Origin of the sequence: Streptomyces sp. NPDC004539 (assembly GCF_040610055.1) — a bacterium.
Taxonomy (GTDB): Bacteria; Actinomycetota; Actinomycetes; order Streptomycetales; family Streptomycetaceae; genus Streptomyces.
The window spans coordinates 279,604-325,627 of record NZ_JBEXLS010000011.1 but is presented as its reverse complement, the minus strand read 5'-3'; the positions used below and the strand labels follow the sequence as shown (position 1 = coordinate 325,627).

Sequence of the window (46,024 nt, the reverse complement as noted above, 5' to 3'; positions counted from 1 at the left end):
CGAGGACCAGGACGGTACGGCGCCTCCGGTGAACATCTCCTGGGTGAGGAACGGCAGTCCGTGTGGAACGGGGGCCGGCGCCGTCGTCGTACCGAGCCCGGTCGTGCGTACCGTGTGCTCAGCTGCCGGGTCGGGCCGCCGAGGCCGTGCCTCGGGGGAGGCGGTCGGCGTGCGGGGGGCGGCGGCTGCCGATCGGGGTGACCGGGGTGCGCTCGCCGCGCGTCGTGTGGGGGCCCGGCGCCAGGTAGGCCGGGGATCTCGGCGGGCGGGGCATGCCCAGCGGGGGCTTCTCCAGGTCGACGGCCTTGCGGGGGGCCGCCAGCGAGACGGGCACCGTGACCGGCGTCGCCGGCCGGGCGCCTGCCCTGCGGCGCTCGCGCAACCGGTCCCGCAGATCCAGCAGCCAGACCTCGGCACGGGCGATCAGGGGTTCGCACCAGGGCAGCGCGAGGAGGATCAGCAGCCCGGCGGCCCAGCCCAGCAGGACATCGCTCAGCCAGTGTGTGCCGAGGTAGACGGTGGCGAGGCCGACGCCCAGCGAGGTGACCGCGGAGATCGCGGACAGCCAGCGGCGGGCTCGCGGGGTGGAGGCGAGGTAGGCCAGGATGCCCCAGGTCACGACGGCGTTCGCGGTGTGGCCGCTGGGAAATATATCGCCGCCCAGACCCATCTCGTTCGCGCCGATGCTGGTGGCGTAGTGGGGTCCGAGCCGCCCCATGCCGATCTTGGCCGCGCCGACCGTGATGTTCAGCAGCAGCAGCGAGGCGCCGAGAGTGAGGAGCGGGCGCAGGGTGTGCTGGCGCCACGAACGCCAGCCGAGCCAGGCCGCGACCATCACCGCGGTGGGACCACGCTGGCCGAGGACGACGTAGCAGTCCACGAACCAGTGGATCGACGGCCACTGCTGGTAGGGCCGGAAGAACATGACCTGCCAGTCCAGCCGGACCAGCCAGGATGTGATGACGACGAGCCATACGATCGTCAGGTAGAAGGCGAGGGTTCCGGCGAACAGCCCGATCCGGTGCCGGCTCATCCTCGGCACGTTGATGTGAGCAGGCCGCTCCGGCTCACGGTCCAGCCTGGCGAACACCCGGTCCAGGCGGGTGAGGCTTCGTTCGGTACGCACCCAATCGACGTTACAGCGAGTGAGTGTGGATGCTCTGCGAATCCACGGCTTTGTGATGACGATGTGATGTGGGATTCCTCTCAGGATGTGTGAATTTCCTGGGAATCCGCTATCGATCCTGAGCCCTCCTTTAATTCTCTTGATCGTTTCTGATGGTGGTTTATCGTTGTTTATTAATTAGTTCACCGGGTGCTGGGGTGGAATTCGCTCGACGCTCACCGGTCTCCCGGATGCGACGAATGGCTTGAAATGGCCTATTAGGTGGACATGTCACCGCAGCCTCGTAACCATGGCCAGTGATCACGTTCTGGGGGAAACGGGAGGAGATGATCAAGGCATTGTTACGGGGAGATGTTCTGCCACCCACGGAGTGGCGGAACGGGTTCGACCTGTCGGTCCGGTCGTCCGGGCAGGAGCTGTGCTCCGTGGTGTTCGCCAGGCGGGGCGAGCTGAGGGTGACCCAGGCAGGGCGTGAAGCGGTGCTCGGACCGCGGGATTTCACACTGTGCGACGATTCGCGGCCCTTCAGTGTGCGCGTCGGTGGCCAGAGACCCGCCACTGCCGTGCGGGTCCGTGTGCCCCGCGCGGTGCTGCCACCACCGGCAGTGAGGAACGGCCGGCTGCTGGTCGTACGACTGTCCGGCAGGGAGGGGCTGGGGGCGCTGTTCGCCCAGTTCCTCGACAGCGCGACGGACGACTGCGCCTCGTACCGGCCCGCGGACGTGGCCCGGCTGGGGGCGGTGGGTCTCGACCTGCTGATCGCCGTGCTCGCTCACCATCTCGACTCCTGCTCGCAGGCGTCGGACGGGTCCCGCCGGCACGCACTGCTCCTGCGCATCGAGATGTTCATCCACGAGCATCTGCACGATCCGAGCCTGTCGACGCACGTCATAGCCGCAGCTCATCACATCTCCATCAGTTACCTTCATCGCCTCTTCCAGGCCAACGGCACGACGGTCGCGGCGCTGATCCGCCGCAGGCGACTGGAGGGGGCACGCCGTGACCTGACCGATCCCGGACTGCGGGAGACGCCGGTCCACCAGATCGCGGCTCGGTGGGGATTCAAAGGACACGCGGCCTTCACGCGGACCTTTCGCGCCACCTACGGGATCGCACCCAGGGAGTATCGGCACCAGGTGTTCGACTCCGCGACGTAGACCGCTGTCCATGACATGAAAAACTGCCGGTCTGTCCGCGGGGGTCGCCGCGGACAGACCGGCAGCCGGTTCAGCCCTGTGCCTCGGACCGTTGGTCAGCCGGCCCAGACCGCGGTGTCGCAGTAGCTGTCACCGCTGGTCTGGTGCAGACAGATCTTGAACGTGTACGCGGTGCCCTCCACCAGGTCGTACACGCCGCCGTCGCTGGCACGCACGGTCTTGGAGGCGCCGGTACCGCCGGCCTGGACGGTGTAGCGCGTCGTGCCGTTGGGGTTGTAGACGAACAGCTTGGCGGCGTACCCGTCCGCCTCCAGGTCGTCGACGCGGACGATGTCGCCGTTCGCGGTGAACTGGACCCGGCCGCCGGGGTTGCCGTCGTCGGTGTGCATCTCGTGGTCCACGGCCAGGGCCGGGCTTCCCGCGACCAGCATGAGACCTACGGCCGCGATCGGCGTACCGACGATGGTGAGGATCTTCCGTGCACGCATTTCTGTTCCCCTTACGGACGATTGGTCCGGACGCCGAACCCGCCTGGCGTCCCTTGCTCCGTAAGCCTTCCGTGATCACCGGGACACGTCGTTGGCGGCGAGTGCACGGCTCTGTGCGAGGAGTCGACACCCGGTACGGGCGGGCCCGGGTGCCCCTCTCGGGGCCGCCGTGCACGGGAGTGGCATACGCCACACGTGTTCTCCCCGGCGTGTGAGAGGTCCGCCACTTGGACGAGGGACGAACTCGCGTACGCTGCGATGCACTCGCCGTTCGTCTGCGCGGGCCGGGGACGCCGCTCCTCTCCGGCCGAGTCGCGGGGAGTCCCCACCCCGTGAACCCGCCGAACGGGCGAATCAGCTGGGAGGTACGCACATGTCCGGGACGATCACGGCCACGGCTGTGCGCCGACGCTCCGGGGATCAGGCCGGGGCCCAGCGGTGGATCGTCCTCGTCGTGCTGTGCGTGAGCCTGCTGCTGGTCGCCGTCGACGCGACCGTCCTGCATGTCGCGGTGCCCGCCGTCACGGAGGATCTGAAGCCCGGGGCGATCGAGCTGCTGTGGATCGTCGACACGTATCCGCTGGTCTGCGCGTCCCTGCTGATTCTCTTCGGGACGCTCGGGGACCGGGTCGGGCGGCGGCGGGTGCTGCTGCTCGGGTACGCGCTGTTCGGGGTGGCGTCCGCGCTGGCCGCGTTCGCGCAGAGCGCGCAGGTGCTGATCCTCGCGCGGGCGCTGCTCGGGGTCGGCGGGGCGATGATCATGCCGGCCACGCTGTCGATTCTGCGGCAGGTCTTTCCCGACCGGCGGGAGCGGGCGCTGGCGATAGGGATCTGGAGCGCGGTCGCGGCGGTCGGGGCCGCGGTGGGGCCGCTGGTCGGGGGGTTCCTGCTCGAACACTTCTGGTGGGGGTCGGTCTTCCTCGTCAACATTCCGCTGATGCTGGTCAGTCTGCCGGTCGGGCGGTGGCTGCTGCCCGAGTCCAAGGGGGAGAGCGACGGGCCGTGGGACGTCGTGGGCGCGCTCATGGCGGCCGACGGGCTGTTCTGTGTCGTCCTCGGGGTGAAGCGGCTCGGCGGCGGGGAGTTCGGGGGGCTGACCTTCGTCCCCGTCGTGCTCGGGGCCGTGCTGCTCACGCTGTTCGTGCGGCGGCAGCGGCGGCGGCCGTTTCCGCTGGTGGATCTGCGGATGTTCGCGCGGCCCGCGTTCGGGACGTCCGTGCTGTGCATCGTGCTGGCCATGCTGGCGCTGGTGGGGCTTGAGCTGATCGCCGCGCAGTATTTGCAGCTCGTGCTGGGGCTGTCGCCGTTGCAGACCGGGTTGCGGTTGTTGCCGTTGACGATCGCGGCGATGGCCGCGGGGCTGGCCGGGGCGCGGCTGCTGCGGCGGGTCGGGCCTCGGCGGATGGTGTGCGGGGGGTTCGTGCTGACCGCTGTCGCGGTGCTGACGCTGACCGGGATGGGGGGATCGGACAACGCCGGGCTGTTGCTCGGGGGGTTCGTGCTGTTGGGGTTCGGGCTGGAGACGACGTTGTTCGCGGCGTACGAGTCGATGCTGAGTGAGGCGCCGGCCGAGCAGGCGGGTGGGGCGGCGGCGGTGGGGGAGACGTCGTACCAGTTGGGGGCGGGGATCGGGATCGCGTTGCTCGGGAGTGTGATGAACGCCGCGTACAAGCCGGGGGTGGTGGGGGTCGAGGGGGTGCCGGGGGAGGCGTCTGTCGCGGCGGGGCATTCGCTCGGGGAGGCGTATGACGTTGCCGGGGAGATCGGGGGGCCTGCGGGGGGATTGTTGCGGAGGGTGGCTCGGGATTCGTTCGTGCACGGGTTGCATGTGACGTTGCTGGTGAGTGCGGGGTTGTTGTTGCTGGGGGCGGTGATGGCGCTGCGGTTGCCTCGGGGTATGCAGGTGGATGTGCCGGCGCCGAGGGGGGTCTGCCCACCCGCGCGCCGCCCATGACCGTTTGTCGGAGGGGGGCGTTTCTTGTGGGGGTGGGGCGCCGTCGGCGGCGGGGCGGTGGGTTTGGGGTGCGGAGGGTGTGGGGGGTGGTTCGGGGGTGTGGCCGGGTGCGGGTTCGTTGTGGCTTGTCGCGCAGTTCCCCGCGCCCCTGGAAGAGCTTGGGCTGGGCGTCGTTCTTGGGTTTCCCGGGTGTGTCCCGTATCGCGCGGCGGTAGCCGCACATGGATACAGCCCCGCGCCCCTCAGAAGACTGGGCTGGGCGCCGTTCTTTGCTTTCTCTGCGTGGCCTCGTTCTGTGTGGGGTTGTTGGGGTGTCAAGGTGGGCGTAGGTTCGGTGTGTTGGGTGGTTAGCGGTGCTAGTTTTAGGAGGAGTCGTGGGGACGTTCGACGCTGGTGATCTGCTGGGGATCGACGAGTTGTTGTCGGGGGAGGACCTGGCTGTGCGGGAGACCGTGCGGCGGTGGGTGGGGGAGCGGGTGTTGCCGGGGGTGGCGGGGTGGTACGAGGCGGGGGAGTTGCCTCAGGTGAGGGAGTTGGCGCGGGAGTTGGGGGCGATCGGGGCGCTGGGGATGTCGTTGGAGGGGTACGGGTGTGCGGGGGCCAGTGCTGTGCAGTATGGGTTGGCCTGTTTGGAGTTGGAGGCGGGGGACTCCGGGATTCGGTCGCTCGTGTCGGTGCAGGGGTCCCTCGCGATGTACGCCATCCATCGGTTCGGGAGTGAGGAGCAGAAGCGGGAGTGGCTGCCTCGGATGGCTTCCGGGGAGGTCATCGGGTGCTTCGGGCTGACCGAGCCCGATCACGGGTCCGACCCCGGGTCGATGCGGACGTACGCGAAGCGGGACGGTGCGGACTGGGTGCTCAACGGGCGCAAGATGTGGATCACGAACGGGTCCGTGGCCGGGGTCGCGGTGGTGTGGGCGCAGACCGAGGCGGGGGTGCGCGGGTTCGTCGTACCGACCGATACGGACGGGTTCTCGGCGCCGGAGATCAAGCACAAGTGGTCGCTGCGGGCGTCGGTGACCAGTGAGCTGGTGATGGACGACGTACGGCTGCCGGCGGACGCCGTGCTGCCGGAGGTGGTGGGGCTCAAGGGGCCGCTCAGCTGTCTGTCGCACGCGCGGTACGGGATCGTGTGGGGCGCGATGGGCGCGGCGCGGGCCTGTTTCGAGACGGCCGTGGAGTACGCGAAGACGCGCGAGCAGTTCGGGCGGCCGATCGGCGGCTTCCAGCTCACCCAGGCGAAACTCGCCGACATGGCGGTCGAGCTGCACAAGGGGGTCCTGCTCGCCCATCACCTGGGCCGGCGCATGGACGCGGGCCGGCTGCGCCCGGAACAGGTCAGCTTCGGGAAGCTGAACAACGTACGCGAGGCCATCGAGATCTGCCGCACCTCGCGCACGATCCTCGGTGCCAACGGGATCTCGCTGGAGTACCCCGTGATGCGGCACGCGACGAACCTGGAGTCGGTGCTGACGTACGAAGGCACGGTGGAAATGCACCAGTTGGTGCTGGGCAAGGCGCTCACCGGACTCGACGCCTTCCGCTGACCTCGCGGACCTGAACCACCTCGGACCTGAACCCCGAGGGGGCAGGGCCGGTGAGCGGCCCTGCCTCAGCTCTGGTTGAAGAAGCCGTCCGTGCGGTGGCCGCCGGGGTCGCCGTTGACGATCTCGGTGTGGGCCGGGGTCAGCAGGAACACGCGCGTGGAGACGCGCTCGATCGAACCACGCAGCCCGAAGATCAGCCCGGCGGCGAAGTCGACGACGCGCTTGGCGTCGGCGGCCTCCATCGCCGTCAGGTTCATGATCACCGGCACGCCCTCGCGGAACAGCTCGCCGATCGCGCGGGCGTCCCGGAAGCTGTCCGGGGTGACCGTGCCGATCCGGCGGCCCTTCTCCTCGGCCGTGTCCGTGGCCACCTTGACCCGGGGGTCGGTGACCCAGGCTTCGCCGGAGTCGGTCCCCTCGGAGTAGTCGTCGTCGTAGTAACGCTCGTCATCGTTGTCGTCGACGAGGCCAAGCCAGGCACTCGCCTTGCGCACCGATCCCATGGACGCCTCCTCTCACAGCGGTCTGCTTGCTATCCGCAGGACCCATGGTCGTCCATGATGCGGATGTCGCGCCAAGTGGATAGACGCCGCGCGGGGGGTTTGTGACGGTACTGGTGCACAGCCGATTCGTCGAGAGTCCAAGCGCCCCAAGGGTCGTAGCGTGTACGGATGCTGACTGAGAGTGAAATACGATTCTTTGTGGCGGACGGGTGACAAGCGGTGCGTACGGGTGAACGGATAGGACCGTTCGGGCTCGGTCCGGACTGATTGTCTGTCTGCGTACGGGTGCTGACTGGGTGTCAGGAGGGGGTGCGGGGTGAGGGGAGGCGCACGTGTGAAGGCGTGGCGGAAGGCATCGGGAGCGCCCCGGCGGAGGCCGTGGGGCGGGTGGCGGTCAGCTCAACAGGAACAGGACCACACGCGACCGAAGTCGATGTGGGAGCGGGTGACCAGCCACTGCTGCGGATGCATGGGCCAAGTGGAACAGGTCTCCGGATACGAGTCAACCGACCTGAGACGAACCGCTCACAGTGTGGACGACCTTGACAGCGAGGGGAAACGCGGTCGTACTCTCGGGGTGCGGCCCTGCTGAGGGGCTCGGCCGCGTCGGCGCCGCGCGGCGCCCCGTGTGAAGGCAACCGCCACCGCCCCCTGCCCGGGGGATTTCCGCCACGGAGCCTTCCATGTCTTCCCTCGTCATCGTCGGCGCCGGCCCCCGAGGGGTCGGGCTGATCGAGCGCATCGCCGCCAACGCACCCGAGCTGTACGACGGTTCGGGCCTCGACATCCACCTCGTCGACCCGCATCCACCGGGCGGCGGGCGCATCTGGCGTGCCGCGCAGTCGCCACTGCTGTGGATGAACTCCCACGCCGAGGACGTCACGATGTTCACCGACGAGACGGTGAGCATGGCGGGTCCGGTGCGGCCGGGGCCGACCCTGCACGAGTGGGCGGGCATCCCCGGCACCACCTTCGCCGACCGGCAGCTCCAGGGGACCTACCTGGGCTGGTTCTACGAGCAGGCCGTCGCCGCGCTGCCCCCGGGGATACGCGTGCGGCATCACGCGCGACGGGCGATACGGCTCACCGAGGGGGCGGACGGGCGCCAGGAGGTGTGGCTGGAGCGGGGCTCCGGGGACACGGAAGGGGGCGGAGTCGAGGGCGTGGGGCGCGGGCACGACGTCCTCCGCGCCGACCTCGTCGTCCTCGCGCTCGGGCACCTCGATGCCGAACTCGACGACGAACAGCGCGCGCTGGCGGCGTACGCCGCGGAGCACGGGCTCGTGCACCTGCCGCCGGACTTCACGGCCGACAGCGACCTGAGCGCCCTCGAACCCGGCGCGCCCGTCCTCGTGCGGGGGTTCGGCCTGGCCTTCGTCGACCTGATGGTGCTGCTCACCGAGGGGCGGGGCGGGCGGTACGACGGTGAGGTGTACGTGCCGTCGGGGCGGGAGCCGGCGCTGTACGTGGGGTCGCGGCGGGGTGTGCCGTACCGCTCGAAGATCGGGTACGACCTCGTCGGCGAGCGCCCTCCGCTGCCCCGGTTCCTCGGACCCGGCGAGATCGACGAACTCCTCGCGCGGCCGGGCGGGTTCGACTACCGGCGGGACGTGTGGCCGTTGGTGGAGAAGGAGTTGGGGTTCGCGCACTACCACCGGCTGTTCGCGGCGCATCCCGGGCGGACGGCGATGGACTGGGCCGAGTTCGAGGAGAAGTACGCGGCGGGGAGCGGGGCGGACCTGGCGTCGCTGGTCGCCGAGGCGGTGCCCGACGTCCGGGACAGGCTCGATCTGGCCCTGCTGGACCGGCCGTTGGAGGGGGAGCGGTACGGGTCCCCGGAGGAGTTCCAGGACGGGCTGCGGGCGCATGTCGAGGGGGATCTGGCGCGTCGTCACGATTCCTCGTTCAGCCCCGACCTGGGCGTCTTCTTCGGACTGCTGTCCGTGTACGTCCAGTTGATCCGGCTGGGCGGTGGAGTCGCGTCCTCCTGGCACGGGTTCTTCAGCTATCTCGCGTCCGGGCCGCCCGGTCCCCGGCTGCGGCAGATGCTCGCGCTGTCCCGGGCCGGGGTGCTGCGGTTCGTCGGCGGGGAGATGGCGGTGGCGGCGGAGGACGGGGTGTTCCGGGCGTCGAGTCCCAACGTTCCCGGGGCGGTCGTGCAGGCGCGGGCGCTGGTCGAGGCGCGGTTGCCGGAGGCGTCCGTGGGGCGGGCGCTCGATCCGCTGCTGCGGGGGCTCGCGCGGGAGGGGGCGGGGGAGACGGACGCGGGGCTGCTGCGGGTCGATCCCCGGGACGGGCGGGTGCTCGACGCGCAGGGGCGGGCGCATCCTCGGCGGTTCGCGCTCGGACCGTATACGGACGGGAGGACGCCGGGGGCGTTCACCCGGCCGCGGACCGGGGGGCCGGCGTTCCGGCAGAACGATGCGACGGCTCGGGCGGTGCTGGGGTTCTTGGGTGAGGGGGGTGCCGATGCCGGTCTCGGTGCCGGTACCGGTGTCGATGCCGGGCTCCGTGCTGGTGCTGGTGCCGGTCTTGGCTCCGGATTCGGCACCGGCTCCGGCGAGGTGGCGGAGTGAGCGTCTCCTGGGGGCTGCCGCATCTCGCCGCCGCGGTGGACCTGCCGGAGGGGGAGGACTGTGCGGAGCTGGTGCGGCTCGCCGAGCGGGGCGGGCTGGACTTCGTGACGCTGGGGGGTGCGGGGGACGTCGTGGGGGTGCTGGCCGAGGCGGCGGCGGTGACCCGGCGGGTGGGGCTGGTGGCGATGTCCGTGGAGGGGGCGGCCGTCGTCGGGCTCGACCGGGTGAGCGGGGGGCGGGGCGGCGGGCTGGTGGAGGAGGAGAGTTGTGGGAGCGGTTCCTCCTTGTTTCCGGGGGCGGTGGAGTGGCGGGCGGAGGCCGGGGCGGTGGGTTCCGGGTGTCCGCTGCGGGTCGTGGACGCCACCGACTCCGCCGCGTGGGACGTCGCCGCGCGGTACGGGGACGTCGCGCTCGTACGCGTCGCGGGCGCCGGGGAGGCGCGGGCCGTACGGGAGCAACTGCGGGCGCGGGCCGGGGAGTCGGGGCGGGACCCGGACACCCTGCGGGTGCTGGCGGCGCTGGTGATCGATCTCGGCGAGGGGGAGTGGGCCGCCGCACCCGGGCACGGCGGGGGCGGGCCGCGGGCGAGTGCGCGGGGGCCGATGTACCGGGGCGGGCCGGTCGATCTCGCCGAGCTGATCGCCGGGTGGTACCGGGAGGGGGCCGTCGACGGGTTCCATCTGACGCCGGTGGAGCCGCGCCGGGATCTGGAGCGGCTGGTCAACGGGACGGTCGCGCTTCTGCAACACCGGGGGCTGTTCCGGACCTTCTATCCGGGGACGACTTTGCGGGAGCACCTGGGGCTGGGGCGGCCCGTGCAGGCGTCGGGGTGAGGCCGTAGGGGTGGTGCGGAGCGCGCGGAAGGGGTGGCTCCGGGGGGTGTTTTCGGCCGTACCCCGGGGACGCGCAGGTGTGGGGCGTGACCCGGGTAGATGCGCGCCGGGGCCGGTCGGGTCGGGGCCGGTGGCGGGTGGGTGCGGGGGTGCGGTTCAACTGGGAGTTAGGGGTTCCGGGGAACCTTTTCGGGGCCCTCGTCGTCGTAGAGAAGGGGAAGTTGGCCTGAAACAGCTCATACCTCACAGTTTCAACTCCGGTTCTCGGCCGAAAGGCGCTCTTGCGTCGGGCGGGTGGTAAGGGAGCCCTTGCGCCGACCGTCCGGTCGGCCGAATACTCCTTCCTCAGCGCTTGTCAGGGGCATGAATCCCTGATTTCACGAGCGGATCATGGCTCTGGCTGCGCCTCACGGGCCCCGACCCCACGCGGGCCCCCGGCTTCCCGGGAGGGAACGAAAAGTGAGGAACAAGCGCACCACCCCCACCACCCACAAGAGACGGACTCGCATGGTCGCCCTCGCGGCCGGGTTCGTCGCCGCCGCCGGCTTCGCCGTCCCCACCGCGAACGCCGCCGACGCGCACACGTTCAGCGCCTCCGAACTCAGCGGCGTCAACAGCTCGGTGCTGAAGTCGAACATCCCGGGCACCGCCTGGGCCGTCGACCCGGCCACGAACCGGGTCGTCGTCACCGTCGACAGCACGGTGTCCGCCGCGGAGATAGCGAAGATCAAGCAGGACGCGGGCGGCAAGGCCGGCGCCCTCACGATCAAGCACACGCCCGGCAAGTTCAACAAGCTCATCGCCGGCGGCGACGCCATCTACGGTGGCGGCTACCGCTGTTCACTCGGCTTCAACGTCGTCAGCGGCAGCACGTACTACTTCCTCACCGCCGGCCACTGCGGCGAGGTCGCGTCGACCTGGTACTCCAACTCCGGCCAGTCGACCGTGCTCGGCACGAACGTCGGCTACAGCTTCCCGACCAACGACTACGCGCTGGTCCGGTACACCAACAGCTCGGTGACCAAGTCCGGTACCGCGGGGAACACGGACATCACCAGCGCGGCCAACCCCACCGTCGGCACCACGGTCTACCGTGACGGCTCGACCACCGGCATCCACAGCGGCCGGGTGACGGCCCTGAACGCGACCGTCAACTACGGCGGCGGTGACATCGTCTACGGCATGATCCAGACCAACGTCTGTGCCGAGGGCGGCGACTCCGGTGGCCCGCTGTACTCGACGAGCGGCATCGCCTACGGGCTGACCTCGGGCGGCAGCGGCAACTGCACCTCCGGCGGGACGACGTTCTTCCAGCCGGTCGTGGAGGCGCTCAACGCGTACGGTGTGAGCGTGTTCTGATCGTTCGTCAGATCACCCGTCGGATCTGCCGGCCCCACCCGGCAGCTGTCGGCCCCACCCGACAGTTTCTGACTCCTCCCGCTCCTCCCGCTTCTCCTGTTCCTTCTGGCTCCTTCGGTCCGAGTGCACCGGGCCCGGCGCTTCGAGCCCCCGTACGCAACCGGCGTGCGGGGGCTCCCCCTTGTACGTGGGGCGGGTTACCGTCGAAGGGAGCCCCTGGACGCACGTCTGACGCACGGAGGGCGGTGACCGTCGTGGTCGAGGAACTGGTGGTGGCGGGAGCGGGGCTCCTGACCGCCGGGGTGGTGTACGCGGCTGCCGCCGCGCGGGTCGTCAAACAGTACGAGCGGGGTGTGGTGTTCCGGCTCGGGAAGCTGCGGGCGGATGTGCGGGGGCCGGGGCTGACGATGATCGTCCCCGGGGTGGACAAGCTCCGCAAGGTGAACATGCAGATCGTCACGATGCCGGTGCCCGGGCAGGAGGGGATCACCCGGGACAACGTGACCGTGCGGGTCGACGCGGTCGTCTACTTCAAGGTGACGGCACCCGCCGAGGCGATCGTCCGGGTCGAGGACTACCGGTTCGCGGTGTCGCAGATGGCGCAGACGTCGCTGCGGTCGATCATCGGCAAGAGCGAGCTCGACGATCTGCTGTCCGACCGGGAAAAGCTCAACCAGGGGCTGGAGTTGATGATCGACAGCCCTGCCGTCGAGTGGGGTGTCACCATCGACCGGGTCGAGATCAAGGACGTCTCGCTGCCCGAGACCATGAAGCGGTCCATGGCCCGCCAGGCCGAGGCCGACCGGGAACGCCGGGCCCGGGTCATCAACGCCGACGCGGAGCTCCAGGCGTCCAAGAAACTCGCCGAGGCCGCCCAGGAGATGGCCGACACCCCGGCCGCCCTCCAGCTCCGCCTCCTCCAGACGGTCGTCGCCGTCGCCGCCGAGAAGAACTCCACCCTCGTCCTGCCGTTCCCGGTGGAACTCCTGCGCTTCCTCGAACGAGCCGCACCGCCGGCGCCGCCGGAGCCGCCCCGGGAACGGCCGTCGTAAGGGGCCGGGGTGGTGTGGCGGTGGGGTGGGTTGAGCGGGCTGGGCTGAACGAACGGGGCTGGGTCGGGCGGGAGTTGCTTCATCGACGATCTGGCCGTGTACGCCGACGGGGTCGTCCACTGTGAAGAGCTCACCGAACTCGGCGGGCTGGAGCGGTGGTTGAAGGGCGGGCGCCTCGCCCTCGCCGAGCCCGGGGTGCCGGTGCGTACGCCGCCTGCCGGGCGGGCCTGGCGGTGGGGCGAGCCGCGCACGGTGGAGAGCTTCCTGCTCGAAGTCGCCGACCTGGTGGAGGAGTTGGCTGGGCGGACGACTGCCCGGCAGCGGTGCTCCGAGGCGATCCGGGAGGCGTATCTCCGGATTCTCGCGCACCTCCGGATCTACTGCCTCGGCGACATGGACCGGCCGTTGCGGATTCTCTTCGCCGGGGTGGGGGCATCGGTCGGTGGGTTCGTGGTGACTGCGGGGATATGGGAGGCGGGCGGCGAAGTGGACTCGGGGATCGGCTAGTTGGCCCAGGGGGGTGTGATGAGGGTGCCGTCCGAGAGGTGGGCCGTGAGGCCGATCGAGGTGGTGACCCAGGCGAGGGCGGTGTGGTCGGTGGGGTTGTGGACGGCGAGGGTGGAGCCGGGGCGGACGATCAGGGTGTCGCCGGCGGTGAGTCGGAGGGGTTCGTCGTCGAGGGTGAACACGAGGGTGCCGGTGAGGAGATGGAGGATCTCCTCGTGGGAGACGGTGTGGGCGGGGGCGTCGGTGTGGGGCGGGACCTCGGCCCGCCAGGCGGCGAGCTGTGTGCTGCCGGTCCGAGGGGAGGCGTGGGAGACGAAGCGGGCGCCGTGGAGTTCGTGGGTGAGGGCGTCGGCGTCGCGGATGACGGGCATGGGGCTCCTTCTCGGGTGAACTCGGCGTGAGGTTCGGGGTGAGGCTCGGGGCGGAGAGGGGTGGGCGCACAGGTCGTCAAGTAGCTTGACCTTCTGGAGATATGGTCAAGCTGCTTGACCTTGTCGTCAAGGGTGTTTCAATGCGGGCGTGCACAATTCCGACGCTCTCGCCCTGTCCGCCGCCCTGCTCTCCGCCGCCGCGGGGCTGACGCAGCGCATTCACGAGGGGGTGGTCGCGCGGGGGTTCGAGGGGCTGCGGCCCGCTCACGGGTTCGCGTTCGCGCGGCTCGCGCCCGACGGGGCGAGCGTGGGGCAGCTGGCGGCGCATCTGGGGGTGACCAAGCAGGCGGCCAGTCAGATGGTGGAGGAGCTGGTGCGGAAGGGGTACGTGGAGCGGCGGGAGTGCGCGGGGGACGCGCGGGTGCGGATGGTGGTGCTGAGCGAGCTCGGGTGGGAGTGCGCGCGGGCCGCGGAGGAGGCGGCGGCGGAGGTCGTGCGGGAGTGGGAAGTCGTTCTGGGGGAGGGGGAGTTGAGGGGGCTGCGGGAGGGGTTGGGGCGGGTTGCGCCGTACGGGCCCGTGCGACCGGTTTGGTGACGCACTATCAGAGATGCCTACGGTGTTGGAGTGACTCCCTGAGTTTTTACCGACGCGTAACTTCCCAGACTGGCTACTCGCCCGTAACTTGAAGAACGAACAGCATCCTCGTGATCCGGATCACAGGGCTTAGTGCCGTTGCACCTCCCCCCTTGAGCCGCAAGGAGATCACTCGATGCTGCACTGGAGACGTTTGTTCAGACCCCTGACGGCCCTGTTGCTGGCGGCTGCCGCCGTGAGCGTTCCCGCGTCCGCCGCGACAGCCGAGTCCTCGTCCAGCGTCAGCAGCGGCTGGAATGATTACTCGTGCAAGCCGTCGGCCGCGCACCCCCGCCCGATCGTCCTCGTCCACGGCACCCTCGCCAACTCCGTGGACAACTGGCTCGGTCTCGCCCCCTACCTCCAGACCCGCGGGTACTGCGTCTTCGCCCTGGACTACGGCCAGTTGGACGGCGTACCCCTGATCTACGGGCTCGGCCCGATCGACAAGTCGGCGGAGCAGCTCTCGGCGTACGTCGACAAGGTGCTCGCCGCGACCGGCGCCGCGAAGGTGGACCTCGTCGGACACTCCCAGGGCGGGATGATGCCCCGCTACTACCTCAAGTTCCTCGGTGGCGCGGCGAAGGTGAACCAGCTCGTCGCGATCTCCCCCAGCAACCGGGGGACGACCCTCAGCGGCCTCACCAACCTGCTCCCCTACTTCCCCGGCGCCCGCGAGTGGCTCAACCTCAACACCCCCGCGCTCGCCCAGCAGATCATCGGCTCCGACTTCCTGACGAAGCTCAACGCCGGCGGTGACACGGTCCCCGGCGTCAGGTACACCGTCATCGCCACGAAGTACGACGAGGTCGTCACCCCCTACCAGTCCCAGTTCCTGACCGGCGACAACGTCAAGAACATCCTCATCCAGGACCTCTGCCCCCTCGACCTCTCCGAGCACGCCCTCATCGGCCTCACCGACCGCATCGCGTTCCACGAGGTCGCCAACGCCCTCGACCCGTCCCGGGCCAGGCCGACGACCTGCGCGTCGGTCTTCAGCTGACCTGAACCGTCCCCTAGGGGGCCTGCCCGGAGGTGCTTCATACCCGGGGCGGGCCCCTGAGGGTTTCCCGGGGGCGGTACGGCGCTCGTACCCTCCCCGGTATGACACCCGGAGGTATGACGCACCCAGGTATGACACCCGGCGAGATCCGGCTGGCCGTCGCCGCCGACGTACCGGCCGTGCGGGCCGTGACCGACGCCGCGTACCACCCGTACATCGCACGTATCGGGGTCGTACCCCAGCCCATGGAGGCGGACCACGCGGCGGACGTGCGGGCCGGGCGGGTGTTCGTCACCGGGGAGCCCGTCGTCGGGGTCGTAGTACTCCAGGCGTACGAGGACCATCTGTTCCTCGACAGCGTCGCGGTGTGTCCCGACGCCCACGGGCAGGGCGTCGGCGGGCGGCTGCTGCGGTTCGTGGACGCACACGCGCGTGCGCTGGGGCTCGGGGAGGTCCGGCTCTACACCAACGCGATGATGTGGGAGAACCAGGAGATCTACCCGAGGTACGGGTACGAGGTCGTCGAGCGGCGCGTGGACGGGGTCTACGACCGGCTGCACTACCGCAAGCGGCTCGTGTGAGTCATGTCTCCGGCCACCACGTGCGGGCGATGTCCTTGCGGATCTCGGGGCGCGTGGCGGGGGTGGGGTCGGGGGTCTCGCGGGAGCGCGGGGACTGCTTCTTCAGGGGCTTCTGCAAGGTCGTACGGCGCATGGGGCCTCCTTCAGGGGCCGCCGGGGTCCGTGGTGCACGGGGCGGGCCCTTTGGGGGAGGGTGACTCATCGGAGGCCGATTGTCAGTGGTGGGTGTCACTCTGGGGGGCATGAGCGAACGACGGGGTGGCGCGGTGGCGGGCGGGGTCGACTGGGATCTCGCCGCGGGGTCCTTCGACGAGGAGGCGGACCACGGCCTGCGCGATCCGGTCGTGCGGGGGGCCTGGGGCGAGCGGATGGACGGGTGGCTGCCGTCCGCGCCGTCCGACGTCCTCGACCTCGGCTGCGGCACCGGCAGCCTGTCCCTCCTCGCCGCCGAGCGGGGACACCGGGTCACCGGGGTCGACGGCTCCCCGGCCATGCTCGCCCTCGCCCGCGCCAAGCTCTCCGGGTACGACGCCGGGTTCCTGCTCGGCGACGCCCAGGCGCCCCCGGTGGGGGAGGCGCGGTTCGACGTCGTCCTCGTACGGCACGTCCTGTGGGCGCTGCCCGATCCCGCGCGGGCGCTGCGGAACTGGCGGGGGCTGCTGCGGGCCGGCGGGCGGATGGTGCTGGTCGAGGGCGTGTGGGGGGCGGTCACGCCGGTGGGGATTCCGGCGGAGCGGGTGGTGGAGCTGGCGGAGGGGGCTGGGGGGAGTGCGCGGGTGGAGCGGCTGGACGGGGACGAGAGGTTGTGGGGTGGGGCTGTGGGGGATGTGCGGTATGTGGTGGTGGTCGGGGTGTGAGGGGGGCGGTGGGGTGGGGCGGTTGTGCGGTGGTGGGGTGGCTTCCGGCGGCTTGTGGTTTCGGAGGCGAGGGCGGTGCGGCAGGTCGGCCGGTGGCAGGGGAGGGCGTTCGTCCGTCGCCCTTTGTGCCCCCTTACGTCAGCAACCCCTCCAGCCCGCCCTCCGTCCCGGCCAGTTCCTCCAGCTCGTCCAGCGCGCGGGTCGCCGCCTCCGCCGCCTCGGGGTCCCGCTGCCGCAGGCCGCTCGCCTCGAACTCGTCCTCGTCGAGGCGGAGTACGGCCGAGCCGTCGGCGGAGCGCCACAGGTCCAGGTCGAGGTCCTCCACGGTGAGGTCGGTGCCGGTGCGGACGGCGGGGCGGGTGATGTCGCAGTACCAGCCCTTGAGGGTGCCGTCGGCGGCGCGGACCTCCTTGATCGCGTACCAGCGGTCACGCCAGTAGTGCTCGGTGAAGACGTCACCGGCTTCGAAGCGGACGAAGCCGAAGTCACGGACACCGGCACCGGCCCAGGGCGCGCGGACGGTGACGCGGGTGCCGTCGTCGGCGAGGAGATCGGCGGGGTAGCGGATCTTCGTCCGGCCTCCCTTCAGCAGCACGACGGTCAGGGAGGAGGGGGCGGTGGACCCGGTGCCGTCGGACGGGGCGCCGTCAGACGAGGTCGCGGACATGGCGTACCTCCGTCCCGCAGATCTCGTACCCGAAGGACTTGTTGATCGCGAGCATCGGCCCGTTGTCCGTGTCGTTGCCGGTGAAGGCGACCGTGCAGCCGGCCGCGCGGGCGCGGTGCAGGGAGGCGGTCTTGGCGAGTTTCGCGAGGCCCTTGCCGCGGTGGGCGCGGGCCGTGCCGGTCATGGCGGTGTGGTAGCGGCCGGCGCCGTCCGTGTGGGCGACGCTGAACGCGGCGGGGCGGCCGTCGACGACGGCGACGACGGTGAGGTCCCGGTCGAGGTGGGGGTGGTGCCAGTTCTCGGCCAGCCATGCCTCGTAGTCCGTGAACTCGGCGCCCACGTCGCTCGGTTCGTCGGACGTCACCTCGGCGTCGAGGAGGAACAGGGGGCGCGGATCGGCGGCGTAGTCGGCGGCCGTGCGCAGGTCGACGCCCTCGGGGAGGGGGAGTGGTGCGAGGGCGGCGGTCGTCAGGTCCAGGCGCAGGAAGTGGGCCGAGCGGCTGGGGCGGTAGCCGGCGTGTTCCGCGTACGCGCGGTTGCGGGGCTCGTCGAGGACCCAGGCGTAGAGGTGGGTCGCGCCGAGGTCCGTCAGGTGCCGCTCCGCCGTCTCCCGGAGCGCCGTGCCGACGCCGCGGTGCTCGTACGCCGGGTCCACGTACACGTTCAGGTAGCCCTTGCCGGGCTCCGGGGCGTCGTGCGCCAGGCCGACCTGGGCCGTCCCCACGATCACGCCGTCCAGCTCGGCGACCAGCTTGCGGGCGTGGGCGTCCGGGTGGGTGTGGGTGATGTCGTGGGCGACCGAGGCAGGGGTGAACAGGAAGTACGGGAGGGCGGCGTGGCGGACCCGGCAGAAGCCTTCGGGGTCGGCGGGCACGTCGAGGCGGAGATCTCGCACGGTGATGGTCATATGCGCGCAGGTTAGGCCGGGGTTCGCGGGGGGTGCCTCCCATTTTCCGGCGGGGCTCCCGACGGGCTCCCGACGGGGTTCCCGGTGGGTGGTTCCGCAGGGTTCTCCCGGTGGCGTTTCCCGGCCGGGGGAATCGCGGGTGCGGAAGAATCGGGGGGTGACCTTGACGATCGACATCATCGAGGGCGTCGCGCCCTACGAGCAGGTACGTACGCAGATCTCCGAGCAGGCGCGGACGGGGGTGCTGCCCGTCGGCTACCGGCTCCCCACGGTCCGCGCCCTCGCCGAGTCCCTCGGGCTCGCCGCCAACACCGTCGCCAAGGCGTATCGCGCGCTGGAGTCCGACGGGGTGATCGAGACGCGCGGGCGCAACGGCACGTACGTCGCCGCGGCCGGCGCCGCCGCCGAACGCGAACTCGCCGCGGCGGCCCAGGCGTACGTCGAGCGGGCCCGGCGGCTGGGGTTCGGCGAGGCGGAGGCGGTGGGGGCCGTGGGGGATGCGGCGCGGGCGGCGTTCGGGGAGCGGGGCTGAGGGGGTTCGGCACTGCCGGGGGGCGGGGAGGGGCTGAGCGCCGTTGCGGCGGGTGAGGAGGGCCGGTGGGGAAGGGGGGCCGGTGGGTGGAGGGGCCGGCTGAGGAGGGAGGGCTGGCTGGTGAGGAGGGCCAGTTGACGGAAGGGCCTGGTGGGAGGGGCGTTGCCGGCAAGCAGGTCCGGCGGGAGGGAGGCGCTGCCAGTAAGCAGGCCCGATGGGAGGGAGGTGCTGGCGGGCAAGCAGGCTCGGCAAGGGGGAGTCGGTCGGCAGGTAGGGGTGGGGTGAGCCGAGGTGGGGGCGGTGGCTCGTGGGCGGGGGGCCGTTTCCCGTGGAGGGGCCCCGCCTCCACAGGGAAAGGCTCGCCTCCGGTCCGTCTCCTGCCAGTACAGGCCCGCCTCCTCGTCCGTCTCCTGCCAGTCAGCCCCGCCTTCCGGTCCGCCTCCTGTCAGTGCAGCTCCGCCTCCTAGTCCCCCTCCTGCAAGTGCAGCCCGCCTCCCCATCCCCCTCCTACAAGTACAGCCCCGCCTCCCTGTCCCCCCTCGGTTCCGGGACTGTTGTCGGGGAGATGCCTCGGCGTAGGGCGTACAGCTCGGCCAGGGTGGCGCCCTCGCGGGGGATGTCTTCGTCCGTGCCGAGCCAGGAGATGGCTTCGGGGCGGGTCAGGGGGCCGACCTCGATGCGGGCGAGGCAGCGGCCGGGGCGGACGACCGCGGGGTGGAGGCGTTCGAGGTCCTCGTTCGTGGTGACGCCGACCAGGACGTTGCGGCCCTGGCCGAGGAGGCCGTCCGTGAGGTTGAGGAGGCGGGAGAGGGCCTGGCCGGCCGTGTGCTTCGCCTCGCCGCGGATCAGTTCGTCGCAGTCCTCCAGGAGGAGCAGCCGCCAGCGGGACTTGCCCGTGGCGTCGTCCTCGCCGATCGCGATGTCCATGAGGTAGCCGACGTCGGTGAAGAGGCGCTCGGGGTCCAGGACGCAGTCCACCTGGCACCAGTCCCGCCACGCGCGCGCCAGCGTCCGCAGCGCGGAGGTCTTGCCGGTGCCGGGCGGCCCGTGCAGCAGGAGGAGCCGGCCCGCGATGTCCTCCGGGGTGGTCCCCATGAGGCTGTCCATCGCCTCGGCCACCGGCGCCGTGTAGTTGGCGCGGACCTCCTCCCACGTACCTGCGGAGATCTGCCGGGTCGTGCGGTGCGGCCCCCGGCGCGGGGAGACGTACCAGAAGCCCATCGTCACGTTCTCCGGCTGGGGTTCGGGCTCGTCCGCCGCGCCGTCCGTCGCCTCTTGGACGATCTTCTCGGCGAGTTCGGCGGAGGTCGCCGTGACCGTGACGTCCGCGCCGCGGTTCCAGCGGGAGACCAGCAGCGTCCAGCCGTCGCCCTCGGCGAGCGTCGCGCTGCGGTCGTCGTCCCGGGCGATGCGCAGGACCTTCGCGTCCGGCGGGAGGAGCGTCGCGCCCGCCCTCACCCGGTCGATGTTCACCGCGTGCGAGAACGGCTGCTCACCCGTCGCGAACCGGCCGAGGAACAGCACGTCCACGACATCGGACGGCGAGTCGGAGTCGTCGACGGTGACCCGGATCGGTACGGCGTCGTGCGGAGGCTGGGCAGACATGCCGCCATGATCCGGCACCCGGCCGCCGTACGCACCCGGTTTCCGTGCGGTGCGTGGAGCGTCGGCCACGGGGCGTACATCCGGGGTACGGCATACCGGAGTACTACGGGTACGAGGCCCCGGCCACGACAGGCCCGAGGGCGCCACGGGTACGTCGTACCCGAGTACTACGGGTACGACCCCGTACAACCCGTACGACCCGTACGACGGCCCCCTCGCCGCCCTACGGGCTCCCCGGGCTCAGATCAGCGCGTCCGCCGCCCGTCTCCCCGCTCGGCGGGTCCGGCGGATCAGGGCGTACCCCTTGGTCAGGGTGCGGTCCTTGGCGAAGGCGCGGGTGAGGGCGTGGCCGTCGAGGAGGTCGGCGAAGGCGGCGGTCGTGGTGGAGCGCCGGACCGTCACCCGGCGCAGCGCGTACGGCCCCTGGGCGCGCCGGGCCAGGGAGTTGCCGACCGCGAGGGCCTGCGCGAAGCCGTTCTCGCGGACGGCGGCGCGGACCCGGCGGCTGGAGTAGCCGTACGGGTAGGCGAACGAGACGGGCAGGGCCCCGAGTTCGTCCGCGACCAGGTCCCGGCAGCGGGCCAGCTCAGCGTGCAGCGCCCGGTCGTCGAGCTGGTCGAGCTGGGGGTGGGAGTGGCTGTGGCCCCCGATCTCCACGTCCGCGTCCGCGAGCCGGCGTACCTGGGGCCAGTCGAGCATCGTGTCGAGGGCGCCGCCGGTGTCGTGGGCGCCCCTGATCCAGCCCGTCGAGACGAACAGCGTCGCGGGGAAGCCGAGCCGGGACAGGACGGGGAGGGCGTGGCGGTGCACGCCCTCGTAGCCGTCGTCGAAGGTGATGAGGACCGGCCGCGCAGGCAAGGGGCGGCCCGCTCGCCAGCGTGCCGCGAGCGCGGCCGTGGTGAGCGGGGTCAGCCCCTTCGCCGCGATCAGCTCCATCTGCTCGGCGAACGCCTCCGGCGACACCGACAACTCCCGTGTCGCGTCGTTCGGTTCGGCCGCGACCGCGTGGTACATCAGGATCGGCACGCGGACGTCGGTCATGCGGCACCCTCCCCGGGACGGGCCCGCTCCGGACCAACTGCCCGGGCACCAGGGCCCCGTGAGGCGTCCAGCGCCTCAACCGCCTCCCCGGCGACCGCCGTTGCCGCGTCGATCGGGACCACCGCGAACGTCGTGCCGTTGCGCCGCGCCCGCACCGTCCCCACGACGTACCCGCCCGCCGCCGTCAGGACCCCGGCGACGATCGCGCCCGCGCGCCGGCCCCCGCCCGGACGGGCCCGCAGCACGTCGCCCAGGCCCCGGGCGATCCCGGCGGGCAACACCCGTGTGGTGTAACGGCGTTCGGACTCCAGGCCCTTGCCGGTGCCGACGCTGCGGGCGACCAGGGCCTTGGAGAGGCCCTCGGCGTAGGTGCGGGTGCGGAAGTAGGCGAAGTGCTCGCGGGCCCGGGGGACCTTGTGGTGGATGACGGCTCTGTCGTCGACCAGGAGGATCGCGTCGGGTCTCTCGCGGCCGAGCCGGATGCACAGTTCGGTCTCCTCGCCGCCCATCGGCCGCTTGTCGCCGTCCCGCCCGATCCCGCTGGCGAACCCGCCGACGAGGTCGAACGCGCTGCGCCGGAAGGAGGCGTTGCCGCCGAGGATGTTGCGCACCCGGACCCGGCCCGGCGGCAGCCCCCGGTAGGAGCAGCCCACCACCCAGTCGAACTCCTCCGGGAACCAGACGGGCCGCCGCCCGGACGACCACACCGGCTCGCACCGCCCCCCGACGGCGAGCACCCGGGGATCGCTGTACGGGTCGGCGAACCGGCGCAGCCAGTCCCGCTCGGCCACGGCGTCGTCGTCGAGGAACGCGATGATCTCCCCGCTCGACGCGGCGATCCCGGTGTTGCGCCCGGCCGACAGCCCGCGCGGACCGGCGTTGGGGAGAACCCGTACCTCCGGGGTCTCCTTGTACTCCAGAGCCAGCCGGTCCAGGAGCACCGGGTTGTGGTCGACGACCAGCAGCACCTCCCGCGCCGGCCGGCTCTGCGCCCGCACCGAGGCGACCGCCGCGAGGACGTCGTCCCAGCGGTCCTCGGTGTAGACGCAGATCACCACCGAGATGTCGAGCGGTGTCACGAGAGCTCACCCCGGGCCGCGTCGAGCCCCCGCCCCCCGGCGAGTTCCCTGGCCCCGGCCAGCTCCCGCGCCCCGTCCAGCAGCGGCGACCGCCGTGCGCGGCGGCGCAGCGCGCGCCGGTTGGAGCGCTCCCTGAGGATGACCCGTAGGACCCGTAGACCGTCCCGGACGGCCCGCAGGTTGGAGACGCCGTGGATGCGCAGGTACTCGTGGCTCGGTATCTCCTGCACCTTCAGCCCCGCCTTGACGACCCTGATGTTGATCAGGGTCTCGATCTCGAAGCCCGTGCAGTCGAGGTCGATCTTGTCGAGGCAGTGCCGCCAGAACGCGTTGTAGCCGTAGCAGAGATCGGTGTAGCGGGCGCCGAACTTGCGGTTGACGACGGCGCACAGCACCCGGTTGCCGAGCCACCGGATGAAGGTCATGTCGTCCGTGCCGCCGCCGTTGGCGAAGCGTGAGCCCTTGGCGAAGTCGGCGCCGGAGACCAGCGCGGAGACGTAGGAGACGATCTCGTTGCCGTCGGCCGAGCCGTCCGCGTCGACCATCACGATGATGTCGCCGGTGCACGCCTCGAACCCGGTGATCAGGGCGTCGCCCTTGCCGCGCCCCTGCTGCGCGACGACCTTGACGCCGGGCCACAGTTCACGGGCGACCCGGACGGTCGCGTCGGTGGAGTTGCCGTCGACCAGGACCACCTCGTGAATCCAGTCGGGCAGGGTCTTGAAGACGTACGGAAGGTTCTCCGCCTCGTTCATGGCGGGGATCACCACGCTGACCGGCGGTGTGATCGCCAGATGCGAGGAGATCGGGCGGTACGCGGCGGCGGTCTGGTCCGCTGGGCGGTCCTCGGCCGTGCTCGCCGGTTGCAGAACGGAACTCATGACTTCGGTCCCTCTCGTCCGGCGGGCCGCCCGCCCCTGGGCGGCCCGGCTGTAAGTCCGGTTCGAAAGGGGGGTTTCTCGCCCGGAGCGGCCAGGGCTCGGCGCACGCGACGTGAGCGCGTCACGTCCGCCGACCCGGGTACGCCGGGTGATGGCAAAGCTGACCGGCCGCCGGAAATGACGGCGGCCGACCGCGCGGCACGGCCCGGTCACCTGTTCGGTCACCGAGCTCGGCACCCCCCTACCGCGCCCCGCACCGGGCTGCGTCGCGGTCCCTGAGCCCTCCCCTGGAGCCGCTTGCGGACGGTCCGATGCGAGTGAGATGTACGACGGTATTGATGAATGAGCCCGTATGGCAAGACCTGAAGCGAGGGCTCACTTTTTTGTTCGTTTGACCGTTACACATCGTCTCGTCCGTCTGCGGTTCCCGAATCGCCCCGGAGAAATCCCTGAATCCGGCCCCTGACATGGGAGTTCCCCGGAGGCTGTGGGGCGCCTCCGGGGAACAGGTAAATCACCAGTGATGTACGGGTATTACGGGATCTACGGGTATTACGGGACCAGCTTCAGCAGCCGGTTCGGCGAGCCGGTACCGGGGCTGGTGACCACGTTCGTGGTCGAGCCCGACACGAGTGCCGTGGCGACCTGCGCCGGGGTGGCCGACGTGTGGCTCGCGAGGTAGACGGCCGCCGCGCCCGCGACGTGCGGTGTCGCCATGGACGTACCCGAGATGGTGTTCGTGGCCGTGTCGCTGGTGTACCAGCCGGCCGTGATGGAGGACCCCGGGGCGAAGATGTCCAGCACCGAGCCGTAGTTGGAGTAGCTGGCGCGGGCGTCGGTGCTGGTGGTGGCGCCGACCGTGATCGCCTCGGTGACCCGGGCCGGGGAGTACGACGAGGCGTTCGCGTTGCTGTTCCCGGCCGCGATCGCGTAAGTGACGCCGCTGGCTATGGAGTTGCGCACCGCGGTGTCCAGCGAGGTGGACGCGCCGCCGCCGAGCGAGAGGTTGGCGACCGAGGGGCCGGAGTGGTTCGCCGTCACCCAGTCGACGCCCGCGATGACGCCGGCCGTGGTGCCGCCGCCGCTGTTGTCGAGCACCCGGACGGCCACGATCTTCGCCTTCTTGGCGACGCCGTACGTCGAGCCTGCGATCGTCGTCGCGACGTGCGTGCCGTGGCCGTTGCCGTCGGCGGCGGTGGTGTCGCCGTCGACCGCGTCGTAGCCGTACGAGGCACGGCCGCTGATCTGGGCGTGCGTGATGCGGACGCCGGTGTCGATGACGTACGCCGTGACGCCGCTGCCCGCGGAGTCGGGGTAGGTGTACGTGCCGGACAGCGGCAGCGCGGCCTGGTCGATGCGGTCCAGGCCCCAGGGGGCGCTGGACTGGGTGGTGTCGGCCAGCTTGACGGTCTGGTTCTGCTCCACGGCGGCGACCGACGGGTCGGCGGCGAGTCTGCGGGCCTCCTTCGCGGAGAGGGTCGCCGTGTAGCCGTTGAGCGCGGCGCCGAAGGTCTTGTCGACCTTGCCGCCGTACTCCTTGATGAGGTCCTTGCCCGTCGCCGAGGCCGACTTGAAGCCCGCCTGCGACTTGAGGGTGACGATGTAGCTGTCCTTGACGGCGGTGGGGGAGCCGGCCGCGATGACCTTGCCCTCGGCCGGGGCGGCCTGGGCGGGGAGCGCGGTGAGCCCGCCGACGAGGGCGGCGGCCACGACGGTGGCGGCGGCGGTCAACCGGACCTGGTTCTTACGCAGTTGTGCCATTACGAGGGATTCCTCCTCTAGGCGGCGCCGCTCCATGGGTGGGGGGAGGGCGTCTGTGGGGGATGCGTGCGAGGTCGCACGCACACGGCCGCTGAACGTCGCGTTCCGTTCGCGGCTGAGGTAAAGCCTCCGCCATCTACGTGCGTAGAACAAGGCGGTTGAGGGGTTGTCAACAAACTTGACATGTGCACGAAATCAAGTGTGCGGAAAACGGCGGAAACCGGTCCCGTTACGCCATCAAAAGTCTTGGCATGAACACTTCCCGTCAACACGCGTAGTTGCTACGACAGTTGTGGCAGACATGCTGCTAAAGGGAGGTTCCATGAGACGTTCCCGATTTGCCGTATTCGTCAGCGCGACCCTTCTCGCTCTCGGTGGCGCCCTCACCTCCGGCGCCGGTTCCGCCCAGGCCGCCACGGGCGGCTACGTCGCCCTCGGCGACTCCTACTCCTCCGGCGTCGGCTCGGGCAGCTACATCAGCTCCAGCGGCGACTGCAAGCGCAGCACGAAGGCGTACCCCTACCTCTGGAACGCCGCCAACTCGCCGTCCTCGTTCACCTTCGCCGCCTGCTCGGGCGCCGTCACCAGCGACGTCCTCGCCAACCAGCTCAGCGGGCTCAACTCCGCGACCGGACTGGTCTCCATCAGCATCGGCGGCAACGACGCGGGCTTCGTCGACGTCATGTCGACGTGCGTGCTCGGCAGCGACAGCACCTGCCTGAACCGCATCAACACCGCCAAGTCCTTCGTCGACTCCACGCTCCCCGGCCGGCTCGACAGCGTGTACAGCGCGATCAGCTCCAAAGCCCCCAACGCCCATGTGGTCGTGCTCGGTTACCCGCGCTTCTACAAGCTCGGCACGACCTGCCTCGGCCTCTCCGAGGCCAAGCGCTCCGCGATCAACGGCGCCGCCGACTACATCGACGCCGCGATCGCCAAGCGCGCCGCCGACCACGGCTTCGCCTTCGGTGACGTCCGCACCACGTTCACCGGGCACGAGATCTGCTCCAGCAACTCCTGGCTGCACAGCCTCGAACTGCTGAACCTGAGCGAGTCGTACCACCCGACGGCGGCCGGGCAGTCCGGCGGCTATCTGCCGGTGCTCAACGCCAACGACTGACGGACCGTCAGTACGATTCGGAAGGCGAGGGGGAGGCTCCGCCCGACGGGGTCTCCGTCTCGCAAGTGACCGAGAACGGCACCGAGTTCGACTTCGCGTTCGCGGGCCTGCGCACCTCCACCCACAGCTCGCTCTCGAACGTCCCGCTCCCCTCGCCCGTCGTCAGGAACACCCGCGCCTGCTGCGAACGGCCCCCTCCGTCGGCGAACTCCAGCGTCCGCCAGCCCGAGTCGACGGCCTGCCCGTCCTTCGACACCCACCGGTACGACACCGTCGCGGGCACCCGGCCGACGGTGAACGTCGCCGTGAACGCGGGCGCATCGGACTTCTTCGGCGGACAGCTCCCCGAGTAGTCCGTCCCCTCACCCGTCACGCTCACCGCCACCGACTGGGGCGGCGTCGAGGTCTGCGACGACTTCTCCGGCGTGGGCGTCGGCGAGGGGGACGGCGTCTCGCTCCGGCCGGCCGGCGGCGGACTCACCCCCTGCGACTGGCTGTTCGTCTGCTCACCGCCGCCCGCCGTGTCGTCGCTCCGGTTGTTCAGCAGCGCGTACGTCAGCCCGCCGATCGCCAGCGCGATCGCCAGCACCCCCGCGATCAGCACGGCCGTCGCCCGCCGGTTGCCGCCGGCCGGCTCCGGCTGGTTGCGCACCAACGGCTCGGTGGCGGGCTGCGGTTGATAGGAGGGCTGCTGGTACGTGGGCGGCGGCGGGGGCGGCGGGACGATCGTCGGGGTGTACGGCACCGTACGCGCCGTACCGCCCGCCGCGACGACTCTCAGGTCCCGCTCCGCGAGGTCGGCGGTGAGCCGGCCGGCGGGGTCCTTGCGCAGGAGGCCCTCGATGACCGGGGCGAGCGGGCCGGCCCGGCGCGGGGGCGGCAACTCCTCGTCCACGATGGCCCGCAGCGTGCTCAGCGGGGTGTCCTGGCGGAACGGGGAGTAGCCCTCGACGGTGGCGTACAGCAGGACGCCCAGCGACCACAGGTCCGACTCCGGGCCCGGGGTGCGGCCCAACGCCCGCTCCGGGGACAGGAATTCGGGCGAGCCGATGACCTCGCCCGTCATCGTGATGGCCGAACTGCCCTCCACGGACGCGATACCGAAGTCGGTGAGGACGACGCGGTCGTCGTTCGACAGCAGGACGTTCGCCGGTTTCACGTCCCGGTGCAGCACCCCCGCGTCGTGCGCCGCCTTCAGCGCCGACAGCACCTCGGCACCGATGTACGCGGCCCGCGCGGGCGGCAACGGGCCCTCGGCGTCCAGGAGTTCGGCGAGGGAGATGCCGCGCACCAGCTCCATCACGATCCACGGGCGGCCGTCCTGCGTGGCGACGTCGTACACCGTCACGACGTTGCGGTTCGCGACCCGTGCCGCCGCCCACGCCTCACGCTCCAGGCGCGCGTACATCCGTTCGACCTCGGGTGTGGACAGCCCGGCGGGCGCCCGCACCTCCTTGACGGCCACCTCGCGGTGCAGGACCTCGTCCCGCGCCCGCCACACCGTGCCCATCCCGCCCTGACCGAGCGGGGTGAGCAGTCGGTAGCGGCCCGCGATCAGCCGCTCGCCACCGGGTTCCTCCGACATCGAGCCCCCTCATCGCACCCTCGCGAACACTCCCAAACTAGCTCAGCCCAGTACGGTTGCCGCCCCCTTGAGCATCAGTCCGACGCCGAGCGCGACGACGACCAGCGCCGACCACAGCGGCATGTTGCGGCGGACCAGGGCGATGACCGGGCGGGACGTCCAGCGCGGGCCCTCGTCGAGGAGCCGGGAGACGCGGCTGCCCAGCCGGACGACCGCGAAGCCCGCCGCGGTGAGGGTGAGGGCGAGGCCGATGCCGTACGCGATGACCAGGAGCAGGCCGAACCACGCCTGGCCGAGGGCCGCGGCGCCGACCAGCACGACCACCGCGGAGGGGCTGGGGACCATACCGCCGGCCAGGCCGAGGAGGATGGTGCCGCGGAGGGTGGGGGCGGTGGAGTGGGTGTGGGTGTGGCCGTTGTGGGTGTGGGTGTGGGTGGTGGGGGAGTGCTGGTGGTCGTGGCTGTGGTCATGGCCGTGGTCGTGGTCGCGGTGATGGTGCTCGTCGGGCTCGTGGTGGTGGTCGTGACTGTGGTCGTGCGTGGGGGACTTGGTGAGGGAGAGGGTGGCGGAGGGGGTGGACTCGGCGCCGACGAGGGCGAGTTGGCGGGAGGGGGTGGGCTTGGGGGAGTGGTCGTGGCTGTGGTCGTGATCGTGGTCGTTGTCGTGCGAGTGGCTGTGGCCGTGATCATGACCGTGACTGTGCCCGTGACCGTGTCCATGGCTGTGTCCGTGCCCGTGACCGTGGTTGCGGTTCTTCCAGGCGCGCCGGAAGAGGGTCGCGCCCGCGACCGCGACGAGGGCGCCGCTCGCGAGGCCCAGCCAGGTGATGACGGAGGGCGCGGCGGCGGAACCGGCGGTCACGAGGAGGCCGAGGGCGACGACGCCGATCGTGTGGGTGACCGTCACCGACGCGGCGAGCGGGAGGACGTCCTTCATCCGGGCCTTGCCGCCCCGCGCGGCGGCGGTCGCGGCCATGATGGTCTTGCCGTGGCCGGGCGCGACCGCGTGCATCGCGCCCAGGAAGATCGCGAGCAGGATCGACAGGGCGGCGAAGCCGATCGTCAGATGCTGACGGCCGACCATGTCGTCGAGGGCCTGGGTCCAACGGTCCGCGCCACGCGGCAGGATGGCGGCGCCGGGCGCGGTGCGCTCGTCCTCCGAGAGAGCCGGACCGCCCGCCTTCACCGTCGTGGCGGCGGTCGTGGTGTCCGCCGGGGAGGACAGCAACTCCTGCGGGTACGTCGTGAGTTCGTCCGACACCGACTTCTCGGGTACGTCCGACCCCGACAGCGTCATCCGGTCGCCGCGCGCCGTGATCTCCCGCCAACCAGGGCCGGTTGACGCGCCCGCGCTGTGGAACGTGAGGGCGATCGACTCGCTCTCGGGCAGCGGGGCCGTCAGCTTGCACTCGACGCGCAGCGTGTCGAGGCCGGCCTGCCCCGGTCGTACGACGGCCTTCGCGGACGTCGAAGTCAGGCTGACGGCACCGCCGTCGACGGTCAGCCTGCTCTCGGCGGCAGCCGTCTCGCAGCGCTGCTCCGCCCACGGGGTGAGACCGCCCGCGCGCTCGATGGCCGGCTTCGCCTGGGTCGCCGGGATCTCCGCGAGGTCCTCGACGTGGGCGACGCGCAGTTGGCCGGGGGCGGCGACGAGTCCGTCGTACCTGTTGACCGTGAAGTTGCCGAGTGGGTGCGCGCTCGCGTTGGCGGTGGGAAGGAGCGCGAGCGCGCACCCGGCCGTCAGGACGGCCGCACTGGAGGCGAACAGACGACGGGAGATCACTGGTTCGCCTCCAGCGACTTGAGGGCGGCGCGCGCGGTGCGGGCGCCCAGGGGGGAGAAGCCGGGGTTGAGGGCGAGGGCCTTGGTGAGGTGGGCGCGGGCGTTCACCTTGTCGCCGGTCGCGCTCTCGATCATGCCCTGGTGGTAGAGGAAGGAGGCGTTGCGGTAGCCGGTCGCGGTGGCCCGCTTCGTGTACGGAAGGGCCTCCGCGTCACGGCCGTTGACGTGCAGCGCCCAGGCGAGGGCGTCCGCCGTGTGGACCGTCTCCCGGCGCTGCCACTCGGCCTGGGCCGCGCGCAGGGCCGCCTGCTTGTCGCCGTGGTCGGCCGCCGCGAGGGCCGTGTCGAGGTCGGCGTTGACGCCGTTCGCGCGGGCCAGCGCCGTCCAGGCGTCGACCAGGGCGTACTGGTCGGCCGCCTTCATCTTGTCGCCGTCCGCGCCGCGCGCCTCGTACAGCTCGCCGAGTTCGACCAGCGGGGCGGGCAGCGGGTAGCGGGCGACGACCGCCTCCAACCCCTTGATGGCCTCGGCCTGTTGGCCGCTCGCCGCCTGCGCCTTCGCGCGGCCCTCCAGCGCCGGGAGGTAGTCCTCGTCGGCGGCGAGGGCGCGGGCGTAGTCGGTCAGGGCGGTCGCGTAGTCGCCCTGGTTCCAGGCGAGTTGGCCGAGCTGGCTGGCGACGTAGGCGATGTCGCCCTTCGCCGTGGAGCTCGCGAGGGCCTGTTCCAGGACGCGGCGGGCGGTCGTGACGTCGCCGCGCAGTTCCTGGACGTACGCGTAGCGGGTGAAGACCGGGATGCCGGGGCGGCGGGTGTCCGCCGTCTCCGCCGCCGTCAACGCCTCGTCGTAGCGGCCGAGTTCGACCAGGGCGTCGATGCGGGAGCAGAGGGCGCGCTCGTTGTACGGGTTGTCCTTGAGGACCTGGTCCGCGTACTTCAGGGCGCCGGGGAAGTCGTGCCGGGCGGCGGCGAGGGCCGCGCGTCCCGCGAGTGCCTGGCCGTTGCCTGCGGAGAGTTCGAGGGATTTCGTGAACGCCTTCTCCGCCTGGGGGTAGCGGGAGGGGTCGCCCTTCGTGCGGGCCTGTTCGACGTACGCGAGTCCGAGGGTCGCCCAACTGCCGAAGTCCCGGGGCTGGGTGCGGAGATGGGCTTGCAGCGCGGTGATCGCGCTGTCGATGTCCCCGCTGTTCAGGAGGCCGGGGGAGACGGCCGCGGCGGTCGCGACCGGGGCCGCGTTGCCGTCCTTCATCGCACCGAACGCGATCGCTCCGCTGGTCAGGGCCACGGCCAGCATCGCTGCACAGGCACCGAGCTGGGCGGCCCGCCAGCGTCGGCCTGCGGCGCCGGCGCGGCGGACGGCGGCTACTCGGGGGTCGAGGTCGGGGGCGGGGACGGAGTCCGCGGCGTCTTCCGTCACACTCTCAGCGGCGCTTGCCGAATCGGCCTTATCCGCCGAGTCAGCCCTCTCCGCAGCGTCGGCCATCTCTGCCGAACCGGCCTTCTGAGAACCGGTGTTGCCCCGCTTCCCTTCGTCCTCCACAGTCCCCTTCTCTTCCCTCTCCCCCGAAGACGCGGCAAGCGCCGAGGAGTTGGCGCCCGTCATGCCGGCCGTGGGTGTCGGTGCCGCTTCGGCCTGCGGTGAACTTCCCTCGGGCCACTGCCCCTTCGGCTCGTCGGTGGGGTCCGGGGTGTGCCCGGAACCCGTCCGGTCCGGTTCGCCGTTGTCGCTGCGCGGGGCCATGCCCTCTCCTCGGTCGCTCTCGGTCTTCCTGCGGTCGGCGCGGCCCGGTCCGTGGGGGATTCGGGTGGTTCCGGGCCGCGCCGGTCTGTGGAGCGGGGCCGGGGAGTTGCAGGGGTCTCCCCGGCCCGGTCACTGCGTGGGCGTCAGTACGCCCGGCCCCGGCGCCGGAACCACATGAGGCCACCGCCGATGAGCAGCACCCCGGCCGCGCCGGCCCCCGCCGAGGCGGCGATCAGGGTGTTGTTGTCCGTGCCCGAGGCACCCGTCGGCTGAAGGGCGTTGCCGAGCTGGCTGCGGACGTCGTTGCCGCTGTCGACACCCTTCGCGACGGGACCGCGCGAGCCCTCGGTCGGGAGGGCGACGTACGGGAAGTACTTCTCGAAGTTCTTGTCGTTCTTGTCGACCGCGTCGCCCAAGTCGTTCTTGGCGCCCACGAGTTCACCCTCGACGACCTGGAGCGCGGCGTCGATCACGTCGTCCGTGAGGCGACGGCCGTTCGGGAAGCCCGCGTTGTCGCCGTCGAGCACACCGAGCCGCTTCGGGCTGGCGGTGGGCTTGATGGAGGTGTTGAGGCGCAGCTGCTCCGAAGGCGTCACGTACGGGGGCTGGTTGAGGCCCTTGACGCCCTTGAGGAACACGTCGACGAGGTCGTTGCGCGGCTCGGCCGGGGCCTTGATCTTGTAGATCGCCTCGATGAGCTTGGGCAGTTCGGGGTTGGTGACGTTCTTCAGGAACTGGGCGTCGTCCTTGGGCTCGGACGCGTTGAACTTGTCCTTGTCCTGGATGGGGTTGACGACCTCGTTCACCAGCGGGTTGCCGAGCCGGGAGACCTGCTCGAACTTGCCGCGCGCGTTCTTGCGCTGCGTCGTCGACCAGATGCCGACGATCGGCTGGTGCTCCGCCTCGCGGATCAGACTGTTGGGCACCTGGAGGGCGATGGTGTTGACGTTGTAGCCCTTGAGGGTGTCGTTGCCGACCTCGGAGAGGTTCCCGCCGTACAGCAGGTCGAAGACGCGCAGGTCCAGGAAGAACGGGTCGTCCGCCTGGCCGGCGAAGGTCTTCGCGCCGCTGGAGAGCTTGTAGATCGCCTGGTCGCGCAGCTTGGCGTAGTTCGGCATGGACGCCTTGCCGACGTTCGACGGCGCCACCGGCACGTTGCTGGCGATCCTCGTCTGCTGCTGGACCTTCCCCCGCTTGAGCTTGATCAGCTCCAGGTTGTAGGTCTGCGTGACGTTCAGGTCCTTGTCGTCGAGGCTCTCGACCGCACCCGTGTTGTAGAGGAACGTCTTCTTGTTCTTGACGTGCGTCTTGAACGTGTAACGGAACGTCAGATCCGGGTACGCGTCACCGTTGTTGTCGATGTTCAGGTCGTACTGGGCGTCCTCCGCGAACGGGAAGAAGTTCGGGCCGCCGGCCGGCTCCTCGAACGGTATCCAGTTCGCGATCAGCGTCGTGGTGTCCGGGTGGTCCGGGCTCACGAACGCGTACACGTCGGTGTTGTCGTACTGCGGGGTGCCGGAGATCAGCGGGGCTTCGCGGTGGCTGGAAGCGGCGGCGACCCCCGGTTCCAGCAGGGCCACTGAGGCGGCGGTGAGGCCGCCCGCGGCCAGCGCGCCACAGATGAGGGTCGCGATGCCCCTGCGCCCTGCGGCGCTCCGGGAGTTAGGTGTCGTCATGCCGTCCGTCCTGAGGTCCCAACTTGCTTGACGGACGGGTATACGGAGCGGAGGGGCTGTTCGGATTGGTCGATCTGAAAAAATTTTATTTTGGGTTTGAACCCGCGTTTTCGGCCCGCGCATCCGTACTTCCACCGGAGGTGTGTGCGCGTGCGAGTGCCTGGTGTGACGGGACGGCCCGGCTGCGGCCACGGCCGGGGAGAGGGGAACCGCATGGAGGCGGACGAGCTGCTGGTGCTCGTGGCGCGAGGGGACCAGCGGGCCTTCGAGCAGTTGTACGGTCTGGTCTCCGGTCCGGTGTTCGGTCTCGTACGGCGCGTGTTGCGCGATCCGTCGCAGTCGGAGGAGGTGGCTCAGGAAGTGCTGTTGGAGTGCTGGCGCTCGGCCGCCACTTTCGATCCCGCCCGCGGCAGCGCCCTGTCCTGGATTCTCACGCTCGCCCACCGCCGCGCGGTCGACCGGGTGCGCAGTGTGCGCGCGGCCGGCGAGCGCGAGCAGCGTGAGGCCCTGCGCACCCACCACCCCGCCTTCGACCAGGTCTCCGAGGAGGTCGAGGCGGGCATGGAGCGCGAGTGGGTGCGCCGCTGCCTCGGCCGGCTGACGACGCTCCAGCGGCAGTCCGTCACTCTCGCGTACTACGACGGCTACACGTACCGTGAAGTGGCCGAGCGGCTCTCCCTGCCGCTGGGCACGGTGAAGACGAGGATGCGCGACGGGCTCACGCGGCTGCGCAACTGCCTGGGAGGTGCCGCATGAGCGTCCTGAACCGTCTGCTGGGCAGAGGCGACCTCCACTCGCTGGCCGCCCCCTACGCCCTCGACGCCCTCGACGGCGACGAACGCCGCCGCTTCGAGAAGCACCTGCGCTCCTGCTCCTCCTGCACCGCCGAGGTCCGTGAACTCGCCGAGGACGCCGTACGGCTCGCCTGGTCGACGGCGGCACCGGCGCCGTCCGCGATGCGCGACCGGGTGCTGGCCGCCGTCCAGGTCACTCCGCAGGAGTCGGGGGCGCGTTCCGCGCCGGAGCGCGCACCACAGCTTCCGCCGCACGTCTGGGGCGCGCAGCCACCTCCCGCACGCTCCCGCGCCGCACGCGCCCCGCGTGCGCGCCGTCCGCTCTTCGTCCCGTTCGCGACGATCACCGCCGCCGCGGCCCTCGTCGTCGCGGGTCTCTTCGCGGTCCAAACCAACCGTACGCAGGACCAGTTGGACGCCGCCGAGGCGCGCGCCCGGGACATCGCGCAGGTCCTCTCCGCACCCGACGCCCGCGCCGGAAACGGGCAGGACGCGCAGGGCCGCAGCATCGGCGTGATCGCCTCCGCGAAGGAGGGCGAGGCGATCGTCACGCTGCGCGGGTACGGCGGGCTCGCCGGCGGTCAGGTCCATCAACTCTGGCTCATGCGGCCCGATGTGCAGCCTCGGTCGCTCGGACTCTTCGCCGGCGACACGCCCTTGGTGGCGACCGGTCTCGACGCCGACGCGACGTCACTCGCTGTGACGGTCGAGCCCGCCGGCGGGTCACCTCAGCCCACTTCGCAGCCAGTTGTCCAACTCGCCCTGAAATCTGTCGGATTCGGAGAGTAATCGCGAGGGAGTCGTCAACCCCCTTGCGGGGAAGGTCAATCCTGTGAACGCGATACACGCGTGACCCCCGGGGGAGATAGGGTTACCCTGCCCGGGGTCGGGTGGACTCGTACGGGTGGGGAGTGACGATGGAACAGATAACGATGCGAAGCAGGGCGAGGGTCCCTGCGATCACGTGCGGTAGCAGCGCGACCAGTTCGCGCCTCGACCGCCATCTCTCGGTGCTGGCCGGTCCCGCCATACCGCAGCGGGAGACGGTCGAGGCGACCTCGCTCATGCTGGAGCTGACCGCGCGCGACACCAGGCACCAGCCCAGCGACCAGGGCCGCAGGGTGAGCCGCGTCTCGCTCTTCGCCCCCCTCCGCCGGCTCCGCCGCACCCTCTTCGGCAGCCGCAGGCACTGAGCCGCCCCGGCGCCGGGCCACCGGCGGAGCCGCTCACGACCCTGGAAGACCCGCGCTCGGGCGGCCACCGCCCCGCCGCGTCCCCCGCGTCCGTCGTCCCCACGGCACGCGGCGGAGCCCGGTGCACCCGAGCGCGGGCGTCTCACCCCTCACCGCCCGACAGTGACGAGGGCCCGCTCACCCGAAGTCGGAGAACTCCCCGCTCCGACCCCCTGAAGCCGGTGGACTCCCCCGACCCCGGCCACCCTTAAGGGCGTTCCCGTAGTACCCCCGACCAGTGGTACCCCGACCACCCGGCGCCCGCCCCGTCTCCCCGCTCTCCCCGGCCCCCTCAGCGCGTGACGCGCCCGTACTGCCGTACCGCCGCCGGCGCGAACACCCCGATCAGCACCGCGCACCACAGCAGCGAACCGGCGACCGGATGCGCCACGGGCCAGGCCGAGCCCTCCGGCACCGGCGCGTTGCCCAGCAGGTCGCGCAGCGCCGTCGTCACCGCGCTGATCGGGTTCCACTCCGCGACCGTCCGCAGCCAGCCCGGCAGGTTGTCGACCGGGATGTACGCGTTGGACAGCAGCGGCAACATGAAGGTGGCGCTGCCCAGTTGGCCCGCCGCCTCCTCGCTGCGCGACAGCAGCCCGAGGTAGATGCCGGCCCAGACGCAGGCGAACCGGAACAGCAGGAGCAGCGCGAAGGCGCCGGCCGCCGCGGGCGCCGAACCCTCCACCCGCCAGCCCACCGCGAGCGCCACCAGCAGGAACGGCACGGTCCCGACGGCCGTGACGACCAGGTCGGCCGCCGCCTGCCCGAGCGGCACCGCCGCCCGGCTCACCGGCAGGGTCCGCAGCCGGTCCGTCACGCCCCGGTGGACGTCCTGCGCCGACTGGAACATCCCCGTCATGATCCCGTTCGCGGCGGTCGCCACCAGCAGCCCGGCGACCAGCATCGACCGGTACCGCTCGCCTGGTATCGCGAGCGCGCTGCCGAAGACGTAGCCGAAGAAGAGCAGCATCGTGATCGGCATGGTCTGGGTCAGGATCACCAGCGCCGGGTTGTTGCGCACCCGCAGCAGCTGACGGCCCAGCATCGCCGTTCCGTCGTAGGCCAACGCGCTCATGTCACGGTCTCCTTGAGGTGGTCGGTGCGGTGTCCGGCGTTCTCGGTGAGGCGCAGGAACACCTCGTCGAGGGTCGGCGGGCGCAGGCTCGCGTCGATCAACGGCACGCCCGCCGCGTCGAGTTCGCGCACCAGGTGGGGCAGGGTGAGGCCGGGGCGGCGGGAGACGGCGCCGACCGCGCCGCGTTCGTGGTCGAACGCCGGTGCACCGCCGGTGAGTTGGTCGAGCACCGCGGCGGCTCGCGTGAGCGCGTCCGGGTCGCCGACGACGGCCTCCGCGTAGGTGCCGATCAGCGCCTTGAGTTCGGCGGGCGTTCCGGTCCGCGCGGCCCGGCCCCGGTCCACCAGCGTGATGTCGTCGGCCAGTTGGTCGGCCTCCTCCAGGTACTGGGTGGTGAGCAGGACGGTCGTACCCTCGCGCTTCAACTCCCGTACGACGTCCCAGATGTCGTTCCTGCTGGCCGGGTCGAGGCCGGTCGTCGGCTCGTCGAGAAAGAGCACCGCCGGGCGCCGGACCAGGCTCGCCGCGAGGTCGAGGCGGCGCAGCATCCCGCCCGAGTAGGTGGAGGCCGGCCGGTCGGCCGCCCCGGCGAGGCCGAACCGCTCCAGCAGTTCGTCGGCGCGTTCGGCGGGCCCGGGGGCGCGGTGCAGGCGGGCGAACAGCCGCAGGTTCTGCCGGCCGGTGAGATCGCCGTCCACGGACGTGCTCTGCCCGGTCACCCCGATGGCGCGGCGTACGGCGGCGGCCTCCCGTACGAGGTCGTGTCCCGCGACGCGCGCCGCGCCGGCGTCGGGGCGCAGCAGGGTCGCCAGCAGCCGTACGGCCGTCGTCTTGCCCGCGCCGTTCGGGCCGAGGACGCCGCGGACGGTGCCCTCGGTGACCGCGAGGTCGAGCCCCCTGACGGCCTGGACCTCACCGAACCGTTTCTCCAGACCTTCACTAAGTACAGCGTACGTAGAAGTCATGGCGTGACCATAGCGCACTACGTACGGTGTACGTAACTAACATGGAGGGCGAGGTGATGATCGATGGTGGGGCGTCCGCCCGTACCCGAAGTGATCTGGGCCCGCCCCGAGCGGACCGGTCGAGGGCCGAAGCCCGCGTACACGCGCGCCGACATCGCGGCGGCGGCCGTCCGGATCGCCGACGCGCAGGGGCTCGACGGGGTGTCCATGCGGCATGTCGCGGCCGAACTGGGCTGCGGGACCATGTCGTTGTACAACTACGTCCCCCGTAAGGAGGATCTGTACGAGCTGATGGTGGACGCCGTCAGCGGGGAGCACGAGCTGTGGGAGCCGGGGCCGGACTGGCGGGCCGACATGCTGCGGGTCGGGCACCAGACCCGTGAGCTGATGCACCGGCACCCCTGGCTGCCGCGTCTGATGTCACCGGTCTACGGCTTCAGCCCCAACGCCCTGCGCTATCTCGAACACTGCCTGACCTGCCTGGACCCGCTCACCGGCATGAAGTACGGCATGAAGCTGCAACTCGTCGCGATGCTCAACGGCGTGGTCACCCTCTACACGGCGAACGAGCTGTCCACGGCCGAGCGGACGCGGTCGCTGCCGTGGTCCGAGGAGGCGGAGAACGCCGTCCGGACGGCCTATCTGGGGGCGCAGGTGATGGGCGGGGCGTATCCGAGGATGGCCGCCGCGTTCACCGAGGACCCGGGGCCGATCGATCTGGAGGCGGTGTTCGAGGAGATGCTGGGGCGAGTGCTGGACGCGTTCGCGCCACGGGGGTAGGGGGACCTGAGTACTACGGGGTCGCGTCAGAGCAGCGTGAACTGGCCCGCCGGACCCTCCTCCCGGTGGTCCAGGACCGAGGCCGGGTGCTGATACCTGCGGGGGGCGGGGAGTACGCCTGCCTCGGCGAGGTCCGTGATCCGGTGCTCCACCTCCAGCGGCTCCGGCGGGTCCTGGGGCTCCCGGGACTCCGCCAGGAGCGCCAGGACCGTGATCAGCTCCAGCAGCTCCGACGTCCACGGCTGGGGCCAGCTACGGGGGCCGATGGCCGCGAGGGTGCCCGGCTCGCCGCGCTCCGTGCGGGCCGCCACCCACTGCTCCAGGACCCGTACCTCGCCGTGGGTGAAGTCCCAGGCGGCCCGGGGGACCGGGGAGATCCGGCCCTCGTCGAGGTGGAGGGCCTGCTCCTCGGGGTCGTAGTGGACGCTCAGCGGGCGGACCGGGAGGGGTGCGCGGACGTACGGGCGGCTGCCGCCGGGGAGCTTCGGGCGGTCGCCGTCGCGCCGCTGGAGCCAGAGCAGACGGTGACCCCTACGGGTTCCCGCCGCCCAGATCTCGGGGTCGTCCGTCAGGGGGACCCGTAGCTCCGGGGTAGCCGTCGCGAGAATCCAGGCGAGCACGTCCTCGGCACCGGGAGTGGCCCCCAGCCGCTCCCCGAGATGCTCCACGAGACCCGGCGCCAGGTTGGGCTCCTCCCCGCCCGGGCGCCGGTACAGCGGACGGACCCGGGAGCCGCGTACGAGCGGCAGGCGCGCGCCGGCCAGCAGCCCGTCCGGCGTCTCCACCAGGAACACCTGCCGGTCGTCCGTCACCCGCCACAACTCCGGCCGCGCCACGTCGATCAGCCGGTGGTCCGGGATCAGCCACTGCTCGTCGTACGGCGCGCACAGCACCCGCACCGGCGCCGGACACGGGCCCGACGTCCCCTCCAGCCGGTCCGTCCCCGTCGACTGCCCCGGCAGCTGCGCCACCGCCGAACGCGGCGTCCGCGCCCGCGTCGGCTCGAACAGCGTCTCCCGCTCCGCCCCCTCCACCCTCATCAGCGCATCCCACCGCGCCCTGAGCACCCCCTCGTCCGCCGCCACCGGCCACCCCCGCCCCAGCCGCGGCACCGCCACGGCCCACGGCATCAGTTCCCCGAGCATCGGAGCGTCGTCGTGCGTCACGCGAGGCATGGTACGACGGACCCGACGCGGGCCGCGGAGCGGACATAGGGGTTCATGTCACCACGGGGCCGCGGACGAGCAGCCGGATTCCGGCGACGCACATCCCGGAGGGGACGTTCACGGTGTCTCCAGGGTCACCGAGAAGGAGAAGCGGTCGCCTCGGTAGTGGATGACGGCTACGTCGAGGACCTGGCCGGAGGGGGAGTGGGTGAGGCCGGTGTAGTGGAGGATCGGGCTGAGGAGGGGGACTTGGAGGAGGTGGGCGGTCTCGGGGTCGGCGAGGCGGGCTTCGACGGTGTCGGTGATGCGGGCGATGCCGGTGTGGGGGAGGTCGCGGAGGAGCTTGGTCATGGGGTGGTCGAGGAGGTCGTCCGGGCTGATGTGGGCGGCCAGTTCGGGGCGGAGCCAGTTGCGGGCGTGGTTGGTGGGTTCGCCGGTCCGGGCGTCCGAGCGGAGGCGGTGGTATGTGGTGAGGCGGGGCAAGTCCGGGAAGTGCACGGTCAGTTCGGGCGGGGTGGGGACCTCGCCGTGGGCCAGCAGTTCCGTCCGCATCCCCGACTGCTGCGCGACGATCGCGTCCACCGAGCCCAACAGGCGGATCGGGGCGCCGCGTTGAGCCGTCGGCTCGATGAAGGTGCCCCGGCGGCGGTGCCGGGTGATGAGGCCCTCGGTCTCCAGCTCCTTGAGCGCCTGGCGCATGGTGAGGACGCTGACGCCGTAGTGGGACGCCAACTGCTCCTCCGTGGGCAGCCGGAGGGGATCGTGGGGCGAGCGGCCGAGGATCGAGGCGCGCAGGGACTGCGAAACCTGGTACCAGAGAGGGAGTTTGCCGTTGAGGAGGAGGGAGTCGGGGGCGAAGAAGGTCACGGCGCGAGCCCGAAAGGCCGGTGACCGGGCCGGAAGTGGCGTTCCAGACCCCGCCAGACATCGTCGTACCCGTCCTGGAGATGCTCACCGGCGTGCGGTGCGAGCGTGATCGGCCAGCGGGTCTCGAACATGAACGCCAGCCCGTCGTCGAGGCGTTGGGGCTTCAGGTCGGCCGCGCTCGCCCGGTCGTACGTCTCCCGATCGGGGCCGTGCGCGGACATCATGTTGTGCAGCGACCCCCCGCCCGGCACGAACCCGTCGGCCTTCGCGTCGTACGCGCCCTCGATCAGCCCCATGTACTCGCTCATCACGTTCCGGTGGAAGTACGGCGGCCGGAACGTGTCCTCCCCGACCAGCCAGCGCGGCGCGAACACCACGAAGTCGACGCCGGCCAGCCCCGGGGTGTCCGACGGGGACGTCAGGACCGTGAAGATCGACGGGTCGGGATGGTCGTACGAGATCGTCCCGATGACGTTGAACCGGCGCAGGTCGTACACGTACGGGACGAGGTTGCCGTGCCACGCGACGACGTCCAGCGGGGAGTGGTCGTACGTCGCGCGCCAGAGGTTCCCGCAGAACTTGTTGACGACCTCGACCGGCCCCTCGACATCCTCGTACGCGGCGACCGGCGCCTTGAAGTCCCGTGGATTCGCGAGGCCGTTGGCGCCGATCGGGCCGAGGTCGGGGAGCCGGAAGGGGGCGCCGTAGTTCTCGCAGACGTAACCGCGGGCGGACCCGTCGAGGAGGGTGACGCGGAACCGGACGCCTCGCGGGACCAGCGCCATGTGGCCCGGTTCCGCGAGGAGTTGGCCGAACTCCGTGTGCAGCAGGAGACCCCCGCGCTCCGGCACGATCAGCAACTCGCCGTCCGCGTCGGAGAAGACGCGGTCCATGGAGGCGTTCGCGTGGTAGAGGTGCACGGCCATCCCCGTGCGCTGCGTCGCGTCGCCGTTGCCGCCGACCGTCCACAGGCCGGCGAGCAGGTCGGTGCCGGGGGCGGGCTCCGGGAGGGGGTTCCAGCGCAGCCGGTTGGGGTCGGGGACGGTCTCGGTGAACGGGCCCGTACGGATCGCGCCGTTGTCGGCACGCGTGAACGCGGGGTGCGCGGCCGACGGGCGGACGCGGTACAGCCACGAACGCCGGTTGTGGGCGCGCGGCTCGGTGAACGCCGTACCGCTGAGCTGCTCGGCGTAGAGGCCGAGGGGGGCGCGCTGCGGGGAGTTGCGGCCCTCGGGGAGGGCGCCGGGCACCGCCTCCGAGCTGTGCTCGTTGCCGAAGCCGGTGAGATGTGCCAGCCCCTCGGCGGTCTTGCGCGCGTCCGTGCCCATCGTCGCTCCCTCGCGTCCGAATCCTCTGTATCACCGTAGGATTCGGGGGAGTGGCTCGCAAGAGCTGCACAGGTAGTCCTCTGGTAGGACGATCACGGGGTGGTGAGAACAAGACTTCAGGGGGATTCGGGCACCGGACCGCTGTTCTAGGCTCACCGCATGTCGTGGACGCGTGGTGTTCTCTCCGCGCTCGCGGTCTGTGTCCTGCTGCCGACCGGACTCGCGGGCTGCGGGTCCGGTGCGAGCGCCGAACAGGGGGACGGGAAGAACGGGGTGGTGGCATCGCCCTCCCCCGTCGGAAAACTCCTGGACGACACGGACGAGGCGGGGCGCCGTTACCGGGAGGTCGGCAGCAAGGGGGCGCCCTGGGTGGGCCTCCAGGTCGAGCCGGACTCCGACGGGAGCTGGGAGGTGCGGCTCACCCTGCGCAACTTCACGCTCTCCCCGCAGGCGAGTACGGCCGCCGCCGTGGAGGGCCGGGGCACCGCGCGGCTCTACGTCGACCGCAAACCCCTCGCCGAGCTGAGCACCCCCGAGTACCGCATCGGCGTCGGCTACCTCCCCCACGGCACCCACCACGTCACCGCCCGCCTGTACGCGGACGACGGCACGGTCTGGGCGGTCGACGGCAAGGCCGTGGAGGCCACAGCCGACATCACGGCGTCGGAGCCCGAGGAGTCGCCGTCCCCGTCCCCTTCGGGGAGCGCGCTGGGGGCAGGGCGGGTGGTTGTGCGGTGGTGAGCGGGGGAGGGGTGGTGGGCCGGGTCGGTGAGACGGTTCGGGGAGTTCGCGGAGTGAGGGGAGCGGCGGGCGTCGCGGCGTACGGGGACGGCGCGGGTGTTCCCGGCGCACGGGAGGCGTCGGGCGTCGGGGCGGGCCCGGCCGACGCGCGGGTCGCCGGGCGCCGGGCAGGTCCCGGTACGGGTGCGGGGGGCCCACGGGGCGTGGCGGCCGGCGCGGCGCACCCGGACGCCACGGGCGTTCTCGGTGCGCGGAAGGCCGAGGGCGTCCCGGTCGGCACGGCGGGCGTGAGCGTCGGCGGCCGGCAAGAGGCCGCGGGTGATGCGGTCCGCTCGTCCGGTCCGGGCGTCCTCCGCGCGCGAGAGGCTGCGAGGGCCTGGGCGGACTCGCCCGGTGCAGGTGCCCTGGGCGCGAGGGAGGCAGTGGGCCTCGCTTCGGCCCCGCCCTGCACGGAAGCCCCTCGCGAGCCGGGCGCCGCGGGCGCCCCGTCGATCTCGCTCGCCCCTTCCGCGCTCGCCTCTCCGGCTGTCGATCTTCCGTTCCCCCAAGGTTCCCGGAGGCCCCGTCCCCTCCTCGGTGTCGCGGCGGTAGCCTCTAGGCCCCCCGCGGAGCCGAGTGCGGCCGGTGGGCCGCTCCGTCTCCGGGAGCGGGAGATTCCGGCCCTCGGCGGAAAGGCGTCATGAACTCCGAAGCGACATCACTGCGCCGCGCGCCCGTCCAGCGCCGCAGCGCGGAACGGCTGACCAGGATTCTCGACGCGTGCGCCGATCTCCTCGACGAGGTCGGCTACGACGACCTCAGCACGCGGTCCGTCGCCCAGCGGGCCGGCGTGCCCATCGGTTCCGTGTACCGCTTCTTCGGCAACAAGCGGCAGATGGCCGACGCGCTGGCCCAGCGCAACCTCGAGAGGTACTCCGCACGGGTCACCGAACGCCTCAAGCAGGCGCGCGCCGGTGACTGGCGGGCGGCGATGGACGCCGTGCTCGACGAGTACCTGGAGATGACCCGTACGGCCCCGGGCTTCTCCCTCGTCGACTTCGGCAACCAGATCCCGGTCGGCTCCCGCCACGCCGAGCCCAACACGCGCGTCGCCGACCGCCTCACCGAACTCCTCTCGGACTACCTCCACCGCACCCCCGACGACACCCTCCGGCGCACCTTCCTGATCGCCGTAGAGACCGCCGACACCCTCGTCCACCTGGCCTTCCGCCTCTCCCCGGAGGGGGACGAGAGGGTGATCGAGGAGACCCGCGAGCTGCTGCGGGCGTATCTGGCGCGGGTGCTGGACTGAAGCGTCGCGAACCACGCTGTGAGCCACGTGGCGCATCACCGCGTGAGCCGCGCCGTAAACCACGCCGGAACCCCTCGCTCCGGTGAACCTCTCCCCTAAGGGACTCCCCGTAATACCTACCGGTCGGTACGCTCAAGGTGTCCGTGCGTCGACGCCGCCGCCCACCGGGAGGACCCGTGCCCCGAACCGCCCTGCGTGTCTGCCCCCTCTGCGAGGCCACCTGCGGTCTGACTCTGACGATCGAGGGGACCGAGGTCACCCGCGCCAGAGGTGACCGCGAGGACGTCTTCAGCAAGGGGTTCGTCTGCCCCAAGGGCGCCTCCTTCGGAGCCGTCGACTCGGACCCCGACCGCCTGCGCGCCCCCCTCGTCCGCAAGGACGGCGAGCTGCGGGAGGCCACCTGGGACGAGGCGTTCGACGCGGTGGCCGCCGGCGTCAGGGGCGTCGTCGAGCGGTACGGCGCCGACTCGGTCGGCGTGGTCCTCGGCAACCCCAACGTGCACACCGTCGCCGGCGCCCTCTACCCGCCCGTCCTCCTCGCCGGCCTCGGCACGCGCAGCTACTTCACCGCCTCGACGGTCGACCAGATGCCCAAACACGTCTCCAGCGGCCTCCTCTTCGGCGACGCGAACGCCATCCCCGTACCCGACCTCGACCGCACCGACCACCTCCTGCTGATCGGCGCCAACCCCCTGGAATCCAACGGGAGTCTGTGCACGGCCCCCGACTTCCCGGGCCGGCTCAAGGCGCTGAAGGCGCGCGGCGGCACCCTCGTCGTCATCGACCCCCGCCGCACCCGCACCGCGAAACTCGCCGACCTGCACGTCCCGATCCGGCCCGGCACCGACGCCCTCCTGCTCGCGGCGATGGCGCGGACCCTGTTCGAGGAAGACCTCGTGGACACCGGGGAGTTGACCCCGCACCTCCAGGGCCTCGACGAACTCCGCGCCGCCCTCGCCGAGTTCACCCCCGAGAGCGTGGCCGCCGCCTGCGACGTCGACGCCGATACGATCCGCACCCTCGCCCGCGACCTCGCCGCCGCCCCGACCGCCGCCGTGTACGCGCGGATCGGCAGCTGCACGGTCCCCTACGGCACGCTCGCCAGCTGGCTCGTGGACGTCCTGAACATCCTCACCGGCAACCTGGACCGCGTCGGCGGCGCCCTCTTCCCGCAGGCCGCGACCGACCGGACCCCGCGACCGGCGGGCCCCAGCCACGGGTTCGCGCTCGGCCGCTGGCGTTCCCGGGTCGGCCAACACCCGGAGGCCAAGGGCGAGTTGCCGCTTTCCGCGCTGGCCGAGGAGATCGACACGGCGACGGCGGAGGGCGAGCCGATCCGCGCGCTCATCGCCGTCGCCGCGAACCCGGTGCTGTCCGCGCCGGACGGCGACCGACTCGACAAGGCCCTGGACTCCCTGGAGTTCATGGTCAGTGTCGACCCCTACCTCAACGAGACCTCCCGGCACGCCGACGTCGTCCTGCCCCCGCCGCCGCCCTCGCGCAGCCCGCACCACGACTTCGCCCTCAACACCCTCGCCGTCCGCGCCCAGGTCCGCTACAACCGCGCCGCGATCCCGCTGGAACCCGGCCGCATGGCCGAGAGCGAGATCCTCGCCCGCCTCACCCTCGCCGCGACCGGCATGCACGGCGCCGACCCCTCCGCCGTGGACGACCTGGTCATCGGCCAGACCCTCGGCAAGGCCGTCAAGGAACCGCACTCCCCGGTCCACGGCCGCGACCCGAAGGACCTCGCCGATCTGCTCACCGGCGAGAACGGCGTGGAGCGCCGCCTCGACATGATGCTCCGCCTCGGCCCCTACGGCGACGGCTTCGGTGTACGGCCGGACGGCGTCACCCTGGACAAGGTCCTCGCGCACCCGCACGGCATCGACCTCGGCCCGCTGCGCCCGCGCCTCCCGCAGCCGCTGAAGACGAGGAGCGGCGGGATCGAGCTGTTCCCCGGGCCGATCGCCGGAGATCTCCCGCGACTTGTCCGCGCGATGGACCAACTCCCCGCCGGACTCGTCCTCGTGGGCCGCCGCCACCTGCGCTCCAACAACAGCTGGATGCACAACGTCCCGCCCCTGACCGGCGGTTCGAACCGCTGCACGCTGCACGTCCACCCCGAGGACGCCGACCGCCTCGGCCTCGCCGACGGACAGCACGTCCGGATCAAGGGCGCCGGGGGAGCGGTCACCGCGCCCGTCGAGGTGACCGACTCGGTGCGGCGCGGCGTCGTCAGCCTTCCGCACGGCTGGGGCCACGACCGGCCCGGCACCCGGATGAGCCACGCCGCCCTGGACCCCGGCGTCAACGTCAACCAGCTCCTCGACGGCAGCATGCTGGACCCACTGTCGGGGAACGCGGTCCTGAACGGCGTACCCGTCGAGCTGGACCCTGTCGGCTGATACCCCAGTACTAGAGCTCTAGTACCTGACCAGGAGTTTTGCGCTTATTGCTCGCGTGTCAACGTCTTGTTAACACTCTCGCGCGCCACCTAACGTCGTCGCACCGCCAGCCCCCGGTGGGATGTTCAAGGGCGAACGTTAGGTATCCAACTCATGCTGACCATCCTCGGCTTCACCATGATCGCGACATTCCTTGTCCTGATCATGCTGAAGAAGATGTCGCCGATCGCGGCGCTCGTACTGATCCCCGCGCTGTTCTGCGTGTTCGTCGGCAAGGGTGCCCACCTCGGCGACTACGTCATCGACGGCGTCACCGGCCTCGCCCCGACCGCGGCGATGCTCATGTTCGCGATCGTCTACTTCGGTGTGATGATCGACGTCGGCCTCTTCGACCCGATCGTCCGAGGCATCCTGAAGTTCTGCAAGGCCGACCCGCTCCGGATCGTCGTCGGTACGG

General features: G+C 71.4%; 43 protein-coding genes (1 of these 43 cut by a window edge). 22 read left to right on the top strand and 21 right to left on the bottom strand.

The genetic code is table 11. From position 1 onward, the window contains the following. Positions 1 to 118: 118 nt before the first annotated feature. Complete coding sequence (locus ABZX85_RS24465; protein WP_355872306.1) at positions 119 to 1,126, bottom strand: phosphatase PAP2 family protein; 1,008 nt, start codon at positions 1,124 to 1,126, stop codon at positions 119 to 121. Positions 1,127 to 1,452: 326 nt separating this feature from the next. On the opposite strand from ABZX85_RS24465, the gene ABZX85_RS24460 reads away from it, so the two are divergent. After that, positions 1,453 to 2,283: a helix-turn-helix domain-containing protein gene (locus ABZX85_RS24460; RefSeq protein ID WP_355872333.1), complete on the top strand. Its 831-nt coding sequence runs from the start codon at positions 1,453 to 1,455 to the stop codon at positions 2,281 to 2,283. A gap of 95 nt (positions 2,284 to 2,378) precedes the next feature. On the opposite strand, the gene ABZX85_RS24455 is transcribed toward ABZX85_RS24460, so the two are convergent. Then, positions 2,379 to 2,771 (bottom strand): hypothetical protein, encoded by a 393-nt coding sequence (locus ABZX85_RS24455; protein WP_355872303.1) that lies wholly within the window; start codon positions 2,769 to 2,771, stop codon positions 2,379 to 2,381. A 373-nt stretch (positions 2,772 to 3,144) separates the two neighbouring features. On the opposite strand from ABZX85_RS24455, the gene ABZX85_RS24450 reads away from it, so the two are divergent. Both ABZX85_RS24450 and ABZX85_RS24445 read left to right on the top strand, forming a co-directional pair. After that, the gene (locus ABZX85_RS24450; RefSeq protein ID WP_355872300.1) at positions 3,145 to 4,725 is read left to right on the top strand and encodes an MFS transporter; all 1,581 of its coding nucleotides are present in this window, start codon (positions 3,145 to 3,147) and stop codon (positions 4,723 to 4,725) included. Positions 4,726 to 5,099: 374 nt separating this feature from the next. Further along, entirely contained in the window at positions 5,100 to 6,272 is a 1,173-nt protein-coding gene (locus ABZX85_RS24445) for an acyl-CoA dehydrogenase family protein (RefSeq protein WP_355872298.1), read from the top strand. A gap of 65 nt (positions 6,273 to 6,337) precedes the next feature. On the opposite strand, the gene ABZX85_RS24440 is transcribed toward ABZX85_RS24445, so the two are convergent. Beyond that, positions 6,338 to 6,775, bottom strand: a complete 438-nt coding sequence (locus ABZX85_RS24440; protein WP_355872295.1) for a cell division protein SepF — start codon at positions 6,773 to 6,775, stop codon at positions 6,338 to 6,340. A gap of 683 nt (positions 6,776 to 7,458) precedes the next feature. Here ABZX85_RS24440 and ABZX85_RS24435 point away from each other — a divergent pair. The 5 genes from ABZX85_RS24435 to ABZX85_RS24415 all read left to right on the top strand — a co-directional run bounded on the left by ABZX85_RS24435 (position 7,459) and on the right by ABZX85_RS24415 (position 13,102). Next, entirely contained in the window at positions 7,459 to 9,351 is a 1,893-nt protein-coding gene (locus ABZX85_RS24435) for an FAD/NAD(P)-binding protein (protein ID WP_355872292.1), read from the top strand. Beyond that, positions 9,348 to 10,184 (top strand): FMNH2-dependent monooxygenase, encoded by an 837-nt coding sequence (locus ABZX85_RS24430; protein ID WP_355872290.1) that lies wholly within the window; start codon positions 9,348 to 9,350, stop codon positions 10,182 to 10,184. The genes ABZX85_RS24435 and ABZX85_RS24430 overlap by 4 nt, the downstream gene beginning before the upstream one ends. 459 nt (positions 10,185 to 10,643) lie before the next feature. After that, positions 10,644 to 11,543: a S1 family peptidase gene (locus tag ABZX85_RS24425; protein ID WP_355872288.1), complete on the top strand. Its 900-nt coding sequence runs from the start codon at positions 10,644 to 10,646 to the stop codon at positions 11,541 to 11,543. A gap of 254 nt (positions 11,544 to 11,797) precedes the next feature. Beyond that, positions 11,798 to 12,595 carry a slipin family protein gene (locus tag ABZX85_RS24420; protein WP_355872331.1) on the top strand — a complete coding sequence of 266 codons (798 nt, stop codon included), beginning with the start codon at positions 11,798 to 11,800 and terminating at the stop codon, positions 12,593 to 12,595. 96 nt (positions 12,596 to 12,691) lie between these two features. Then, positions 12,692 to 13,102 (top strand): hypothetical protein, encoded by a 411-nt coding sequence (locus ABZX85_RS24415; protein WP_355872285.1) that lies wholly within the window; start codon positions 12,692 to 12,694, stop codon positions 13,100 to 13,102. On the opposite strand, the gene ABZX85_RS24410 is transcribed toward ABZX85_RS24415, so the two are convergent. Continuing rightward, positions 13,099 to 13,473 (bottom strand): cupin domain-containing protein, encoded by a 375-nt coding sequence (locus ABZX85_RS24410; RefSeq protein WP_355872282.1) that lies wholly within the window; start codon positions 13,471 to 13,473, stop codon positions 13,099 to 13,101. The two genes, ABZX85_RS24415 and ABZX85_RS24410, sit on opposite strands and share 4 nt — an antisense overlap. 148 nt (positions 13,474 to 13,621) lie before the next feature. On the opposite strand from ABZX85_RS24410, the gene ABZX85_RS24405 reads away from it, so the two are divergent. The 3 genes from ABZX85_RS24405 (at position 13,622) to ABZX85_RS24395 (ending at position 15,691) form a co-directional block, all read left to right on the top strand. After that, positions 13,622 to 14,068, top strand: a complete 447-nt coding sequence (locus ABZX85_RS24405; protein WP_355872279.1) for a helix-turn-helix domain-containing protein — start codon at positions 13,622 to 13,624, stop codon at positions 14,066 to 14,068. A 175-nt stretch (positions 14,069 to 14,243) separates the two neighbouring features. Next, entirely contained in the window at positions 14,244 to 15,110 is an 867-nt protein-coding gene (locus ABZX85_RS24400) for an alpha/beta fold hydrolase (protein ID WP_355872277.1), read from the top strand. 131 nt (positions 15,111 to 15,241) lie between these two features. Further along, complete coding sequence (locus tag ABZX85_RS24395; RefSeq protein ID WP_355872328.1) at positions 15,242 to 15,691, top strand: GNAT family N-acetyltransferase; 450 nt, start codon at positions 15,242 to 15,244, stop codon at positions 15,689 to 15,691. 1 nt (position 15,692) lies between these two features. On the opposite strand, the gene ABZX85_RS24390 is transcribed toward ABZX85_RS24395, so the two are convergent. Continuing rightward, positions 15,693 to 15,824 carry a hypothetical protein gene (locus ABZX85_RS24390; RefSeq protein WP_355872274.1) on the bottom strand — a complete coding sequence of 44 codons (132 nt, stop codon included), beginning with the start codon at positions 15,822 to 15,824 and terminating at the stop codon, positions 15,693 to 15,695. 109 nt (positions 15,825 to 15,933) lie between these two features. Between ABZX85_RS24390 and ABZX85_RS24385 the strand changes: the two genes are divergently transcribed. Next, positions 15,934 to 16,548: a class I SAM-dependent methyltransferase gene (locus tag ABZX85_RS24385; protein ID WP_355872271.1), complete on the top strand. Its 615-nt coding sequence runs from the start codon at positions 15,934 to 15,936 to the stop codon at positions 16,546 to 16,548. A 133-nt stretch (positions 16,549 to 16,681) separates the two neighbouring features. Here the strand turns inward: ABZX85_RS24385 and ABZX85_RS24380 are convergent, their stop codons facing one another. Both ABZX85_RS24380 and ABZX85_RS24375 read right to left on the bottom strand, forming a co-directional pair. Next, positions 16,682 to 17,215: a DUF402 domain-containing protein gene (locus ABZX85_RS24380; RefSeq protein ID WP_355872269.1), complete on the bottom strand. Its 534-nt coding sequence runs from the start codon at positions 17,213 to 17,215 to the stop codon at positions 16,682 to 16,684. Further along, a complete protein-coding gene (locus tag ABZX85_RS24375; RefSeq protein ID WP_355872266.1) occupies positions 17,196 to 18,122 on the bottom strand; it encodes a GNAT family N-acetyltransferase in 927 nt (308 codons plus the stop codon). Before ABZX85_RS24375 ends, ABZX85_RS24380 begins: the two co-directional genes overlap by 20 nt. Positions 18,123 to 18,279: 157 nt before the next feature. On the opposite strand from ABZX85_RS24375, the gene ABZX85_RS24370 reads away from it, so the two are divergent. Next, on the top strand, positions 18,280 to 18,654 hold the full coding sequence (locus tag ABZX85_RS24370) for a GntR family transcriptional regulator (RefSeq protein ID WP_355872264.1): 375 nt from the start codon (positions 18,280 to 18,282) through the stop codon (positions 18,652 to 18,654). Positions 18,655 to 19,161: 507 nt separating this feature from the next. On the opposite strand, the gene ABZX85_RS24365 is transcribed toward ABZX85_RS24370, so the two are convergent. From ABZX85_RS24365 to ABZX85_RS24345, 5 genes are all read right to left on the bottom strand, one after another. Beyond that, positions 19,162 to 20,259, bottom strand: coding sequence for a DUF5925 domain-containing protein (locus ABZX85_RS24365; RefSeq protein WP_355872262.1), 1,098 nt, complete (start codon positions 20,257 to 20,259; stop codon positions 19,162 to 19,164). Positions 20,260 to 20,499: 240 nt separating this feature from the next. Next, positions 20,500 to 21,300: a polysaccharide deacetylase family protein gene (locus ABZX85_RS24360; RefSeq protein ID WP_355872260.1), complete on the bottom strand. Its 801-nt coding sequence runs from the start codon at positions 21,298 to 21,300 to the stop codon at positions 20,500 to 20,502. Further along, the gene (locus ABZX85_RS24355; protein ID WP_355872258.1) at positions 21,297 to 22,379 is read right to left on the bottom strand and encodes a glycosyltransferase family 2 protein; all 1,083 of its coding nucleotides are present in this window, start codon (positions 22,377 to 22,379) and stop codon (positions 21,297 to 21,299) included. Before ABZX85_RS24355 ends, ABZX85_RS24360 begins: the two co-directional genes overlap by 4 nt. Continuing rightward, complete coding sequence (locus ABZX85_RS24350; protein WP_355872255.1) at positions 22,376 to 23,260, bottom strand: glycosyltransferase family 2 protein; 885 nt, start codon at positions 23,258 to 23,260, stop codon at positions 22,376 to 22,378. Before ABZX85_RS24350 ends, ABZX85_RS24355 begins: the two co-directional genes overlap by 4 nt. 552 nt (positions 23,261 to 23,812) lie before the next feature. Further along, positions 23,813 to 25,021 carry a S8 family peptidase gene (locus ABZX85_RS24345; protein ID WP_355872252.1) on the bottom strand — a complete coding sequence of 403 codons (1,209 nt, stop codon included), beginning with the start codon at positions 25,019 to 25,021 and terminating at the stop codon, positions 23,813 to 23,815. A gap of 322 nt (positions 25,022 to 25,343) precedes the next feature. Here ABZX85_RS24345 and ABZX85_RS24340 point away from each other — a divergent pair, with 322 nt between their 5' ends. Beyond that, on the top strand, positions 25,344 to 26,141 hold the full coding sequence (locus tag ABZX85_RS24340) for an SGNH/GDSL hydrolase family protein (RefSeq protein WP_355872250.1): 798 nt from the start codon (positions 25,344 to 25,346) through the stop codon (positions 26,139 to 26,141). 7 nt (positions 26,142 to 26,148) lie between these two features. Here the strand turns inward: ABZX85_RS24340 and ABZX85_RS24335 are convergent, their stop codons facing one another. From ABZX85_RS24335 to ABZX85_RS24320, 4 genes are all read right to left on the bottom strand, one after another. Beyond that, entirely contained in the window at positions 26,149 to 27,726 is a 1,578-nt protein-coding gene (locus tag ABZX85_RS24335) for a serine/threonine-protein kinase (RefSeq protein WP_355872247.1), read from the bottom strand. A 42-nt stretch (positions 27,727 to 27,768) separates the two neighbouring features. Then, positions 27,769 to 29,508 carry a sulfite exporter TauE/SafE family protein gene (locus ABZX85_RS24330; protein WP_355872245.1) on the bottom strand — a complete coding sequence of 580 codons (1,740 nt, stop codon included), beginning with the start codon at positions 29,506 to 29,508 and terminating at the stop codon, positions 27,769 to 27,771. Next, on the bottom strand, positions 29,505 to 31,244 hold the full coding sequence (locus tag ABZX85_RS24325; protein ID WP_355872242.1) for a tetratricopeptide repeat protein: 1,740 nt from the start codon (positions 31,242 to 31,244) through the stop codon (positions 29,505 to 29,507). The genes ABZX85_RS24330 and ABZX85_RS24325 overlap by 4 nt, the downstream gene beginning before the upstream one ends. 143 nt (positions 31,245 to 31,387) lie before the next feature. Continuing rightward, the gene (locus tag ABZX85_RS24320) at positions 31,388 to 32,920 is read right to left on the bottom strand and encodes a DUF4331 domain-containing protein (protein ID WP_355872239.1); all 1,533 of its coding nucleotides are present in this window, start codon (positions 32,918 to 32,920) and stop codon (positions 31,388 to 31,390) included. A 213-nt stretch (positions 32,921 to 33,133) separates the two neighbouring features. Between ABZX85_RS24320 and ABZX85_RS24315 the strand changes: the two genes are divergently transcribed. From ABZX85_RS24315 to ABZX85_RS24305, 3 genes are all read left to right on the top strand, one after another. Then, positions 33,134 to 33,676, top strand: coding sequence for a sigma-70 family RNA polymerase sigma factor (locus ABZX85_RS24315; RefSeq protein ID WP_355872237.1), 543 nt, complete (start codon positions 33,134 to 33,136; stop codon positions 33,674 to 33,676). Further along, the gene (locus ABZX85_RS24310) at positions 33,673 to 34,503 is read left to right on the top strand and encodes an anti-sigma factor (RefSeq protein WP_355872234.1); all 831 of its coding nucleotides are present in this window, start codon (positions 33,673 to 33,675) and stop codon (positions 34,501 to 34,503) included. Before ABZX85_RS24315 ends, ABZX85_RS24310 begins: the two co-directional genes overlap by 4 nt. Positions 34,504 to 34,631: 128 nt before the next feature. Further along, positions 34,632 to 34,907 (top strand): hypothetical protein, encoded by a 276-nt coding sequence (locus tag ABZX85_RS24305; RefSeq protein WP_355872231.1) that lies wholly within the window; start codon positions 34,632 to 34,634, stop codon positions 34,905 to 34,907. Positions 34,908 to 35,238: 331 nt separating this feature from the next. On the opposite strand, the gene ABZX85_RS24300 is transcribed toward ABZX85_RS24305, so the two are convergent. Both ABZX85_RS24300 and ABZX85_RS24295 read right to left on the bottom strand, forming a co-directional pair. Then, complete coding sequence (locus tag ABZX85_RS24300; protein WP_355872229.1) at positions 35,239 to 36,021, bottom strand: ABC transporter permease; 783 nt, start codon at positions 36,019 to 36,021, stop codon at positions 35,239 to 35,241. Then, positions 36,018 to 36,986 (bottom strand): ATP-binding cassette domain-containing protein, encoded by a 969-nt coding sequence (locus tag ABZX85_RS24295; protein WP_355872225.1) that lies wholly within the window; start codon positions 36,984 to 36,986, stop codon positions 36,018 to 36,020. The genes ABZX85_RS24300 and ABZX85_RS24295 overlap by 4 nt, the downstream gene beginning before the upstream one ends. 63 nt (positions 36,987 to 37,049) lie before the next feature. Here ABZX85_RS24295 and ABZX85_RS24290 point away from each other — a divergent pair, with 63 nt between their 5' ends. Further along, complete coding sequence (locus tag ABZX85_RS24290) at positions 37,050 to 37,766, top strand: TetR/AcrR family transcriptional regulator (RefSeq protein WP_355872223.1); 717 nt, start codon at positions 37,050 to 37,052, stop codon at positions 37,764 to 37,766. Positions 37,767 to 37,792: 26 nt separating this feature from the next. Here the strand turns inward: ABZX85_RS24290 and ABZX85_RS24285 are convergent, their stop codons facing one another. The 3 genes from ABZX85_RS24285 to hmgA all read right to left on the bottom strand — a co-directional run bounded on the left by ABZX85_RS24285 (position 37,793) and on the right by hmgA (position 41,127). After that, positions 37,793 to 38,941, bottom strand: coding sequence for a type ISP restriction/modification enzyme (locus tag ABZX85_RS24285; protein WP_355872221.1), 1,149 nt, complete (start codon positions 38,939 to 38,941; stop codon positions 37,793 to 37,795). 108 nt (positions 38,942 to 39,049) lie between these two features. Beyond that, entirely contained in the window at positions 39,050 to 39,799 is a 750-nt protein-coding gene (locus ABZX85_RS24280; protein WP_355872219.1) for a GntR family transcriptional regulator, read from the bottom strand. After that, a complete protein-coding gene (hmgA, locus tag ABZX85_RS24275) occupies positions 39,796 to 41,127 on the bottom strand; it encodes a homogentisate 1,2-dioxygenase (RefSeq protein ID WP_355872217.1) in 1,332 nt (443 codons plus the stop codon). Before hmgA ends, ABZX85_RS24280 begins: the two co-directional genes overlap by 4 nt. Positions 41,128 to 41,286: 159 nt before the next feature. Here hmgA and ABZX85_RS24270 point away from each other — a divergent pair, with 159 nt between their 5' ends. From ABZX85_RS24270 to ABZX85_RS24255, 4 genes are all read left to right on the top strand, one after another. Further along, positions 41,287 to 41,868 (top strand): nuclear transport factor 2 family protein, encoded by a 582-nt coding sequence (locus ABZX85_RS24270; protein ID WP_355872215.1) that lies wholly within the window; start codon positions 41,287 to 41,289, stop codon positions 41,866 to 41,868. 679 nt (positions 41,869 to 42,547) lie between these two features. Beyond that, the gene (locus ABZX85_RS24265; protein ID WP_355872213.1) at positions 42,548 to 43,159 is read left to right on the top strand and encodes a TetR/AcrR family transcriptional regulator; all 612 of its coding nucleotides are present in this window, start codon (positions 42,548 to 42,550) and stop codon (positions 43,157 to 43,159) included. Positions 43,160 to 43,335: 176 nt separating this feature from the next. After that, positions 43,336 to 45,567: a molybdopterin oxidoreductase family protein gene (locus ABZX85_RS24260; protein WP_355872210.1), complete on the top strand. Its 2,232-nt coding sequence runs from the start codon at positions 43,336 to 43,338 to the stop codon at positions 45,565 to 45,567. 153 nt (positions 45,568 to 45,720) lie between these two features. After that, positions 45,721 to 46,024, top strand: partial view of a citrate:proton symporter gene (locus ABZX85_RS24255; RefSeq protein ID WP_355872207.1) — the start only. Its footprint extends 1,130 nt past the window's final position; the window shows 304 of its 1,434 coding nt (coding positions 1–304); it begins with the start codon at positions 45,721 to 45,723; the stop codon falls past the right edge of the window.

Excerpts from the sequence above, each read along its gene's own strand:
- ABZX85_RS24460 (WP_355872333.1), top strand. The coding sequence starts at position 1,453 with ATGATCAAGGCATTGTTACGGGGAGATGTTCTGCCACCCACGGAGTGG.
- ABZX85_RS24455 (WP_355872303.1), bottom strand. The coding sequence starts at position 2,771 with ATGCGTGCACGGAAGATCCTCACCATCGTCGGTACGCCGATCGCGGCC.
- ABZX85_RS24450 (WP_355872300.1), top strand. The coding sequence starts at position 3,145 with ATGTCCGGGACGATCACGGCCACGGCTGTGCGCCGACGCTCCGGGGAT.
- ABZX85_RS24440 (WP_355872295.1), bottom strand. The coding sequence starts at position 6,775 with ATGGGATCGGTGCGCAAGGCGAGTGCCTGGCTTGGCCTCGTCGACGAC.
- ABZX85_RS24435 (WP_355872292.1), top strand. The coding sequence starts at position 7,459 with ATGTCTTCCCTCGTCATCGTCGGCGCCGGCCCCCGAGGGGTCGGGCTG.
- ABZX85_RS24410 (WP_355872282.1), bottom strand. The coding sequence starts at position 13,473 with ATGCCCGTCATCCGCGACGCCGACGCCCTCACCCACGAACTCCACGGC.
- ABZX85_RS24400 (WP_355872277.1), top strand. The coding sequence starts at position 14,244 with ATGCTGCACTGGAGACGTTTGTTCAGACCCCTGACGGCCCTGTTGCTG.
- ABZX85_RS24395 (WP_355872328.1), top strand. The coding sequence starts at position 15,242 with ATGACACCCGGCGAGATCCGGCTGGCCGTCGCCGCCGACGTACCGGCC.
- ABZX85_RS24390 (WP_355872274.1), bottom strand. The coding sequence starts at position 15,824 with ATGCGCCGTACGACCTTGCAGAAGCCCCTGAAGAAGCAGTCCCCGCGC.
- ABZX85_RS24385 (WP_355872271.1), top strand. The coding sequence starts at position 15,934 with ATGAGCGAACGACGGGGTGGCGCGGTGGCGGGCGGGGTCGACTGGGAT.
- ABZX85_RS24380 (WP_355872269.1), bottom strand. The coding sequence starts at position 17,215 with ATGTCCGCGACCTCGTCTGACGGCGCCCCGTCCGACGGCACCGGGTCC.
- ABZX85_RS24375 (WP_355872266.1), bottom strand. The coding sequence starts at position 18,122 with ATGACCATCACCGTGCGAGATCTCCGCCTCGACGTGCCCGCCGACCCC.
- ABZX85_RS24365 (WP_355872262.1), bottom strand. The coding sequence starts at position 20,259 with ATGTCTGCCCAGCCTCCGCACGACGCCGTACCGATCCGGGTCACCGTC.
- ABZX85_RS24360 (WP_355872260.1), bottom strand. The coding sequence starts at position 21,300 with ATGACCGACGTCCGCGTGCCGATCCTGATGTACCACGCGGTCGCGGCC.
- ABZX85_RS24350 (WP_355872255.1), bottom strand. The coding sequence starts at position 23,260 with ATGAGTTCCGTTCTGCAACCGGCGAGCACGGCCGAGGACCGCCCAGCG.
- ABZX85_RS24345 (WP_355872252.1), bottom strand. The coding sequence starts at position 25,021 with ATGGCACAACTGCGTAAGAACCAGGTCCGGTTGACCGCCGCCGCCACC.
- ABZX85_RS24340 (WP_355872250.1), top strand. The coding sequence starts at position 25,344 with ATGAGACGTTCCCGATTTGCCGTATTCGTCAGCGCGACCCTTCTCGCT.
- ABZX85_RS24335 (WP_355872247.1), bottom strand. The coding sequence starts at position 27,726 with ATGTCGGAGGAACCCGGTGGCGAGCGGCTGATCGCGGGCCGCTACCGA.
- ABZX85_RS24325 (WP_355872242.1), bottom strand. The coding sequence starts at position 31,244 with ATGGCCCCGCGCAGCGACAACGGCGAACCGGACCGGACGGGTTCCGGG.
- ABZX85_RS24320 (WP_355872239.1), bottom strand. The coding sequence starts at position 32,920 with ATGACGACACCTAACTCCCGGAGCGCCGCAGGGCGCAGGGGCATCGCG.
- ABZX85_RS24315 (WP_355872237.1), top strand. The coding sequence starts at position 33,134 with ATGGAGGCGGACGAGCTGCTGGTGCTCGTGGCGCGAGGGGACCAGCGG.
- ABZX85_RS24310 (WP_355872234.1), top strand. The coding sequence starts at position 33,673 with ATGAGCGTCCTGAACCGTCTGCTGGGCAGAGGCGACCTCCACTCGCTG.
- ABZX85_RS24305 (WP_355872231.1), top strand. The coding sequence starts at position 34,632 with ATGGAACAGATAACGATGCGAAGCAGGGCGAGGGTCCCTGCGATCACG.
- ABZX85_RS24300 (WP_355872229.1), bottom strand. The coding sequence starts at position 36,021 with ATGAGCGCGTTGGCCTACGACGGAACGGCGATGCTGGGCCGTCAGCTG.
- ABZX85_RS24295 (WP_355872225.1), bottom strand. The coding sequence starts at position 36,986 with ATGACTTCTACGTACGCTGTACTTAGTGAAGGTCTGGAGAAACGGTTC.
- ABZX85_RS24290 (WP_355872223.1), top strand. The coding sequence starts at position 37,050 with ATGGTGGGGCGTCCGCCCGTACCCGAAGTGATCTGGGCCCGCCCCGAG.
- ABZX85_RS24285 (WP_355872221.1), bottom strand. The coding sequence starts at position 38,941 with ATGCCTCGCGTGACGCACGACGACGCTCCGATGCTCGGGGAACTGATG.
- hmgA (WP_355872217.1), bottom strand. The coding sequence starts at position 41,127 with ATGGGCACGGACGCGCGCAAGACCGCCGAGGGGCTGGCACATCTCACC.
- ABZX85_RS24270 (WP_355872215.1), top strand. The coding sequence starts at position 41,287 with ATGTCGTGGACGCGTGGTGTTCTCTCCGCGCTCGCGGTCTGTGTCCTG.
- ABZX85_RS24265 (WP_355872213.1), top strand. The coding sequence starts at position 42,548 with ATGAACTCCGAAGCGACATCACTGCGCCGCGCGCCCGTCCAGCGCCGC.